Here is a 56,908-nt window from a genome sequence, read left to right on the forward strand (position 1 = left end):
GGGGCGGGGAGGGGGACGGCGGCGCGCAGCAGGAAGCCGTCGCGGCCGTGCCGCCCGGACGTGATCTCGCCGCCGAGCACGGCGACGCGCTCCCCCAGCCCGGTGAGGCCCGAGCCGCTCCCGCCGTCGTCGTCGTGGACGCCGTCGTTGCGCATCTCCAGCACCACGGACCCGTCGTAGGCGGTGAGGGCGACGGCGCAGCGCCGGGCCTCGCTGTGCTTGATCACGTTGGTGGCGCCCTCCCGGATGACCCAGGCCAGCACCGAGCGGACCTCGGGCGGCAGCGTATCCGGCGGGTCTCCGATGTCGCAGCGGATCCCGGCGGCCTCCAGCACGGCCCGCGCCCCGGCCAGCTCGGCGTCCAGTTCGACGGCGCGGTACCCGCTGACGGCGGACCGCACCTCGCGCAGCGCCTCCCGCGCGGTGCGCCGGACGTCGGCCATCTCGGCGCCCGCGCGGTCCGGGTCGGTGCGCGCCGTCCGCATGGCCAGCTCGCTCTTCACCGCGATGAGGGAGAGGCTGTGGCCGAGGAGGTCGTGCAGGTCGCGGGAGAAGCGGAGCCGCTCCTCGGTGACCGCGAGCCGGGCGAGGGCGTCGCGGGCGGCGTGGGCCTCCTGGTGCATGTCCCACATGCGGCGCTGGTAGCCGTTGACGAACACGACGATCCCGCAGCCCGCGGTGTAGAGCGCGAACATCGTCGGGAAGAGGACGTACCAGGGCAGGTCGCCGTCGGGGTGGAGGCGTTCCACGGAGACGGTGGTGACCGCCGAGCAGAACGCTCCGGTGGCGACGCACAGGGCGGCGATCCGCGTGCGGCTCATCGGCGACAGCCCCAGCGCCGACACCCAGAAGACCGGGACGATGGTGAACAGCGGGCTGGTCAGGATCATCAGGCTCAGCGCGGCCGTCACGGCTCCGCTGAGCGCGATGTCGCGGCGGGACGCGCCGCCCGCCAGGCCCGCCTTGACGAGCCGCGCGTAATACCAGGTGAGCAGGGCGAGGCCGGCGAGCGCCGCGACGACGACGGGCACGCTCGCGCGGCCGTCGGAGTAGGCCATCGCCAGGCCGGCGAGGCTCGGCCCGACGAACCCCACCGCGGCGCACAGGAACGAGCGGTAGGTGACCCGCTGGTAGCGCTCCAGCCTGCGGGTGTCACGTGCTTCGAGGTCCGCCGTCGTCGCGACCGTCATGTCCCGTCTCCTCCTCGTGTCGCACTGTAACCGGTCCGGCACCCCTGATCAGGCGTGCCGGGGCTCCCAGCGGAACAGGCGGGCCGCGAGCACGCGGCCGAGCACGGCCCAGGCGGCGAGGACGGCGAACGACGGCAGGACGGCGCGCCAGCCGTCCAGGATCCCGACGGACGGGTGCGCGGAGTGGTCGTGGAAGTCCTGCCCGAAGTACCCGGTCCTGGTGATCTCCACGACGGGGCTGAGCGGGGTGAACCGGCAGATCTGCGCGAGCCAGCCGGGCAGGTCGTCCAGCGGGAACATGACCCCGCCGCCGAGCATGCAGCCGAACATGATCGGCAGGACGGTGACCTGCGCCAGCTCGGCGGTCGGGCTGACCCCGGAGAGCGCGAACGCCAGGGCCGCGAAGACGGTGACGCCGCCCGCGAGGCCCGCCAGGACGAGCACCGGGTCGGCGGGGAACCGGCCGCCGAGGGCGGCGCCGAGCACCACGAGCAGCGCCAGCGCCTGGACGGCGTACATCGCGGTCGCGGTGAGGACGCTCCCGCCGGTGATCTCCGTGTCCGACAGGGCGGTGCCGCGGAGCCGTTTGAGGGTCAGGTCCTCGCGGCGGGCGGTGAACACGGTGACGAGGTTCATCAGGACGGCGAAGACGAGGAAGAAGCCGAGGTGGCCGGTGCCCTGCAGCAGCGCGGCGTCGACGCCGCCCATGTCGATGCCCTTCATCGGGACGAGCATCCCCGCGAACACCAGCGGCAGGCCGACGACCGTGACCAGGGACGACCTGTTGCGCCACAGGAGGGTGAGGTCGAGCCGGGACACGCGGAGCATGGCGGAGAGGGAGACGGCGGGACCGGAGGTCGCGGCGAGGTTCATCGGGTGACTCCTTCGGCGGCGGTGCGGAGGAAGACGTCTTCGAGGGAGGCGCTGCGGGCCTCCAGGCCGTCCAGCCGGACCCGTTCCTCGTCGGCCCAGCGCAGCAGGTCGTACAGGCCCGCCTGGAGGCCGGGTCCGGTGACGGTGTAGGACGCGACGGTGCGGCCGCCGTCGACGGTGATGTCGGCGCGGGCGCCGCGCAGGGCTGGGAGTTCGGCGACCCGGACGCGTTCGGGCATCTGGAAGCTGATGCGGTCGCCGTGCCCGGCGACGACGTCGCCGACTGTCCCGGACGTCTCGATCCGGCCGCGGTGCAGGATGGCGAGCCGGTCGGCGAGCTGCTCGGCCTCCTCCAGGTAGTGGGTGGTCAGCAGGACGGTGGCGCCGGACGCGACGACGTCCCGGACGATCTTCCAGGTGGTGTGCCGGGCCTCGGGGTCCATGCCGGTGGTGGGCTCGTCCAGGAACAGCACGGCGGGACGGCCGAGCAGCGCGAGCGCGAGGTCGAGGCGGCGTTTCTGGCCGCCGGACAGCTGCCGGACCCGCACGTCCGCCTTCTCGGTGAGCCCGGCCAGGGCGACGGCCTCGTCGCGGTCGCGGGGCGCGGGGGTGAAGCCGCGCCAGTGGTCGACGGTCTCGGCGACGGTGAGGTCGGCGAAGAAGCCGCCCTCCTGAAGCATGATGCCGATCCGGGGACGGACGGTGCGGCGCTCGCGGTGCGGGTCGCGGCCGAGGACCCGGACCGTCCCCTCGTGGACGGCCCGGTGCCCCTCCAAGGCTTCGAGGGTCGTCGTCTTCCCGGCGCCGTTGGTGCCGAGGAGCGCGAACAGCTCACCGGTCCTGACCTCGAAGGAGATCCCGGCGACGGCCTCGAAGTCGCCGTACCGCTGGCGGAGTCCGTCGACGCGGATGGGTGTGGTCGTATCCATGCCCATAGCGTCGCGATCGGGGCCCGGCCGCCGGTAGAAGCGGGTATCACCGGTTCCGGCGGCGGCTGTCAGCCGATCGGCATGACAGGTGTCATCCGCCGTTCCCCGCGGCGCCGTGCCGGGCGCGGGCCCCGGTGCGGGGGCGGGCGAAGTCGACGGTCTCCGGGCGCCGTCCGGGCCAGGTCAGGCGGGTCGCGGCGGCCGGGGTCTCGGCGACGAGGCGGCCGTGCGCGACGACGTGGCTCGGCCGGGTCTGCCGCCGGACGGCGTCGTGCGGCGACGCGGCGGGCAGCACGACGAGGCTCGCCGGGCGGCCGGTCTCGACGCCGTACCGGTCGCCGAGCCCGAGGACGCGCGCGGCCCGCCCGGTGACCATCGCGAACGCCTCGTCGATCTCGGCGGGCGCGGTGAGCTGCGCGGCGGCGACGCCGACGAGCGCGACCTGCAGCGGGAACGCGGTGCCGAGCGGGAAGAACGGGTCCATGACGTCGTCGTGCCCGAACGCGACGTTCACCCCGGCGGCGAGCATCTCCTTGACCTGGGTGAGGCCGCGCCGCTTCGGGTAGCCGTCGTGCCGGCCTTGCAGGGACAGGTTGGCGAGGGGGTTGCAGACGAGGTTGGTTCCGGAGCTGGCGACGATGCGCTGGAGCTTGCCGGAGTAGGCACCGGAGTAGGAGCCCATCGCCGTGGTGTGGGACGCGGTCGCGCGTTCGCGGAGCCCGCCGCGCCGGGCGAGCGCCGCCAGGACCTCCACGAACCGGGACTGGTCGTCGTCGATCTCGTCGCAGTGCGCGTCGAGCGCCAGCCCGTGGCGCTGCGCGATGTCGAACGCGATCTCCAGGGAGCGGACGCCGTCCTCGCGGGTGTCCTCGTAGTGCGGGATGGCGCCGATCGCGTCCACGCCGCGGCGGGCGGCCTCCTCCAGCAGCTCGGCGCCGTGGTCGAACGAGCAGATTCCCTCCTGCGGGAACGCGACGAGCTGCAGGCCGATGACGTCGGCGACCTGGTCGCGGACGGCGAGCATCGCGTCCAGCGCGACGAGACCGGGGTCGGTGACGTCCACATGGCTGCGGACGTGCAGGACGCCGTTCGCCGCGTACCAGCGCAGCACCTCCGACGCGCGGGACACGACGTCGTCGCGGGTGAGGGCCGCCTTGCGCTCGCTCCACACCGCGATGCCCTCCCACAGCGACCCGGACGCGTTCCAGCGCGGCTCCCCGGCGGTCAGCGCCGTGTCGAGGTGGACGTGCGGCTCGACGAACGGCGGGCTCACGAAGCAGCCGGTCGCGTCGATCCACTCCTCGCCCGCGAGCCGCCCGGCGGGCGCGATGCGGCCGACGCGGCCGCCGTCGATCTCGATGTCGTGCGGGCCGTCGCGGCCGGTGAGGCGGGCGTTGGTCACGAGGCGCATGGGGGAATGCCTCCTACGGCGTGATGTCGTCCAGGCGGGTCTTGACGACCTTGCCCATGGCGTTGCGCGGCAGCGACTCGACCAGGTGCACCACGCGGGGTCGTTTGTGGGCCGACAGCCGCTCCGCCACGAAGTCGATCAGCTGCCGTGCGGCGACGCCGTCGGCGACGACGTACGCGGTGACCTGCTCGCCGAGGTCGTCGTGCGGGGTGCCGACGACGGCGGCCTCCCGGACGCCGGGATGGGCGAGCAGCGCGTTCTCGATCTCGCCCGCGCCGATCCGGTAGCCGCCGCTCTTGATCAGGTCGGTGGACGCGCGGCCGACGATGCGGTGCCAGCCGTCCGGTCCGATGGTCGCGATGTCGCCGGTGCGGAACCAGCCGTCCCCGGCGAACGACTCCGCGGTGGCGCCGGGGCGGTTGAGGTACCCCTTGAACAGCAGCGGAGCGCGGACGTGCAGCTCGCCGGGCGTCTCGCCGTCCGCCGGGACGCGGCCGCCGTCCTCGGCGGCGAGGCGGGTCTCGACGCCGGCCAGCGGCGTGCCGACGTATCCGGGACGCCGGTCGCCGTCGGCGCGGGCGCTGATCGTGATGAGCGTCTCGGTCATGCCGTACCGCTCGACCGGCCGGTGCCCGGTGAGATGCGCGAGCCGCTCGAAGACGGGCACCGGCAGGGGCGCGCTGCCTGAGACGAGCAGCCGCGCACTGCTGAGGGCCTGCGCGGCGGACGGGTCGGCGGCCGTCCTCGACCAGACGGTGGGGACGCCGAAGAACAGGCTCCCGCCGTCGTCCCGGGCCGCGGCGGCGTAGGCGCCGGGTTTGGGACGTCCCGTGTGCACCAGCGGCGAGCCGACCCGCAGCGCCCCGAGGACGCCGAGGACGAGCCCGTGCACGTGGAACAGGGGCAGGCCGTGGACGAGGACGTCGTCCGGCGTCCACGCCCAGGCGTCGGCGAGCGCGTCCAGCCCGGCGGCGATCGCGCCGCGCGAGATCAGCACGCCCTTCGGCGCGCCCGTCGTCCCGCTGGTGTAGAGGATCAGCGCGGTCGCGTCGGCGTCGGGTTCGGTCTTCGTGTTCCCGTCGTGCGGGAGCGCGTCGACGGGGATGAGCGGCGGTTCGCCTTCCGCCGGAGGTCCCGCGTCGCGGGCGGCGAGGAGGAGGCTCGCGCCGGAGTCGCCGAGGATGTGCGCGCGTTCGGCGGGGCCGGAGTCGGGCGGCACCGGCACGACCGGGACGCCCGCGAGGAGGCCGCCGACGACCGCCGCGACCGTCTCCAGCGACGCCGTCGCGTTGACGGCGACGGCGTCCGCGCCCCGGATCTCCGCGGCCACGGCCGACGCCCAGCCGAACAGCTCGTCGCGCGGCAGGCCGCGTCCCGCGATCCGCACCGGGCCGCCCGTCGCGCCGAGCAGGTCCATCGTCGCCCCTCTCCGTCTCGTCCTGGAAGTATGCCTTCCGTGTCGTTCCCGCAGGGTGCAGCCCTGACCTACCCCGCGCTCGCCGCCCGGCTGCTGGCGCTGCCGCCGTCGTGCGGCCCGGCGCGCGTCGTCGCGATCGACGGGCCGAGCGGCGCGGGGAAGTCGACGTTCGCCGATCACCTGGCGGAGGTCCTGGTCGGCGCGCCGGTGGTGCGGTCGGACGACTTCCGCGTGCCGTGGGACGCCGACCCGCTCACCTGGTGGGGACCGCTCCGCGCGGCCGTCCTCGACCCGATCCGCGACGGGCGGCCCGCTCACCTGCGCCGCTACGACTGGCACCGCGACCTGTACGGGCCGGACGAGGAGATCCCGGCCGGGCCCGTCCTGATCGTCGAGGGCGTCGGGGCCGCGTGGGCGGGGTCGCCCGCCGCGTTCCGCATCTGGATCGACGCGCCGCACGACCTGCGCCGCGCCCGCGCCGTCGACCGCGACGGCCCCGAGTACGCCGACGCCTGGGACGCGTGGAGCACCCGCGAGACGGCGTTCTTCGCCGCCGACGGCACCCGCGCCCGCTGCGGCCTCCTCGTGGACGGCACCGCGTTCACGTCCCATCGCTTCCGGACCTACTCGACGGCGTCGACGTCGGCGGACGGCGACCCGCCCGACAGTTCGGCATAGCCGGGGCCCCTGTCGAAGAACGGCGCGGGGCCGCGTTCGGCGCGCAGCCGCTCCCGCAGGGCGGCGGTCGCTTCCTCGTCGACGACGCCGCCGGTCAGGACGACTCCGTAGTCGTCGCGGGCGCCGTCCACCGACACCTTGCCGTCGCGGACGTCGGCGGCCACGCGGGACGGGTCGCGCTTCAGGGGGTCGCCCCAGCCGCCTCCACCGGTCGTGCGGATACGGATGACCTGCCCGGCCTTGACGGGGTGGTCGTCCACGAGGCCGTCCATCTCCTCGCCGTCGATGTCGACGCGGAAGGGACGTCCCGCGCGGCCGCCGTCGACGCCCCAGCACGACAGGATCGACCGGTCCGCGATCGACATGTAGTGGGCGTCGCGGAGCATCCGGATGTGCTTGTCGTAGCCGAGCCCGCCCCGGTGCTCCCCCGGCCCGCCGGAGTCGGTCGCGAGGCCGAGGCGCTCGACGATGAACGGCCAGCGGGCCTCGGCGAACTCGGCGGGGATGTTGCGGGAGTCGGGCACGACGTGGATGGTGTCCTCGCCGTCCGCGTAGTAGCGGCCCCCGGAGCCGCCGCCGAGCACCTCCCGCATCAGGTACGGGCCGCGGTCGTCCTCGCCGTAGACGCCGGTGTAGCGGATCGTCTCCTGGTCGGCGGGCATCCGCCCGCCCGTGGCCTTCGCCAGGACGCCCGCGAGGACGCCCAGCAGCCGCAGGATCACGAACGTGCGGGCGTTCGTCGGGGCCGGGAAGACGGGCGTGAGCAGCGTGCCCTTCTCCGGGAACCGCATCTCGACGAGCGGCACGACGCCCTCGTTGACGTCGAGCTCGGCGGCCCGCTCCGGCGTGTCGGCCAGGTTCCGCAGGACGGGCGCAAGCCACTTCTTCAGGAACACGCCGTCCGAGTAGTCGCCCGCGTGGTTGATCGGGCCCTTGGCCTGCGGGGACGTCCCGGCGAAGTCGATGACCAGCGGGACGTCCGCGGCCTTGTCGACCGTCAGCGTGATCCGCTGGGCGTGCAGGCGGGGCGGGTCGACGCCGTCGTGCTCGGCGTAGTCCTCCCAGACGAACACGCCGTCCGGGATCTTGGCGAGCAGCTCGCGGCGGAACGTCTCCGTCGTCCGGTCGATGATCGCGTCGAAGCACGCCTCGACGGCGGCGCGGCCGTAGCGGGCGAACAGGTCGCCGAGGCGGCGGGTGCCCATCAGGCAGGCGGAGCACTCGGCGTCCAGGTCGCCGGCGAGCGAGTCGGGCATCCGTGAGTTGCGGGTCATGATCGTCAGGGCCGCCCGGTTCGGGACGCCCTCGTCCCACAGCTTGATCGGCGGGACCATCAGGCCCTCCTCGAACGCGCTGCGGGCATGGCTCGGCATCGATCCGGGGACGGCGCCGCCGATGTCGTCGTGGTGCCCGAACGCCTGGACGAACGCGACCACCACGCCATCGTGGAACACCGGGACGGTGACGCACAGGTCGGGCAGATGCCCGATGCCTCCCTCCGACAGGTACACGTCGTTGTGGAAGAACACGTCGCCCGGACGCATCTCCCCGGGCGGGAAGTCGCGGGCGATCGGCTGGACGAGCGCGGAGTACGAGCGTCCGGTCAGCTTGCGGAGCCGCCGGTCGTGGATGCCCGCGCGGAAGTCGTGCGCGTCCCGGATCATCGGGGAGCGGGCCGTCCGCGCGATGGCCGTCTCGACCTCCCGTTCGACCGACGCGAGCGTCCCCTCGACGATCTCCAGCAGGATCGGGTCGATGGTCATCGCGTCACCACCAGGTTGCCGTAGCCGTCGAGTTCCGCGGTGAAGCCGGGGTGCAGCGGCAGCGTCGACCCGAACTCCTCGATGACGGCCGGGCCCGCGACGGCGTCGCCCGGGGCGAGTTTCTCGCGGCGGTAGACGGCCGCCTCCTCCCACGCGTCGAAGTAGACCGTCCGCGTGCCGGTCAGGGCGCGCGACGGGTCGCCGTCTCCCGGCGGACGCTCGCTGAGGCGCGGGCGGGCGATCGGGCCGATGCCGGAGACGCGCAGGTTGACCCACTCGACGGGATGCCGCGCGTCGTCGCGGTAGCAGTACCCGTAGAGGGCCTCGTGGGCGTCGTGGAACCGGCGGACGACCTCGGCGCGGAACGCCTCGTCCGGGTGCCCGGCGGGGGCGGGGACGCGCACCTCGAACGCCTGCCCGTAATAGCGGAGGTCGGCGGAGCGGGCGAAGCGGCGGCGATCGTCAGGGAACCCTTCGCGGGCGAGCGCCCGCGCGGCGTCCGATTCCAGGTCGGCGTAGATCCCGTCCAGGACGGCGGGGTCGAGTTCGGCGTCGCGGACGACGCGCGTCCGGACGTAGTCGTTCTTCACGTCCACCGTGAGCAGCCCGAACGCCGACAGGTTGCCGGGGTTCTCCGGGATCACGGCGGCGGGAAGGCCGAGCACGTCCAGCAGGCGGCAGGCCAGCAGCGGGCCCGACCCGCCGAACGCGACCAGCGGGTAGTCGCGGACGTCCAGGCCCCGCTTGACGGTGATCTGCCGGATCGCGTTGGCCTGGTTCCACGCCGAGATCTCCAGGATGCCCGCGGCGGCCCGCTCGACCGGCAGGCCGAGAGCGCCCGCGAGCGCGTCGAGGCCCGCGCGGGCGGCGGCCACGTCCAGGGGCACCTCGCCGCCGAGCAGGTGCGGCGGGATGCGGCCGAGGACGGCGTGCGCGTCCGTCACCGTCGCCTCCGTGCCGCCGCGCCCGTAGCAGAGCGGGCCGGGGTCGGCGCCCGCGCTGCGCGGCCCGACCTTCAGCGCGCCCTCCGGCGACCGCCACGCCACCGACCCGCCGCCCGCACCCACCGTCACGATGTCGATCATCGGGATCTTGACGGGATGGCGGCCGATCGAGCCCTCGGTGGTGAGGGTCGGCTCGCCGTCCAGGACGACCGCGACGTCCGTGGACGTCCCGCCCCCGTCCAAGGTCACGACCGAGCCGTGCCCACTATGGGACACGACGAACGCCGCGCCGAGCGCACCGGCGGCCGGGCCCGACAGGACGGTCGTGATCGGCTGCCGGGCGACCTCGTCCGCCGACAGCACGCCGCCGTTGCTCTTCATCACCAGCAGCCGGGACTCGACCCGCTCGCCGATCCGGGCGAGGTAGCCGTTCATCGCGGGCTTGACGGCGGCGTCCACCAGCGTCGTCACCGACCGCTCGTACTCGCGGTACTCGCGCAGCACCTCGCACGACAGCGACACGACCGCGTCCGGGTGCTCGCGGGCCAGCACGTCCCGCATCGCGAGTTCGTGCGACGGGTCGGCGTAGGAGTGCAGGAAGCACACCCCGATCGCGAGGATCCCCTCGTCGCGGAACCAGCGGGCCGCCGCGACCGCCGACGCCTCGTCGAACGGGCGCAGCTCGGCGCCGGTGTGGTCGAGCCGCCCGCCGACCGTCCGGACCCGGTGCGCCGCGACGATCCGCGGCGGCTTCACCCAGAAGTAGCTGTTGCCGTAGCCGTCCGGGACGCTCTGCCGCGCGATCTCCAGGATCGACTCGAAGCCCTCGGTGGTGACGAAGCCGAGGTCGTCGATCCGGTCCTCCAGGAGGCGGTTCGTCGCGACCGTCGTGCCGTGCGACAGCGCGGCCACCTCCGACGGTTCCGCGCCGAGGAGGGCGAGGACCTTCGCGACGCCGTCCGCGAACCCCTCCGCCGGGTCGGCGGGCGTGGAGGGCGTCTTCGTGGTGACGAGCCCGCCGCCGTCCTCGTCCAGCGCGACGACGTCGGTGAACGTCCCGCCCGTGTCGATCCCGATCCGCAGCCGCCTCGCCGTGCCCCTCGTCATGAACACGGGTCTACCGGACGCCGCCCACCTGGGAAACCGTCGCAATCTGCCAACGGACGGGATCGTCTTTCGTGAGGGCGCGTTAGGGCTAGGCTGAGCAGTTCCGATTTCCGACGAGACGCTGGAGCCCGTTCATGGCCCTGGAACGCCCCGAGATCGACTTCCCCGAGGGACAGCCGCCCACGTACCTCGACATCACCGACATCACCGAGGGCGACGGTCCGGAGGCCGTGAAGGGCTCGAACGTCTCGATGCACTACGTCGGCGTGTCGTGGTCGACCGGCGAGGAGTTCGACGCGTCCTGGAACCGGGGCGGCACGTTCGACTTCCCGCTCGGCGCCGGACGCGTCATCAAGGGCTGGGACATGGGCGTCGCCGGGATGAAGGTCGGCGGGCGCCGCAAGCTCGTCATCCCGCCGCACCTCGCCTACGGCGACCGCAGCCCGAGCCCGGCCATCAAGCCGGGCGAGACGCTCATCTTCGTCGTCGACCTCCTCGCGGTGAACTGACGCCCCCGAGGGTCGGCGGCGGGCCGTTCAGCGGCGGGAGCGGCGGCCGAGCAGGTAGCCGAGCAGCACGCCGATGAGGGCGACGAGGCCGCCGGAGCCGAACGCGACGACCATCGGCCAGCCGGTGGCCGCGCGCTCCGGCCCGGCCGCCGCCGCGCGTCCCGCGTAGACCGCGCCCGCCTCCGCCTGCGCGCCCGTCGCCACGGCCTCGTGCGCGGCGGGCGGTGGGGGCGGGGGCGCGACGAGGTCGCGTTCGACCGCGGCGAAGAACTCGCCCGCGGTGCGCTTGGCGACGCTGCCCAGCATCCGCTGCCCGACGCCGCCGACCATCCCGCCGACGACCGCGTCCGCGTCGTAGTCGATCCGGGTCGAGCCGTCGCCGTCGGTGAGCCGGACGCGGACGGTCGCGTCCACCGTGCCGGGCGCGCCTTGGCCCCGCGCCCGCAGCACGAACGAGCGCGGCGGGTCGGGATCGGCGAGCTCGACCCGCCCCACGTACGTCCCCTGGATCGAGGCGACGCCCGCGGTGACGGTCATGCGGTACGTGTCCGGGCCCGTCTCCTCCAGGGAGCGGCATCCGGGGATCGTCCTCGCCAGGACCGCCGGATCCTGGAGCGCGTCCCACACCCTGGCGAGCGGCGCGGCGACGGTGGCACTGCCGGTGAGCTGCATGGACCCGACTTTAGGGAATGGCGCCGCCGCGCCGAACGGCAACATCTGCCGAGTACACGCCGAGGATTGGGCAGATGCGCCCGCGCGCTCGTGGGAAATGGTCAGATATGTCCGGCAGGTTCCGCCGGGTGCGAACTCCCCTCGCCACCCGCGCGTCAACCGATGCGAGATCCCCAGCCGAACCGAACGGAGTACGCGGCCGATGCGAGGTACGACCCCCGTGATCAGCATGGTTGCCGCCGGCGTGGTCGGCGTGGCCGCGGGCGGCTGGCCCGTCCTGACCGCGCGGGCCGGCGACTCGGGGCCGTCGATGCGGACGCAGCTCGCCGCCGTCCTCGGCGACCAGAAGTGGGCGACGCCGAAGCCCGGCTCCTGGACGCCGCCGCCCCCGTCCCAGGACGGGCTGCCCCCGGTCGTCAGCCGCATCGAGACGCAGGAGCGCGTCGTCTTCCTCACCATCGACGACGGCTACGAGTACGACTCGGAGTTCGTGAACCTCGTCCGCACGCGGAAGGTTCCCATCATGACGTTCCTGACCTCCACCTACATCAAAGGCCAGGGACAGTACTTCTGGGCCATGCGCAACGCGGGCTCGCGCATGGAGAACCACACGGTCAGCCACCCCAACATGGGGACGCTCCCCGCCGACAGGCAGAAGAAGCAGATCTGCGACGCGTCCGACGACATCCAGAAGCAGTACGGGCGCCGTCCCGAGATCTTCCGGCCGCCGTTCGGCAGCTTCAACCAGACGACCCGGCAGGTCGCCAAGCAGTGCGGCATCAAGTCGGTGCTGCTGTGGTCGGCGGAGTTCTACAACGGCACCACCGGGCCCGGGGTCGGGTTCAACGGCTTCGCGCGCGGCGACGGCGGCAAGGGGTTCAGGCCGGGCGATGTCATCCTGATGCACTACCGCAAGGGGCTCGCCAAGGACCTCGTGACGATCCTCGGCTGGATCCAGCAGGCCGGGTTCCGGCCCGCCGCCGTCCAGAACTACCTGCCGAAGTCGCTCGGCGGCAACGCCCCCGACAAGCCCGCGCCCGCGGGCGGCTGAAAGCCGACCTTCCCGGAGGAATCCCGGTTACGCCGAGCGCCCGCACCCCCGTTCACTAGGGTCAACACGCTGGCGGGGTTGAGGTCCCCCGCACCCGAGCCGACCCCGCCAGCACCCAACCCAGGTTGAGGTCCCCCGCCTGCTGATCACCGGCGAGCCGACCCCGCCAGCACTACAACGTTCGCGCGCTTTCCCGGACGACCAACGACGGGTCGTTCGCCGCCTTTTGGCGCAGCTCGTAGAGGGCGTCCGGGGAGAGCGGCATCGCGTCCACGCGGACGCCCTCCGCGTCCTCCACCGCCGACGCGATCACCGCCGACACCGGGATGACGCCCGCCTCCCCCGCGCCCTTGATGCCCAGCGGGTTCAGCGGCGACGGCGTCTCCAGGTGGTCGGTCTCGATGCGCGGGATCTCCGTCGCGTACGGCATCAGGAAGTCCATGAACGACGCGTTCAGCAGCTGGCCCGACTCGTCGTACACCATCCGCTCGTACAGCGCGCCGGCGATGCCCTGCGCGACTCCGCCGTGGATCTGCCCCTCCACCACCATCGGGTTGATGAGCCGCCCGCAGTCGTGGACGACCGCGTACCGCAGGATCGCGATCTCCGCCGTGTCCGGGTCGACCTCCACGATCGCGGCGTGCGCCCCGGCGGCGAACGTGGACCGGACGGGCGAGTAGTAGTCCCGCCCCTCCAGGCCGGGCTCGTCCCCGGCCGCGACGGGTGGTTCGGTGACGGGACGGCCGACCGCGAACTGCGTCGCCGCCGCGGCCTCCTGGTCGAACGCGTACCGCAGCGGGTTCGACAGGACCGCGACCGTCCGCAGCGGCACGGACGCCGACGGGTCGCCCTTGACGTGCACGACCCCGTCCGTGATCTCCAGGTCGCGCGGGTCGGCCTCCAGCGCCTCGCCCGCGATCCGCAGCGCCTTGCCGCGGACCTTCCGGCACGCCAGCGCGATCGCGTTGCCGCTCATCACGGCGGCGCGGGACGCGAACGTCCCGACCGCGTACCCGAACCGGCGGGTGTCGCCCGTCGTGACGTGCACGTCCCCGATCGGGACGCCCAACTCCGCGGCCGCGATCTGCGCGAACACGGTCTCGTGGCCCTGGCCCTGCGACGTCAGCCCGGTCGAGACGTGCACCCGCCCGGACGTGTCGATCTCGACGTGCCCGCCCTCGTACGGGCCGACGCCCGTCCCCTCCACGTAGACGCCGAGGCCGATGCCGAGGCGGCGGCCCCGGGACGCGGCGGCGGCGCGCTCGGCGTCGAAGCCGTCCCAGCCGATCAGCTCCCGCGCCTTGCGGAGCAGCTCCGGGTAGTCGCCCGAGTCGTAGATCAGCGGGCGGCCGTCCTGGAAGGTGAGGCCCTGGTCGTAGGGGAACTCGTCGGGCTGGATGAAGTTCGCGGCGCGGACGTCGGCGCGGTCGAGGCCGAGGTGGCGGGCGACGCGGTCCATGGTCCGCTCCATGCAGAACACGCCCTGCGGGCGTCCCGCGCCCCGGTACGGGGTGACGATCAGCGTGTTGGTGTAGAGGCTCGTCACCTCCGCCCGGTAGGCGCCGATCTTGTACGGGCCGAGGAGCTGCGTGGACGTGACGATCGGGATGATGATCCCGTACGGGGTGTAGGCGCCGTGGTCGTGCCGGATCTTCACGTCGAGGCCGAGGATGCGGCCCGCGTCGTCGAACCCGACCCGGACGTCCTGGAGCTGGCCGCGCTCGTGCGCGGAGGACACGAAGTGCTCGCGGCGGTCCTCGGTCCATTTGAGCTCGCGGTCGAGCAGCCGCGCCGCCCACGGGACGAGCACCTCCTCCGGCCACGGGTGGACGATCTTCACGCCGAACCCGCCGCCGACGTCCGGCGCGACGACCTCGACCTTGCCGTTCGGCAGCCCGAGCCGCGCGGCGATCGCGGCGCGCACGCTGGTGGACGCCTGCGTGGACGAGTACACGCGCAGCGACCCGTCGTCGGCGTCCCACCGCGCGTAGACGCCACGCCCTTCCAGCGGCATGGACGCGCTGCGCTCGATCGCGAGGCTGAACTCCAGCACGTGCGGGGCGGCGTCGATCGCGGCGGCGGCGTCCCCGGTCTCCTGGACGAGCACCGCCCCGACATTGCCGGGCACGTCGTCGTGGACGAGGCGCTCCGCCCGCGTCGCGGCCTCGATGCCGACGACGGGCGGGAGCGGCTCGTACTCCACGCGGATGCGTTCGGCGGCGTCCTCGGCCAGGTACCGGTCGCGGGCGACGACCATCACGACGGGCTCCCCGACGTGCCGGACGACGTCGCGCGCCAGCGGATATCCGGTGCGGCCGTGCGTCAGCGCGGGGTGCGGGATGAGCAGCGGAAGCGGCTCGCCGACCCGTCCGGGCAGGTCCTCCCAGGTGTAGACGGCGACGAGGCCGTCGACGTCCAGGGCGCCGGACACGTCGATGTCGGTGATCCGGGCGTGCGCGTGCGGCGACCGGACGAACGCCGCCGCGAGCGCGTCCCGTCCCAGGTCGTCGAGGTAGCGGCCGCGGCCGGTGAGGAGGCGCGCGTCCTCGCGGCGCTTGACCGGCTCGCCGAACACCCGCGTCCCCATCTACGACTCCTCAGCCAGAATGTCGGCGGCTCGGTGCACCGATTTGACGATGTTCTGGTACCCGGTGCAGCGGCACAGGTTCCCGGAGATGCCCTCAAGGACCTGGTCCTCGGTGGGGCGGGGCGTCTCGCGCAGCAGCGCCGTCACCGTGCAGAGGAACCCGGGCGTGCAGAAGCCGCATTGCAGGCCGTGGCATTCGCGGAACGCGCGCTGCACGGGCGACGGCGTCCCGTCCTCGTCGGCGAGGCCCTCCACGGTGGTGATCTCGTGGCCGGAGGCGGTGACGGCGAGCATCAGGCACGACCGCACCGGCTCCCCGTCCAGCAGGACGGTGCAGCAGCCGCAGACGCCGTGCTCGCAGCCGACGTGCGTGCCGGTGAGCCCGAGGTCGTGCCGGAGCAGGTCCGACAGCAGCCGGCGCGCCGGGACGCGGGCGGCGCGGTGCGTCCCGTTGACGGTCAGCGCGACCTCGAAGCTCTCCTCCACGTCACTCCCCCGCCTTCCGCAATGCCTCGGCCGCCGCGGCCTTGAACGCGCGCTCGGTGAGGACGCCGGTCAGGTGCCGCCGGTAGGCCGCGCCCGCGTGGATGTCGGTCTCCGGGTCGATCCGCTCGCGGACGTGCGCGGCCGCGGCCGTCCAGTCGCCGTGCGGCCCGGCGGGGCCGGTCAGGTCGAGGACGAGCGGCGTCGCGGAGATCCCGAGGTACCCGGCGCGGGCCGCGGAGACGCGCAGGTCCTCGTCCAGGGTGACGACGGCGGCGACGCCCGCGAGCGCGTAGTCGCCGTGCCGCCGCGCCGTCTCCGTGAACGCGGTGCCGGTGCGGGGCGGCGCGGCCGGGAAGAACGCGGAGACGGCCAGCTCGCCCGGTTTCAGCGCCGACTCCATCGGCCCGAGGAAGAACTCGGCGGCCGGGATGGTGCGACGCCCGCGCGCCGACGCCGCCTCGACCGTCCCGCCGAGGAGGGCCAGCACGGCGGGCAGCTCGGCGGCCGGGTCGGCGTGCACGAGGCTCCCGACGACCGTGCCGCGGTTGCGGATGACGGGATGCGCGACGTGCCGGAGCGCCTGCCCGAGCAGCGGCTGGACGGCCGCGGCCTCCGGCGAGCGCTCCACCCGCGCGTGCCGGGCCAGCGCGCCGGCCCGGACGCCGTCGTCCCCCACGTGCAGGGTGTCGAGTTCGGCGACGCGGTTGATGTCGACCAGCTCAGGCGGCGCGGCCAGCCGCATGTTCAGCAGCGGGATGAGGCTCTGCCCGCCCGCCAGGACCTTCCCGGACGGCTCCGCGTCCAGCGCGTCCAGCGCCTCGGCGACGGTGGCCGGGGCGTGGTAGCCGAACGGCGGCGGCTTCATCCGGCCGCCCGGTCGGTGGGCGCGATGACGCCGCCGCCCTGGCCGCTCGGTCCGCGGACCGCGTTCAGGACGTGGTAGCCGACGAGGACGGCGATCGTCCCGAGCGCGATGCCCTGCAGCGGGAAGTCGTCGGTGATGTCCAGTGTCACGTTCCCGATCGCGAGGATGACGCCCGCCGCGACCGGGACGAGGTTGACCGGGTCGGCGAAGTCCACCCGGCTCTCGATCCAGATCTTCGCGCCGAGCAGCCCGATCATCCCGTACAGCACGACGGTGATGCCGCCGAGGACGCCGCCGGGCGTCGCGGCGACCAGCGCGCCGAACTTGGGGCACAGCCCGAACAGGATCGCGACGGCCGCGGCGACGTAGTACGCGGCGGTCGAGTAGATCCGCGTGGCGGCCATGACGCCGATGTTCTCGGCGTAGGTGGTGGTCGGGGAGCCGCCGACCGCGGAGGCGAGCGCGGTGCCGACGCCGTCGGCGGTGATGGCCCGGCCGAGGACGGGGTCGAGGTCGTCGCCGGTCATCGCCGCGACGGCCTTGACGTGCCCGGTGTTCTCCGCGATCAGCGCGATCACCGCGGGCAGCGCCAGCAGGATCGCCGAGGTCTTGAAATCGGGGCCGTGCAGGCTGGGAAACCCGAACCAGTCGGCCGCGTCAACGCTGGAGAAGTTGACCCGGTCGTGCGGGAACGCGGTCGCGACGCAGTACGTGCCCTCGGCCGTGCAGGGCTTGCCGGACGCGTCCAGCAGGTTCTGGCCAGGGAGAACTGACGTGACCGTCCCGACCGTGTTGTCGAGAAGCCATGACAGGAGGAACCCGAACACCAGCGCCAGCAGCACCGCGATCCGCGCCCAGAACCCGCGCAGCAGCACCGCGCAGAACACCGCGAAGCCCAGCGTCGCCAGCGCGACCCACTGGTCCTGCGGCCAGTAGACGGTCGCGACCACCGGCGCCAGGTTGAACCCGATCAGCATCACGACGGCGCCGGTCACCACCGGCGGGAACACCCGGTGGATGACGTCGCCGCCGACGAAGTGGATCAGGAGGCCGACCGCCGCCAGCACGGCGCCCGCGACGAGGATCGCGCCGGTCACCGTCGCGCTGTCGCCGCCCGCCGCGCGGATCGCCGCGACCGCGCCGACGAACGACGCGCTCGTGCCGAGGTAGCTCGGCACCCGGCCGCCCACGATCAGCAGGAACAGGACCGTCGCGACCCCGGACATCATGATCGCCAGGTTCGGGTCCAGGCCCATCACGACGGGGAACACGAACGTCGCGCCGAACATCGCCACCACGTGCTGCGCGCCGATCCCCGCCGTGCGCGGCCACGACAGCCGCTCGTCCGGTCGGACGACCTCGCCGGGCGGCGGAGTGCGCCCGTCCCCGTGCAGCTTCCAGCCGAACACCATCAGGGGCCCCTCCCGCTCAACCGTCCCCGCCGCCGCGGCACGCTCGACCGTCCGCGTTCATGCGGGCACGGTAGATCTACCCCGGTCGGCGGGCATCGGCGACATCTGCCAAAGCCCGTCCGCCGGTTCGGCAGGAACGGCGCGTCACCGGAAGATCACCGAGAAGGGAGCACTACCCTCGGTTACCCTCAGATACCGCGCATGCGCAGTACGTGAAGGGCGAGGGTGAGGTTGAGACGCAGATGGGCGTCCTCCGTGAACGCTCCGAGCATCCGCTCCAGTTTCCCGATGCGGTACCGCAGCGTGTTGTAGTGGAAGTGGAGGCGGCGGGCGGTCTCCGCGACGTTGAGGTTGGTCTCCAGCAGCACCTGCAGGGTGCGGCGCAGGTCGACCAGCTCCGGCTCGTCGTCGGACGCCAGGTCGCCGAGCGTCTCCCGGACGAAGGCGTGCAGTTCCTCCGGGTCGGACACGAGGCTCAGCAGCCGGTACACCCCGAGCTGGTCGAAGTGCGCCCGCGCGCCCGCGCCGTTGAGCTGCCGTCCGACCCGCACGGCCTTGACGGCCTGCTCGTACGCCTCGGGCAGCGCTGCCGGGGACGTCACCGTCCGGCTGATGCCGGTGGAGAACGTCCGGCGCACCGGCAGATGCTCGGCGAAGATCGACGACGCCTCCTTGAGCATCGCCTGGACGGGCCCGGCCGTCAGCTCGGCGGGGTCGCCGCCGTCCGCGCCGATGACCGCGACGACCTCGTGCGCGAAGCTCGCGACGGCGGCGCCGCGGTCGTGCCGCCGGACCGCCGTCGTCCACGCCGCGGCGAGCCGCTCCTGCGCGGACCGCTCTTCCACGCCGCGGCCGCCGCTGCGCGTGGCGCTCTCCGGCTCGGCGCCCTTGCCGCGTGCCTTCCCGTCCGTCTCGGGGGCGGACGGGTTGCCGCGCGGGCGGCCGTCGAGCTCGGCGACGACGACCATCACGGGACGGTCGAGGTCCCAGCCGAAGCCGGCGCAGTGCGCGATGACCCTGTCGTCGTCGCCCGCGCGCCCGGCGAGGATGTCGCGGAGGAAGTCGGCGCGGTACTTGCTCTCGACGGCGGCGACGGCCTGCTGCTTCGTCACCACGAGCGCGGCGACGGTCGCGGCGCGTTCGAGGATGCCGAGGTCGGTGCCGCGCAGCGTGCCGCCCGGGCTGAAGGCGATGATGCGGCCGTGGTCGAAGCCGCCCGCCATCACCGGCACGACCAGGTGGTCGCCGGTGCCGTGCGCGCCGATGATGCCGCAGCCGCCGCGCCCGCAGGCCGCGTGCCGGCCCGCGTCGAACGCCCGCATGGCCTGGACGTGCTCGTCCGGACCGGCGCCGGCGAGGACGCGCTGCTCGCCGTCCACGACGACGACGGCGACGTCCAGGAGCGTCGCGACCTCGTCGACGACCTCCTGGAGGCCGCCGCCGCACAGCACGATCTGCACGAGCGCGCGGTGCACCTCCTCGGTGCGGGCGAGGACGGACGCCTGCCGGTTCAGGATGTCGGTCAGGACCTGGTTCAGGATGTCGTCGAAGCCGACGTCGTTGGGGAGCAGGATCAGGGGGAAGCCGCGGCGGTCGGCCTGCGCGATCATTTCGGCGGGGAGCGAGTCCAGGTAGCGGCCGAGTTTGATGGCGAGGGCCGCGAGTCCGCGCTCGTCCAGGTCGGAGACCAGGTTGTCGAGCGACTGGGGAGTGTTGCGCAGGGGGTAGCCGGTGGTGAGGAGGAGCTCGTTCGGCTTCACCCACGACAGGATGTCGGGGACCTCCATCACGTTGAGCCGCTGGACGATCCTTTCGAGACCGGCCCGGCCGGCGATGAGGCGGGCGCCGTTCAGGGTGCTGACGCCGAGGACCTCCCCGACCGACAGGCCGTAGGTCAGTGTTCCGGTGCTCGCGAGCCGCAGGGCCGGTGGGCCCGGGTCCGCTGTGCTGGTGTAGCTCATGCCAGGGGTCACCTCGCTATTTGGTGCGTACATCGCCCGTTACGGCGTGATCGCTACCGCTTCCTGATCAACACTGACAACTAAGACGAACGATGACAAGCATCCTTGGCAGCTTTCTCCATACGTCCGGTGCGGGGGCCGTTCTACCGTCTCGGCAGAGGCCGGGCCGTCCGCAGGCCGGACGGCGACCGACGCCGGCCTCGGGAGGTTCCGTGACCGCACTCGTCCGCGACCCGATCCCGCTTCCGGCCCGGCCCGGACGGCGGCCGCCCGCCGCCGGCGCCGCGAGCCTGGCGCTGCGGCCGCTGCTCGACCCGCCGCGCCGCGCGGCGCGGGTCATCGCCGTGTTCCCGGCGGCGCTGTACCTGGAGCTGCGGGGCGGCCCCGAACCGCGGGTGCTCGCGGTCGTCACGTCCGACGCGCACCGGCTGCCGAACGCGGTGGTCGTCGTCGCGACGCGCAAGGAGCAGCCGTTCCGGTCGATCCGGGAGGGCAGCGATGCGTGGGTCGGCGACGGGCGGGTGGAGGCCGGTCCGCTGCACGTGCGCGTCCGCCGCTGGTGGGACCCGTCGCCGGTGCTCGGGCCGGTGCAGGCGTCCGCGCTCGCCTACGGCGTCCGGTGCCTGGAGGCGGAGCTGGCCGACGCCGGGATGCTGACCGGCGCGGGGACGGCGGGCGGCGGCCTCGGCGACCATCCCGACCCGGCCGCGCTCGCCGACTGCTGCGCCGCGGGCGACCTCGCGGGCGCGGTGGAGGCGGCGGAGCGGATCGTGGGGCTCGGCCCCGGCCTGACGCCGAGCGGCGACGACATCCTGTGCGGCCTGCTGGTGTCGCTGCGGAGCGTCGGCGACGCGCTCCGGCACGGCCGCACGGCGGTGTGGCTTGCGGACTGGCTCGGCGCGGCGGTCACCGCCGACGCCGGCACCCGGACGACCGCGCTGGCCGCGACGCTGCTGCACTGCGCGGCGGCGGGCGGCGCGGGCGCGGAGGTCGCGGCGGTGCTGCGCTGCGTCGCGGGCCACGAGCCGCAGGACGCGCTGGTCACCGGCCAGGCCGTCCGGCGCCTCTTGGCGGTGGGCCACACGTCCGGCGCCGACCTCGCGCAGGGCATCCTCGCGGGCTGCCGCGCCGCCCTCGCCCTGACGGCGGTGCGCCACGCTTCGCGGGTGACCGCATGAGCGAAGCGAACCGGGGGGTGTGGGGGGCCGCCTCCCACCGGAGGCCCGCATGAGCGATTGGGTCGAGGTGCGCCCTGGGAGCTACCACGATTCGGTCACGCTGATGCGGGTCAGCCGTTCGCTGTCGGAGCGGCCGGACGTGGCCGCGGCGATGGTCGCGATGGGGACCGAGCTGAACCGCGAGATGCTGGAGCGGATGGGCTTCGCGGTGCCCTCTGACACGGGGCCGGACGACCTGGTAGTGGCGGTAAGGGCGGACGGCGAGGCGCTCGACCAGGCGCGGGACGCGCTGGACGGGCTGCTCAGCGAGGCGTCCCGCCCCACAAGCGCGGGAGTGCCTGGCGAGATGGCGCCGCCCCGGACGACCGCGTCCGCCGCCGCCCGCGCGGACGCGACCGTGGCGCTGCTGTCGGTGCCGGGCCCGCACGTGTTCCCCGAGGCGATGGACGCGCTGGACGCCGGCCTGAACGTCATGATCTTCAGCGACAATGTGCCGCTCGCCCAGGAGATCCTCCTGAAGGAGGCCGCCGCCCGCCGCGGGCTGATCGTGATGGGGCCCGACTGCGGGACGGCGGTGATCGGCGGCGCGGGGCTCGGGTTCGCGAACGCCGTCCGGCCGGGCCCGGTCGGCATGGTCGCGGCGTCCGGGACGGGCGCGCAGCAGCTGATGTGCCTGCTGGACGAGGCGGACGTCGGCGTCAGCCACGTCCTCGGCGTCGGCGGACGGGACCTGTCGCCCGAGGTCAGCGGCAGGTCCGCGCTGTCCGCGCTGGCGGCGCTCGACGCCGACCCGGCCACCGAGCTGATCGTGCTGGTGTCCAAGCCGCCCGCGCCGCAGGTCGCGGACCTGATCCGGGAGGCGGCCCGCCGCCTCGACACCCCGGTCGTGTTCGCGCTGCCCGCCGCGGGCGAGGACGACCTGACGGCGGCGGCCGAGAAGGCGCTGAAGGCGCTCCGCCGGACGGTCCCCGACTGGCCCCGCTGGAAGGCGGCACGGCGTCCGGCGCCGGTGGCGGGGCGGGCGCTGCGCGGGCTGTTCGCCGGCGGGACGCTCCGCGACGAGGCCGAGTCGATCGCGCGCGACGCGCTCGGCTGGGACCTGGCGGCGCGCGGCGCGGACGCGGGCGGCGGCCACCGCTTCACCGACTTCGGCGACGACGCCTACACGCGGGGCCGCGCCCACCCGATGATCGACCCGGCGCTGCGGCTGGAGGCCGTCCGGGCGGAGGCGGACGACGCCGGGTGCGGCGTCCTGCTGCTGGACGTGGTGCTCGGCCACGGCGCGGAGCCCGACCCGGCCGCGTCCCTCGCCCCGGCGCTCGCGGACGCGGTGCGGGACCGTCCCGACCTGGGCGTCGTCGTGTCGCTGTGCGGGACGCCCGCGGACCCGCAGGACCGCGACCGGCAGGCGGCGGCGCTGTGCGAGGCGGGCGCGGACGTGTTCGCGTCCAACGCGCAGGCAGCCCGGCACGCCCTGTCGATGGTGGAAGGGATGACCGGATGACCGAGCGGCGGCACCGGCTCGGCGGGCTCCTCTCCCGCGACCCGCGAGTGGTCGCGACGGGGGTGGAGGTCCTCGCGGACGCGCTGGCGGAGCAGGCCGTCCCGGTGGAGAGGGTCGACTGGCGCCCGCCGCCCGCCGGGACGGAGGCGGCACTCGCGGCGGTGCTCGGCGACCCAGGCCACGCGGACGCCAACGCCCGCGCCGTCCAGCGGATGGTCTCGTCCCGCCCGCACCTGGTGGACGTGCGCCCGGCCCGCGAGGTCCTCGGCCTGGACGAGGCGACGTTCCTGCACGCGGGCCCGCCGCTGGAGTGGGAGCGCGCGTCCGGCCCGATGCGCGGCGCGCTCATCGGCGCGATGCTCCTCGAAGGGCTCGCGGAGACGCCGCTCGGCGCCGAGCACGCGCTGGAGCGCGGCGCGGCGACGCTCGAGCCGTGCCACCACTACGCCGCGGTCGGGCCGATGGCGGGCGTCGTCAGCCGGTCCATGTGGATGCTGGTCGTGGAGGACGCCGAGCACGGCGGCACCGCGTACTGCTCGCTCAACGAGGGCCTCGGGAAGGTCCTGCGGTACGGGGCGTACGGGCCGGAGGTGATCGACCGGCTGACGTGGATGGGCGAGGTCCTCGGGCCCGCGCTGCAGGCGGCGGTCCGCCGCCACGGGCCGCTCGACCTGATGTCGGTCATGGCGCAGGCGCTGCAGATGGGCGACGAGCTGCACAACCGGAACCGGGCGGCGACGTCGCTGCTGCTGCGCGAGCTGGCGCCCGGCCTGCTCGCCGCCGAGGACGTGCCGCGCGGCCGGGCCGCCGAGGCGCTGCGGTTCGCGGCGGGCAACGACCATTTCTTCCTGAACGCGGGGATGGCCGCGGCGAAGGTGTGCGCGGACGCGGCGCGGAACGTCCCCGGGTCCAGCCTGGTCGTGGCGATGGCCCGCAACGGCACCGACTTCGGCGTCCAGGTGTCGGGCACGGGCGACCGCTGGTTCACCGGCCCCGCGGGCGTCCCCGACGGCCTCTACCTGGGCGACTACGGCCCCGCCGACGCCAACCCCGACATCGGCGACTCGGCGATCACCGAGACGGCCGGGATGGGCGGGTTCGCGCTCGCCGCCGCGCCCGCGATCGTCCGGTTCGTCGGCGGCGAGGTCCCGGACGCGATCGCCGCGACCCAGCGGATGTACGAGATCACCCTCGCCGAGCATCCGGCGCTGCAGATCCCGCTGCTGTCGTTCCGCGGCACCCCCGTCGGCGTGGACGTCACCCGCGTCGTCCGCACCGGGATCCTGCCGGTCATCGACACCGGCATCGCCGGACGCGAGGCCGGGACGGGCCAGGTCGGCGCCGGGCTCGTCGAGCCGCCGCCGAACGTGTTCGCCGACGCCCTGCACGCCCTCGCGGAGACCGCGTAACCCCTGCTCACAGGGGTACCGACTCAAAATGAGCGCAGCGAACCGGGGGGTGTGGGGGGTCGTCCCCCCACAGAGGGCAGGCATGAGCGAGCTGATCACCGGGGAGCAGTACGCGCTGAGCGCGGGCCCGTACCAGGCGGTCGTCACCGAGGCGGGCGCGGGCCTGCGCGAGCTGACGCACGAGGGACGGCCGCTGATCCTGACGTACGGGGCCGACGAGACGGCGCCGGCCGCGTTCGGGCAGCTGCTGATCCCGTGGCCGAACCGCGTCGACCGGGGCCGCTACGCCTACGGCGGCGCGACGCATCAGCTCGACCTGTCCGAGCCGGAGCGGGACTGCGCGATCCACGGGCTCGTCCGGTGGTCACCGTGGCGGGCGGCGGACCAGCGGCCCGACCGGGTGCGGCTGGCGCACCGGCTCCTCGGGACGGCCGGGTACCCGTTCCGCCTCGACCTGGAGGCCGAGTACACCCTGGACGCGGCGGACGGCCTGCACGTCCGGATCACGGCGCGGAACGCGGGCACGGCGACGGCCCCGTACGGCCACGGCGCGCACCCGTACCTCACGGCCGGGGAGCCGATCGACTCCTGCGCTGTCACGCTCGGCGCCGACCGCTACCTCCCGGTGGACGACCGGATGATCCCATCCGGGCCGTCCCTCGACGTCACCGGCACGAGGTACGACCTGCGCACGGGCACACTGCTCAGCGACAGGCTGATCGACAACGCGTTCACCGACCTGAACCGCGACGGCGACGGACGCGTCTGGGTGATCCTCGCCGGCGCAGCCCACACCGTGAGGCTCTGGGCGGACGAGGCGCACCCCTGGATGGAGATCTACACCGCCGACAACGCCCCGAACCCCCGCGAAGGGCTGGGCATCGAGCCGATGACGTGCCCGCCCAACGCGTTCGCGTCCGGCGAGGGACTGCGGCACCTCGAACCGGGCGCCGAGTTCACCGGCACCTGGGGAATCCAGGCTGCGACCTAGGCGGCCCCGGTTCCCTAGCGGGCGCGGGGTGAGGGATCATATCGGAGTGAATCTCAGCGTCTCCTCGTACGACGACCTGTCCGATCGCATCGCCGCCGTCCGCGACGAGCACGGCGAGCGCCGGCCCGGCGGCGCCGACGGCCGCCAGCCGGTGCACACGGTGTACGTGCCGGCCGACCGGTTCTCCCGCTCGACCCCCGCCGAATTCGGCGCGGAGGCGCTGCGGCTGCTGAACACGCACACGCCGGGCGCCGGGTCGTTCGGCGCGGCGTTCGGGCTCGATCCGGAGATCGCCGGGCTGGTCCGCGAGCGCGTCGCGGCGAAGCTGGCCGCCGAGCCGGTCGAGGACGTGCGGATCGACTTCGAGGACGGCTACGGCGTCCGCCCCGACGCCGAGGAGGACGGCCACATCGAGCAGGTGGTCGAGGCCGTCGCCGCCGCGTACCAGGTCAAGGGGCTCCCCCACTACTGGGGCGTGCGGGTGAAGTCGTTCGCCGACGGCGGGCACGAGCGCTCGATGCGGACGCTCGACGGGTTCCTCACCGCGCTGCGCGACCGGCTCGGCCGGCTGCCCGGCGGGTTCACGATCACGTTCCCGAAGGTCGTCGCGGCCGAGCACGTCGCCCTGTTCACCGAGTGGCTGGACCGGCTGGAGACCGCGCTCGGGCTGCCGTCCGGCATCCTGCGGTTCGAGGTGCAGGTCGAGACGCCCGACGCGATCCTGGACGGCGAAGGCCGCACCGGCCTGCGCGCCATCGCCGACGCCGCCGCGGGCCGCCTCACCGCCGCGCACTTCGGCGTCTACGACTACACGGCCGCGCTGGGGCTGCCGCCGCACGAGCAGCGCCTCGACCATCCCGCCTGCGACTTCGCCCGGCACGTCATGCAGGTGTCGTTCGCGGGCACCGGCGTGCGGCTGTCGGACGGCTCCACCAACGTCATCCCGCGCAACGACGGCCCCGACGAGGTCAACGCGGCCTGGGCGACGCACGCGGCGCACGTCAGGCACTCGCTCTCGCACGGCTTCTACCAGGGCTGGGACCTGCACCCCGCGCACCTGCCGAGCCGGTACGCGGCCGTGTACGCGTTCCACCTGAGCGGCGTCGACGACGTCATCGGACGGGTCCGCGCGTGGCACGAGCAGGCGTCGAGCGAGGCAACCGGCGTCCTGGACGAGCCCGCCACCATCAAGGCGCTCACGTCCCGGCTCCGCCGCGCCGTCGACTGCGGCGCCCTGGACGAGAGCGTCCTCCCCGCGTCCTGACCCTTTTCGCCCTGAGGGCGCGCCGTCACCCGGGCTCGTGCCCGCGGCGCCTGAGCGCGGTCAGGTCGTCGGGCGTGTCGATGTCGTCGGGCGCGGCGACGTCGTCGCACGGGACGGGCGTGACCAGGTCGGGATGGGCGCGCAGGAAGCCGCGCGCGCCCGTGTCGCCGACCGCCGCCTCGGCCGCGGCGCCGAAATGCGCCGCCCGCAGCAGGACGGGGTTGCGCCGCTCTCCCCCGTACGTCGCGATGGCGATCTCGGCGCCCGCCTCGTACGCGGCGATCAGGCGCCCGACCGCGGCGGCGGTGATCAGCGGCTGGTCGACGAGCGCGACGACGGCCGCGGGGCAGGCGGGCGGCAGCGCGGCGAGCCCGGCGCGCAGCGAGGAGCCCATGCCGTCCCGCCAGTCCGGGTTCGGGACGACGACCGCGCCGATCACCTCGACCGGTTCGGCCCCCACCACGACGATGGCCGGTGAGCAGCCCGCGTCCCGCAGCATCCGGACGCCGCGGTCGACGAGGCGCTCGCCGTCCAGTTCGAGCGTCGCCTTGGGCCGTCCGAGCCGGCTTCCCTCACCCGCCGCGAGCAGCAGGCCCGCGGGCGGTTCCGCACCGTGCAGAGTCATCCCGCGAGGGTAGTGCGGTCAGGGCGCGTCGGCGTGGATCCTGCCGGTGGTGTCGGTGAGCGGGCACCCAGACCCGCCCCATCGGAGCTGGACGAGCTCCGCCGCGATCGACACCGCGGTCTCCTCCGGCGTCCGGGCGCCGAGGTCCAGCCCGATCGGCGAGCGCAGCCGCTCCAGCTCGGTCTCGGACAGGCCCGCCTCCCTCAGCCGGGCGAGGCGGTCGTCGTGGGTGCGGCGCGAACCCATCGCGCCGACGTACCCGGCGTCCGTGCGCAGCGCCACCTCCAGCAGCGGCACGTCGAACTTGGGGTCGTGGGTCAGGACGCAGATCGCCGTCCGCGCGTCGACGTCGGCGCCCGTCTCCTGCAAGTACTTGTGCGGCCACTTCACCACGACCTCGTCCGCCTCCGGGAACCGCTTGGGCGTCGCGAACACGGGACGCGCGTCGCACACGGTCACGTGGTAGCCGAGGAACTTGCCGATCCGGGCCACGGCGGCGGCGAAGTCGATCGCGCCGAACACGAGCAGGCGCGGCGGCGGCGCGAACGAGTGGACGAAGACGGTCAGCTCGTCGAGCCGCCGCTCCCCCTCGCGGCCGTAGTGGCGCTGCCCGGTGAGGCCCTGCGCGAGCATGCCGCGCGCGTCGTCGTCGACGGCGGCGTCGAGGCGGGCGGCGTGCGGGGCGTCCGGCGCGAGCGACCCGGACGCGCGGTCGGCCCAGATCACGCGGCGCGCGCCGATCCGCCCCGGCCCGGCGACGACGGTCGCGACCGCGACCGGCTCACGCGCCCCGATGGACGCGGCCACGCCCGCGAACTCCGGGAAGGTCGCCGGGCCGACCGGCTCCACCAGCACGTCGAGGATCCCGCCGCAGGTCAGGCCGACGGCGAACGCGTCGTCGTCGCTCACCCCGTACCGCTGGACGACGGGCTCGCCGCTCTCCATCACCGACTGCGCCAGGTCGTAGACGGCGCCCTCGACGCAGCCGCCGGACACGCTGCCCGCCACCTCGCCGGAGGCCGACACCGCCATCGCCGCGCCCGGCGGACGCGGCGCGCTGCGGAAGGTGTTCACGACGGTCGCGAGGCCGAACGTCTCCCCGGACGCGTACCAGCGGGCGATGTCGTCCAGCACGTCACGCATGTGCGCTCCCCTTCCCTGAGCCCCCGCCGACGAGGCGGGCCAGCTCCTCCAGCGCCGCGAGGCTGTGCCCGGACGTGAAGTCGTCGACGTGCGGCAGCGCCGCCGCCATCCCCGCCGTCAGCGGCTCGTACCCGGGACGCGCCTTGTGCGGGTTCGCCCACACCACCCGGTGCGCCAGCCGGCGCAGCCGGGCCATCTGCTCGCCGAGCAGGGCGGCGTCGCCGCGCTCCCAGCCGTCCGACGCGATCACCACGACCGCGCCGCGGGCCAGGCCGCGCTGCCCGAACCGGTCCAGGAACTCCTTGAGCTCCTCGCCGAGCCGGGTGCCGCCGCTCCAGTCCGGGATCGCCGCGGACGCCGCCGCCATCGCCGCGTCCGCGTCGCGGTGCCGCAGCTCGCGGGTGAGGCGGGTCAGGCGCGTCCCGGCGCTGAATACCTCCACGCCGCGCCCTCCGGAACGCGCGGCGGCGTGCGCGAAGCGGAGCAGGGCGTCGGCGTACGGGCTCATCGATCCGCTGACGTCCACGATCAGCACGACGCGGCGGGGGCGGGTGCGGTGCGTCCGGCGTTTCAGCAGGGACGTCTCGCCGCCGCGCCGCAGCGTCTCCCGGATGGTCCGCGCGGGGTCGAGCCGTCCGGTGGGCGCGGGCGCGAACCTGCGCGACCTGCGCCGCTCCGCGCCCGCATCCAGCACCGCGATGAGGCGGGCGACCTCGGCGCGCTCGGCGGCGGTCAGCCGCGCCATGTCCCGGTCGCGCAGCACCTCGACGGCGCTGGCGGTGGCGGCCTGCGTCCCTTCGCTCCGCTCGCCGCCGTCGGCCGCGCCCGGGTCGGGCGTCGTCGCCCGGCGGACGACCACGGGCGGCGGCGGCCTGCGCCCCGGACGGGCGGTCGCGCCGGAGAAGTACGCGGCGAAGCACCGGTCGTAGCGGGCGAGGTCGTCGGGGTCAGCGCACATCGTCAGGCGTCCCGCCCAGTACACGTCGGACGGGTCGAGGACGTCGAGATGGTCGAGCGCCGCCAGCATCGCCTGCACCCGCTCGGGATCGGCGGCGCCGCCCGCCGCGCGCAGCGTCCTGGCGAACCCGACCATCGTCTCGGTGACATCGCGTTCCACGTCCGGCTCACCCCTTGCGGCCGCCGTTGAGCAGGGCCTCCAGGCCGCCGCCGAGCACGCGCTGCTGGTCCTCGCGGTACTTCAGGACGGCGCCGAGCGTCACCGCCGCGGCCGCCGGGTCCAGGTCGCGGACGCCGAGCGCGACGAGCGCCTCGGTCCAGTCGAGGGTCTCCGCCACCCCGGGCGGTTTCAGCAGGCCCGTCTCGCGCATCCGCTGCGCGGCCCCGGCGACCTGCCCGGCGAGCCGCTCCGCCGCTCCCGGCAGCCGCCGCCTGATGATCGCGACCTCGCGGTCGAACGACGGGTGCTCCAGCCAGTGGTACAGGCAGCGCCGCTTCAGCGCGTCGTGGACCTCGCGCGTCCGGTTGGACGTGACCACGACGACCGGCGGGCGCTCCGCGCTGATCGTGCCCAGCTCCGGGACCGTGATCGTGAAGTCGCTGAGGACCTCCAGGAGGAACGCCTCGAACTCGTCGTCGGCACGGTCCAACTCGTCCACGAGCAAGACGCAGGGGGACGTCTCCAGCGCCTGGAGCAGCGGCCTGGCCAGCAGGAACCGCCGGTCGTACAGCTCGCCCTCCAGCCGCGCCACGTCGCCGACCCCGGCGGCCTCGGCGGCGCGCAGGTGCAGGAGCTGGCGCGGGAAGTCCCAGTCGTACAGGGCCTGGGACGCGTCCAGCCCCTCGTAGCACTGCAGCCGGATCAGCGGCGCGCCGAGCGCCCGCGCGAGCGTCTTGGCCAGTTCGGTCTTGCCGACGCCGGCCTCGCCCTCCAGGAACAGCGGCCGCCCCATGCGCAGCGCGAGGAAGCACGCCGTCGCGAGCCCGTCGTCGCACAGGTAGGCGTGCCTGTCGAGCAGGCCCGCGAGCTCCGCGGGCGATCCGACCAGGTCCAGGGTCATCGCCGCCGTCTCCCCACGGGTCTCAGGCTACTCAGCCGGACGGACGACGCACATGCCCGGACATCCCCGTATTAATCCAAGTAAATCAGTATGGAAAGTTGACTTTCCCGTGGCCGCTGAGCAGCATCGGAGCCATGCGAACCGGTGACCGGGACGACCCCGACCTGACCGACGAAGCGACCTACGAACGCCTCCGCTCCCCCTCCCGGCGCGCGCTGCTGCGCCTCTCGGCCGGCGCGGGACTGAGCGCCGGGCTCGGCGGCGGCCTGCTGACCGCGTTCGGCCCGACCGCGTCCGCCGCGCGGGCGGCCGCCGCTTCGGGCGGGATCGTCAAGCCGCTGCCGCCGGAGCTGTTCATCCAGCACGGGACCAACGCCGAGATGCGCTGGGAGGCCATGCGACGGCAGGGCTACCTGACGCCCGCAGACCGGTTCTTCGTCCGCAACCACACCGCCACGCCGCTCATCGACCCGCGCACCTGGCGCCTCAAACTGTGGGGCACCGGCCTGGCCGGCCGCCCGACCGAAAACCGTCCCATCGAGCTCACCTACGAGGACCTGCTCGGGCTCCCCGCCGAGACCCTCACGGCGTCGATCGAGTGCACGGGCAACGGGCGCGGCTTCTTCGCGTCCCAGCAGGGGCAGGGGGCCTCGGGCACCCCGTGGAGGCTGGGCGCGGTGGGCGTGGCGCGGTGGCGCGGCGTCCGGCTGTCGACGGTGCTGCGGCGCGCAGGTATAACCCGCGAGGCCGTGGACATCATGCCGCGCGGGCTGGACGCTGACTACGTGGACAAGGGCGAGAACCTCGGCCGCGTGCGGCGTCCCCTCCCCGTCGCGAAGGCGATGAAGGACGTCCTGCTCGCCTACCGCATGAACGGCGCGCCCCTGCCGCCCGACCACGGCCATCCGGTGCGCCTGGTCGTGCCGTCGTGGGTCGGCATCGCGTCCGTGAAATGGCTCGGCGACATCCAGGTGGCGGACGAGCCGCTGCTCTCGCCCTGGAACACCCGCTACTACCGGCTCTTCGGCGCCGAGTACCCGCCGGCCGGGTCCGCGCCGCTGACCACGATGAACGTCAAGTCCGCGTTCGAGCTGCCCTGGGACGCGGCGCTGCCCGCGGCGCGGGAGCTCGCCCTGCGCGGCCGGTCCTGGTCGGGCGGCGGCCGGATCCGGCGGGTCGAGGTCAGCGCGGACGGCGGCGCGACCTGGCGCCCCGCCCGCCTCCGCGACCGCCGCCCGGACCCGCGCGGATGGGCGCGCTGGGAGTTCCCCTGGCGCCCCGGCCGCCCGGGACCGTACGAGCTGCTGGCCCGCGCCACCGACGAGACCGGCGCGACCCAGCCCGCCACCGTCCCCCACAACACGCTCGGCTACCTCTTCGGCGCCGTGGTACGGCACCCGGTCACCGTCAGCTGAAAGGACGACCATGGCTTTGTGGACGCCAGACCCGACCTTCTACGCCTCCCCGCGCGACGCCGCGTCCGCGCCGGCCGAGAAGCTCGCCTACGTGGCGGCGTTCGACCGGGCCGCCGCGAAACCGGACGCGATCGCCGTGCTGGACGTCGACCCGGCCTCCGCCTCCTACGGCTCCGTCGTCGGCTGGACGGACCTGCCGTTCCTCGGCGACGAGCTGCACCATTTCGGGTGGAACGCGTGCAGCAGCGCCCTGTGCCCCGGGTCGCCGCACCCGCACGTCGAGCGCCGCTACCTGATCGTCCCTGGGCTGCGGTCGTCACGGGTGTACGTCATCGACACCAAGGACGACCCCGTCGCACCGAAGATCGTCAAGGTCCTTGAGCCGGACGAGCTGGCCAAACGGGCCGGATACTCGCGTCCGCACACCGTCCACTGCGGGCCCGAGGGCCTGTACCTGACGGCGCTCGGCGGCGCGAACGGCGAGGACGGCCCCGGCGGCATCGCCCTCCTCGACCACACCTCCTTCGACGTGCTCGGACGCTGGGAGGTCGACCGCGGCCCGCAGTACTTCGCCTACGACGCCTGGTGGCACATCGCGCACGACGTGCTCGTCACGTCCGAGTGGGGCACGCCGTCCATGATCGAGGACGGCGTCGTCGCCGAACTGCTCCTGGGACGCAAGTACGGGCATTCGCTGAACTTCTTCGACCTGCGCAAGCGCAAGCACGTCCAGACCGTGGACCTGGGCGACGAGCACCAGATGGTGCTGGAACTGCGTCCCGCGCACGACCCGACCAAGCTGTACGGGTTCGCGGGAGTGGTCGTCAGCGTCGAGGACCTGTCGGCGTCCGTCTGGCTCTGGCACCGCGAAGGCGACGGCGACGGCAACGCCTGGACGGCCAAGAAAGTAATCACCATTCCCGCAGAGCCCGCAGACGCGTCGTCCCTCCCCCCAGTCATCCAGCCCTTCGGCGCGGTCCCACCGCTCATCACCGACATCGACCTCTCCGTCGACGACCAGTGGCTGTACGTGTCGTGCTGGGGCACCGGCGAGCTGAAGCGCTACAACGTCAGCGACCCGTTCAACCCGGTCGAGGCGGGCTCGGTCCGCATCGGCGGCATAGTCAACCGGACACCCCACCCCGCCGCCCCCGACCAGCCCCTAGCGGGTGGCCCGCAAATGGTGGAGGTAAGCCGCGACGGTAAGCGCGTCTACATCACCAATTCCCTCTACGGCTCCTGGGACGACCAGTTCTTCCCGGACGGCGTCGGCGCGTGGATGGCAAAACTCGACTCCACACCCGACTCCTTCGCCTTCGACCAGCGCTTCTTCCCGAACGGCGACGCGTTCCGCGGGCGCCGCCCGCACCAGACACGCCTCCAGGGCGGCGACGCGTCCTCCGATTCCTACTGCTACCCGTGAAGCCCGTGACCCCGTGACCGACGGATCCCTCGCCGCCCTCGTGGCGCTCGGCGCGTTCCACGGCGTCAACCCCGCCATGGGCTGGCTGTTCGCCGTGGCCCGCGGCTTCCAGGAGCGCAGCCGGACCCTCGTGCTGCAGTCGCTCCCGGCCATCGCCGCGGGCCACGCCGCGTCCGTCGGGGCGGTCGCGATCCTCGTCGCCCTCACCCGCTCCGTCGTCGCGACGCAGGCGCTCGCGATCGGCGGCGGCGCCGTCCTGGTCGGGTTCGGTCTGTGGCGGCTGCTGTCGCGGCGCCATTTCCGCTGGGTCGGCATGCGGATCTCGCTGTGGCAGCTCGCCGGCTGGTCGTTCCTGATGTCGTCGGCGCACGGCGCGGGGCTGATGCTGCTGCCGGTGCTGACCTCGTCCGGGACGGCCCCGGCGGGCCACGACCACGGGCTGGCGTCGGCGTCCGGCAGCGCGATATCGACGGGCGTGTTCGTCACCGCCGTCCACACCCTGTCGATGTTCGCCGTCGCGGGCGCGATCGCCGTCGTCGTCTACGAGATCGTCGGCCTGACCGTCCTGCGCCGCGCCTGGTTCAACCTCGACCGCCTCTGGGCCGCCGCCCTCATCACCGCCGGCACCCTCACCCTCGTCCTCGCACTCTGAGTGTCAGCGGGGCTCCGCGGCCTCGCCCCGGGTGTGGAGGAGGGCCTCCAGTTCGGCGAGCTGGCGGGCGGCGAGGGCCTTCTCGGCGCCGTTGATGCCCATCGCGCCGATGGACGTGCCGTCCGCCAGGTCGAGGGTGGGCCACGGCTCGCCGGCCGACATGGAGACGTCCACGACCTCGGGCCATTCGAGGCGGCGGGTGCGGAACGCGTTCACGACCGTGAGGCCCGACTCGTCGGCCGCGACCCGGCAGCGGGCCAGCATGTGCAGGATCCAGGCCATGAAGGCGCCGAACCCGACGATCAGGACGCGGTCGAACATCCTGAACTGGGGCGCCACCACCACGGCGAGCGCGATCAGGCCGAGCATGATCACGCCCGCCGTGAGGTAGGCGACGATCCGGGTGGTGCGGGGACGCCACACGGTCGGGAGCGCCGGAGGCTCAGTCAACGATCTTCGAGATGGGGATTTCGAGGATGTCGTGGGCGCCGGCGGCCTTCAGCGCCGGGATCAGCGTGTTCACGCCGCGCTTGGCGACCACCGACTCCACCGCGTTCGACTCGCCGCCCGCGAGGGACGTGACGGTCGGCGACGACATCGACGGCATGATGTCCAGGACGTTCCGCAGGTCGGCCTGCGCGACGTTCAGCTTCAGCAGGACGTTGCCGCGGGCGCGGATCGCGCCCTGCAGAAGCAGCGAGATGTCCTCCATCGCGGCGCGCTTCTCCGCGTCCTCGTAGGCGTCGCGGTTGGCGACCAGCTCGGTGTAGCTGGTCAGGAGCGTGTCGAGGATGCGCAGGCCGTTCTTGCGCAGGGACGAGCCGGTCTCGGTGAGGTCGACGATCGCGTCCACGATGTCGGGAACCTTCGCCTCCGTCGCGCCGTAGGACGGGACGACCTTCGCCTTGACGCCGTGCTTCTCCAGGAACCGCCGCGTCATCGCGGGGAACTCGGTGGAGATCCGGACGCCCTCCGGCAGGTCGGACACCTTCTGCCAGGGCGCCCCGTCCGGCACCGCCATGATCACGCGGACCGGGTTGGACGTCGCCTTGGAGTACTTCAGCTCGCCGAGGCCGACCACGTCCGAGTCGGTCTCGGTGATCCAGTCGCGGCCGGTGATGCCCAGGTCGAACAGGCCCTGTTCGAGATAGGTCGGGATCTCCTGCGGCCGCAGCACCCGGACGCGCTCGATCCGCGGGTCGTCGATGGACGCGCGGTAGTCGCGGTCCGACGACCGCTGGACGGTGAGGTCGGCGGCGTCGAACAGCTGCATGGTCGCCTTCTCCAGCGACCCCTTGGGCAGGACGAGTGACAGCACGGAATATGCCTTTCGATGGGACGAGAGTGAGAAACCCGGGACGTTCAAGAGCCGAGTGCGAGCCGTTCAGGGGCGGAGCCCCTGACACCAGACCCCTACATATGCGCGAGTCATTCAGGGGCGGAGCCCCTGGGACCCCCCTACATATGCTCCAGGCCGTGCCCGGCGTGACCGTGATGCCGCAGACCTCGCAGGGTCAGTGCCGTGTCGAGTGCGGCCACAGTCGCCTCCCATCCCTTGTCCTCGGGGCTGCCGGGCAGCCCGCTGCGTTCCATCGCCTGCTCAATGGTGTCACATGTGAGGACCCCGTTGCCCACCGGAGTCGACTCGTCCAGCGCGACGCGGGTCACACCGGCGGTCACGGAGTCGCACACGTAGTCGAAATGGGCGGTCGCGCCCCGGACGACCGCGCCGAGGCAGACGACGGCGTCGAGGTCGCGGGCGAGCTGCTGCGCGATCACGGGCAGCTCCAGGGCCCCGGCGACGCGGGCGACGACGGGCTGGTCGACGCCGCACGCCTTCGCCGCCGCGAGCGCCCGCTCCAGGAGCCGGTCGGTGATCGGCTCGTGCCAGCGGGTGCAGACGATGCCGAGCGTGACGCCGGCCGCGTCGACGGTGATGTCCTCGGGGCGTCCCGCGCCGCTCATCAGAGTCCCTCGATCTGGTGTCCGAGACGGTCCCGCTTGACCGTCAGGTAGCGCCGGTTGTGCTCGGTGACGACGACGGGCATGGACGCGCGTCCCCGCACGTCCACGCCGAACCCGTCCAGGCCCTTGAGCTTGTCCGGGTTGTTGGTGAGCACCCGGACCGAGCGTACGCCGAGGTCGCGCAGCATGTGCGCGGCGTTGGAGTACTCGCGCGCGTCGGCGGGAAGGCCCAGCTCCAGGTTGGCGTCGACGGTGTCGGACCCGTTGTCCTGCAGCGCGTACGCCTGCAGCTTGGCGAGCAGGCCGATGCCGCGTCCCTCGTGCCCGCGCAGGTAGAGGACGACGCCGCGTCCCTCCTCCGCGATGCGTTCCATGGCGGCGTCGAGCTGGGTGCCGCAGTCGCAGCGGTCGGAGTGCAGGACGTCGCCGGTGAGGCATTCCGAATGAGCCCTGATCAGGACGTCCTCGCCGTCACCGATCTCGCCGAGCACCAGCGCGACGTGCTCGCCGCCGTCGATGGCGCTGGAGAACCCGATCGCGCGCCACGTCCCGTACCGGTTGGGCAGGCGCGTCTCGACGACGCGGGTGACCATCGCCTCGTGCCGCCTGCGGTGCTCGGCGAGCTGTTCGATGGAGATCAGCTTGAGCCCGTGCTCCTTGGCGAAGACCTGGAGTTCCGGCAGGCGCGCCATGGTGCCGTCCTCGTTCACCACCTCGGCGAGGACGCCGGCCGGGGTGAGCCCGGCCAGCCTGGCGAGGTCGACGGCGGCCTCGGTGTGCCCGCGCCTGCGCAGCACCCCGCCCTCGTGGTAGCGCAGCGGGAAGATGTGCCCCGGGCGGACGAGGTCGCGCGGCTCCGACGCCGAGTCGCACAGCGTCTTGATCGTCCGGGCCCGGTCGGCGGCGGAGATGCCGGTGGTGACGCCGAGCCGCGCGTCCACGCTGATCGTGTACGCGGTGCGCATCCGCTCGGTGTTCTGCGCCGTCATCAGCGGGATCTGCAGCCGGTCGAGCTCGGCCCCCTCCATCGGGACGCAGATGACGCCGCTGGTGTAGCGGATCGTGAACGTCAGCAGCTCGGGCGTGGCCTTGGCCGCCGCGAAGATGATGTCGCCCTCGTTCTCGCGGTCCTCGTCGTCGACGACCACGACGGGAAGCCCCGCCGCGATGTCGGCCACGGCCGATTCGATGGAGTCGAAGATCCCCTCGCCGCCATTTCCGCTCATGATGCGGTCACCGCCTTCTCCCTGGGGCCCTGCGCCCCCTGCACGGCCCGGGACTCCCGGAGCCAGTTCCTGAACCCGACCATCACCGTCACGAAGAAGATCCCGTAGACCGCGCCGGAGACGTACAGCCCGGACTTGAGCGCCAGCGGCACCCCGACCAGGTCGACCAGCACCCAGACGACCCAGAAGTCGACGAGCGCGCGGCTCTGCGCAAAGGTCGCGACCGCGCTGCCGACGAAGATGTAGGCGTTCGCCCACGGCGACCACGCGATCTTCAGCCAGTCCATGTGCATGAACAGTTGCGCGACCACCGCCGTGCCGACCACGAGCGCACCGGCCAGAATTGCGCGTTCCTTGAGCGTCGCCTGCCGGACGATCAGCCCTTGGGCCTCTCGCCGTCCACGACTCCACATGGCCCACCCGTAGAGGGCGAGCCCGCAGAACAGCACTTGCTTCAGAGCGTTCCCTGGGACGTGCGCGTGCAGCGACGCGGCGAGCAGCAGTGAGGCACCGGCGAGCTGCACCGGCCACGTCCAGAGGGTCTTGCGCATGGCGAGCCACACCACGGCGAGCGAGAGGACGTTCCCGGTGAGGTCGGTCCAGAGGATGTGCTCGCCGAAAACCTCGAATCCGGCGCCGAGCCAGTTCATCGCCGGTCGCCCAGCATGCGTTCGACGTATTTGGCGACGACGTCCACTTCGAGGTTCACCGGGTCGCCGGGCTTCTTGTGGCCGAGCGTGGTGAGCGCGAGCGTCGTCGGGATGAGGGCCACGCTGAACCGGTCGGCTCCGGCCTCGACGACCGTGAGGCTGATGCCGTCGACGGTGATCGAGCCCTTGTCCACGACGTAGCGTCCCAGCGCGGGCGGCAGGGAGACGGTGACGACGTCCCACCGCTCCCCCGGCTCGCGGGAGATGATCTCGCCGACGCCGTCCACGTGGCCCTGGACGAGATGCCCGCCGAGCCGGTCGGAGAGCCGGACGGGCCGTTCCAGGTTGACCTTGGAGCCGGGCGTCAGCGCCCCCAGGCTGGACTTGTCGAGGGTCTCCTTGATGACGTCGGCGGTGAAGGCCTCGTCCTTGACGTCCACGACGGTGAGGCAGACGCCGTTGACGGCGATCGACGCGCCGTGCGCGGCGTCCTGCGTGACGAGCGGGCCGCGGACCGTGAGCGCGACCGAGCCGTCCGAGGGCTCGATCAGCACGATCTCGCCGAGTTCCTCGACGATGCCTGTGAACATCTCCCGGGCCTCCTAGTTCAGGCTCCGGGGGACGTCGATACGTCGGCGCACGCCCCTGGACGGGGACGTGCCGCGCGCTGCCTCCCATCCGGACTTTCACCGTCGGTCCCGGATTTCCACCGGGTCAACCGGCCGATGGCTTCGGCCGGGTCGCGGACTGTCACCGCCGGTTCGGAATTTCACCGACCCCGGAGCACGCGTTCATGCTTGGCAACCAGTGTGCCACGTCATACATTCCCGCCCGGTGTGAGCATCGCCACGGCCGCGCGCGACCGCCCGTTCGATTCCGCCCGTTTGATTCAACGTTCAACGATCTTGGACGTGGGGTAGATCACAGGGACATATGTGACGCCTGACGACATTCCCCCTGGAGGCAGTCATGGACGTCGTCGCCCTCATCGCCCGCATCGCCTTCGCGAGCATCTTCATCGGCGCCGGATTCGGCCATCTCACCGCCACCGCGGCGATGGCCGGTTACGCACAATCGAAGAAACTCCCCCAGCCGACGCTCGCCGTCCAGGTGTCCGGCGTGTACATCCTCGTGGCGTCGGCCCTCCTCGTCCTCGGCGTCTGGCCCGACCTCGCGGCCATCGCGCTCGTCCCGTTCCTCCTGATCACCGCCGTGGTCTTCCACGACTTCTGGCGGCTGGAGTCGCCGGAGGAGCGGCAGCTGGAGCAGATCCAGTTCAGCAAGGACCTCTCCCTCGCCGGCGGCGCCCTGGCCCTCTTCGCCCTCTACGCCTCGGACGGCCACCCCGGCCTCACCCTGGTAGACCCCCTCTTCGGCTGACCCGAGCCCCGTTCTCCGCCGGCCCGAGTCCCGGCGGCGGGGGTTGTCGGGAGCGGGCGGCGGGACGAAACTCGTTGGCGGAGACCTGCCGCGGATCCGGGGGGAAAGCCCATGGGCAAAGTGACCTTGTCGCCGAAAATTCTGGACGTCCTCGACTTCGGCACTCCGTCGGCCGAGCGTGACATTTCCCGGGGACTGGAGAAGTACTTCGTCGAGTCCGACGCCTACCAGCGGGTCCGGTCGGGGGCGAAGACGATCCTGATGGGGAACCGCGGGGCCGGGAAGAGCGCGATCTTCCAGGTGCTGGCGAAACGGGAGCGGGCGGCGGGCAGCCATGTCATCGAGCTGAGCCCGGAGGACTACTCCTACGAGCTGCTCAGCTCGACGATGGAGGCCGAGCACTCGGGGTCGTGGGCGAAGCAGGGCGCCTACGCCGCGGCCTGGAAGTACCTGATCTACGTGCTGGTGATGAAGGCGCTGGCGCGCAAGGGGATGCGGCTGACCAAGGGCGGCGGCCGGGAGATCTACAACTACATCCGCGACAATCACGGCGCCCATCAGCTCGGGCCGCTGTCGCTGCTGGTGTCGTATCTGAAGCGGCTCGAGGCCATCAAGCTCGGGCCGATCGAGGCGGGGCTGCGGACGCGCGAGCTGGACCGGCTCTACAAGCTCGAAGAGATCCACAATCTGCTGTCGGCGCTGAAGAAGGTGCTGGACGGCCAGCGGGTGATCGTGCTCGTCGACGAGCTCGACCGCGGATGGGACTCGTCCGAGGACGCCAAGGCGTTCGTCTCGGGCCTGTTCCAGGCGTGCGTGTCGATCAACGGGCTGCACAAGAACCTGCGGGTGTACGTGTCGCTGCGGCAGGAGCTGTACGACGACATCCCGGCCCTCTACGACGACGCGCAGAAGCACCGGGACCTCCTGGAGAAGATCTACTGGTCGGAGGAGTCGCTGCTGGAGCTCATCGCCAAGCGGATCCGGTACTCCGCGCACGAGAAGGGCTTCGACGTGGAGGCGCTGGAACGCGCCGGTGACCGGGCCTGCTGGTCGGCGGTGTTCGCCTCGCCGCCGGGCCAGGGGCGGGACGCGGCGTTCCGCTACATGGTCGACCGGACCCTGTACCGGCCGAGGGAGATCATCCAGTTCTGCTCGGAGGCCCTGGCGCAGGGCAGAAGGCGCGCCTCAAAGCTGCCGGTGCCGTATTCCGCGATCGAACGGTGCGAGTACGGCTATTCGGCGGAGCGGACCAGGGACATCGCCGCCGAATACCGCTCCCAGTACCCGGGGCTCCTGAGCGTTTTCGAGGTTTTCCGAAGCCGTCCGCACACGTTCGACCGCGAAGAGCTCGAACTGCTCTGCCTCGAACTGGCCGTCGGAGAGATCCCCACGCACGGGACGGAGTCGTGGCTGCCGCACTGCTACCCGAACGACCTCATCGAGGTCCTGTGGCGGGCGGGCCTGCTGACCGCCCAGGCCAACGGGGACGGCGCCTTCCTGGGGAGCCATCAGGTCCAGCACCTCAACGTCGCGGCGGTCAAACGCTTCCGGATCCACGAGATGTTCCGCTCGTCCCTGGGCATCGCCGCCCCGGAAGGATGAGCGCTCGCCGGGCGTCAGTCGTCCGCGAGGAGCAGGCCGGTCGGTGTCGACGTGACGTGCGTGAGGTAGTGGATGATTCGGTCCGCTCCGGTCAGCACTGCGGAGTCGTGGCTGGTGGTCACCGCCAGGACGGTCGCACCCGCCGCGCGGCCTGCGGCTATGCCGGCAGGGGCGTCCTCGATGACGATGCAGTCTGACGGGTCCACGCCCAGGCTCCGGGCAGCTTTGAGGTAGCCGGACGGGTCTGGTTTCCCGGTCGGGACGTCCTCGGCCGTCACCACCACCTGCGGGACGGGCACGCCGGCCACTTCCGTGCGGAGTTTCAGCTGAGCCCTGTCCATCGAGGTCACGAACGCGCAGGGCAGGCCGTTCATGTTCGCCAGGAGGTCGACGGCGCCCGGCAGGGCGGTGATGCCGTCGGTGCGGACGGCCTCCAGCGCGTCCAGGCGTGCCGTGGCGTCGTGGACCTCCTTGGGTGGGAGGAAGTCGGCGACGCGGTCGACGGTGCGGCGGCCGTGGGCGTCGGAGAGGAACTCGTCCGGGTCGATGCCGTACTCGGCGGCCCATTCGCGGGCGGCCCGCTCCACCAGGGGCGTGGAGTCGACGAGGGTCCCGTCCACGTCGAACAGGACGGCGGCGCAGGGCAGGATCACCAGTTCGCCTTCGCCGTCGCTTCTTCGGCCTGGCCGCGCAGCCTGCGGACGGCCTCGGCGGGGTCGTCCGCCCCGTAGACGGCGCTGCCCGCGACGAACACGTCCGCTCCGGCTTCTGCGCAGCGCTCGATGGTCTCCGCGCTGACGCCGCCGTCCACCTGGAGCCAGACGGGGAGGTCGCGACCCTTGATGAGCTCGCGGGCGCGGCGGACCTTCGGCAGGACGACGTCCAGGAACTTCTGGCCGCCGAACCCGGGCTCGACGGTCATCAAGAGGAGCATGTCGATTTCGCCCAGGAGGTCTTCGAAACCGTCCACGGGGGTGGCCGGGTTGACGCCGAGCCCCGCGCGCGCGCCCGCGGCGCGGATGGCGCGCAGGGTGCGGATCGGCGCCTTGGCGGCCTCGGCGTGGATGGTGACGCTCTTCGCGCCGGCCTCGGCGTACTCCGGGGCCCACCGGTCGGGGTCCTCGATCATCAGGTGGCAGTCGAGCGGCAGCGCGCTGTGCTGGAGCAGTGCCTGGACGACGGGCAGTCCCAGGGTGAGGTTCGGGACGAAGTGGTTGTCCATGACGTCGACGTGGACCCAGTCGGCGGCGTCGGCGATGCGCGCGACGTCCTCGGCCAGGTGGGCGAAGTCGGCGGACAGGATGCTGGGTGCGATCTGAGGAGCCATGATGCCGCGAGTCTATTGGCGCAGTTCCGACCGGTCGTCACCCGGCCGGGCGACTGCGTGCGCGGGGCGTCCGGCCAGGCGGAGGCGGACGAACGCCTCCGGCGCGCCCGCGGTGACCCAGAGGCCGAGCACCGTCTGGACGGCGAACGCCTGGACCAGGTTCGATCCATCCAGCAGGGCGATGGCGAAGCCACCGGCGATGCCCACGGGGAGGCGCGCCAGGCGCTGCCAGAGCTTTCCTCCCGCATCGAACCAGCCGCGTGCTGCGAGCAGGGAGAGCCCGGCCAGGACTCCGCAGAATCCGCCTGTGGCCCTGGCCGATTCGATGAGGGTGACGGGCTCGGTCTGTCCTCCTGCCTCTCGGACGGCACGTGCCCAGGCACCTGGCCACTGCCAGTTTTCGAGTGGCTGCACCGCGCCCCAGGCGGCCGCAAGCAGCAGCAGGGAGAGGACGAGGGCGAGGGTCAATTGCACGGCCAGATGGCGGCGAGTCCACCACGGGACGATGACGGGTTCCAGTCCTAGCGCGGCCACCAGGAGGGCCATGCCGATGGCCCAGCCGCCCAGCACCTGCCCGATCGAGTGGACGCCGAGATAGACGCGGGACACCCCGATCAAGGCGATGACGACGGCCGCGCCCACCCACAGCGGCCACCGCCTGGTCTGAGCGGCGAAAAACCCCCAGGCGACGGGGGCGTTCTGCGCGTGGCCCGACGGCATTCCGAACGACGTGTGGGACGCCTTGCCCTCGACGGCGGGATCCGTCCAGTAGGGGCGGGGGTCGTGGAAGACCAGCTTGAGGAGCGTGTTGAGGAACGCGCTGAACAGCAGGATGACCGTGGCCCGCGCCACCAGACGCGGAGCGACGCACCAGAACAGGACGGCGAGCAGAGGGACGTAGAACGCCGCGCTCCCCAGGAACGACACGACATGCATGAAGCCGGTCAGCACGGGTCCCCCAGGTCAGGTGCGACGCAGCAGGGCCAGGAACATCGCGTCCGTGCCGTGGCGGTGCGGCCAGAACTGTGCGTAAGGGCCGTCACCGACGTTGGTGAGATCGGGGGCGACAGACGCTAGGGCGGCGGGGGCGTCGACGCGTTCGACGTCGTCGCGGCCGCGCAGGACGTCGTCCACGACGACCCGCGTCTCGGCGAGGTGCGGGGAACAGGTGACGTAGGCGACCACACCGCCGGGCCGGACGGACTCCAGTGCCGCGGTGAGCAGTTTCCGCTGCAGGGTGCCCAGCTCCGCGACCGATTCGGGGCCGCGTCGCCAGCGTGCCTCTGGGCGGCGGCGGAGCGCGCCCAGGCCGGTGCACGGGGCGTCCACCATGACCCGGTCGAAGGACGCGGGCCGCCATGCGGGTGCGGTGCCGTCGGCGGCGACCACACCGGCACGGTCGTCGACCGCGTCCCGGACGAGGGCGGCGCGGTGGGGCTGGACGTCGGCGGCCAGGAGCCGCGCATCTCGCTGGGCGGCAAGGGCGGAGAGAAGACCCGCCTTGCCTCCAGGACCTGCGCAGAGATCCGCCCAGCGTGAGTCACGGCCGTCCAAGGGCGCCTCGATCAAAGCCAAGGCGACCATCTGGCTCGCCTCGTCCTGGACGGCGGCGCGCCCATCGCGGACAGCCGCGATACCCGCCGGGTCACCCTCCTGCAGAAGGGCCCCATAGGGCGAATACGGAGTAGGTTCCGCGCCCGCGTCGTACAGCTCTTGCACGGTGGCTCGGCCAGGACGAGCGACCAGGGCGACGCGTGGACGGGCGTTGTCCGCGGCGAGCAGGTCTTCTATCTCGCCGTTGCCGACGGCGTCCCGCAGCGCGGACACGATCCACTTGGGATGGCTGTGCCGGATGGAGAGACGCGTGGTGGTGTCGGCGTCGGCGGGCGCAACGATTTCCAGCCAGGCGTCCATGTCGCGGGTGGCGACCTTGCGGAGCACCGCGTTGGCGAACTTGGCCTGTCCAGGGCCGGAGACAGAGCGCGCCAGCTCGACCGTGGTCCCCACAGCGGCGTGCGGCGGGATCCGCGTGGCGAGGATCTGGTGGGCGCCGAGGCGCAGGACGTCCAGGAGCGGCGCGTCGATGCGCCGCAGTTCGCGGTCGCTGCACAGCGCGAGCACCGCGTCGTAGGTGCCGCGGCCGCGGAGCGTGCCGTAAGTGAGTTCGGTGGCGAGCGCGGCGTCGCGGCCGGTGAGGCCCCGGTCGCGCAAGCGGGAAGGCAGCAGGAGGTTGGCGTAGGCGTCGCGCGTCTCGACGGCGCGGATCACGTCGAACGCGGTGCGCCGGACGAGGTCCTGGGGGCGGCCCGTCTTGCGCGGCCCGCCCGGCCTGCGGTTCTCGGTGCGTCGTCGGTTGCGGGCGGGAGGCATCAGTGCAGCGCGTCCTTGCCGATGAGGTTGATGCCGCGGGCCCAGTCGGCCGCGGCCATGGCGCGCTTGCCCTGCGGTTGGACTTCGCTTAGGGCGACCGGGTGCGTGGCCGTCCCCACCAGCACTTCGTTCTTCCCGGCATGCAGCGCGCCAGGCGACAGCTTGTCGGCTTCAGGGGCCGGACGGACCGGCCCCAGCTTGACGCGCGTATCGCGGAAGTTCGTCCACGCGCCGGGGGCGGGCGTACAGGCGCGCACGAGGCGGTCGATGTGCTGGGCCGGGGACTTCCAGTCGACGCGACCGTCCTCTGGTGTGAGCTTGGCCGCGTGGGACACGCCCTCCGTCGGCTGCGGACGCGGCTCCAGGACGCCCGCCTCGATGCCGTTCATCGTGTCCAGCAGCAGGCTCGCACCGGCGACGGCGAGGCGGCCCAGCAGGTCACCGGTGGTGTCGGTCGGCAGGATCGGCTCGGTGAGGACGCCGTAGACCGGCCCCGTGTCCAGCCCCTCCTCGATCTCGAACGTGGCCGCGCCGGTCACGTCGTCGCCGTGCAGGATCGCGCGCTGGACGGGCGCGGCGCCGCGCCAGGCGGGCAGCAGCGAGAAGTGCAGGTTCACCCAGCCGTGCCTGGGGATGTCGAGGGCCTCCCGTGGAAGCAGCGCTCCGTAGGCGACGACGGGGCAGCAGTCGGGCGCGATCTCCCGGAGCCGGTCGAGGAACTCGGGGTCGCGGGCCTTGGCGGGCTTGAGCACCTCGACGCCCGCCTCCGCGGCGAGGGACGCCACCGGGGCGGCGCTGAGACGCCGCCCACGACCCGAACGCCCGTCCGGGCGGGTCACGACCGCGGCCACCTCGTGCGAGGACCCCAGCAGCGCCGTGAGGGCCGGGAGCGCGGTCTCGGGCGTCCCGGCGAAGACGAGCCGCATCTAGATCGCCTTCCCGAGGGTGCGGTGCGGCGACTCCTTGACGACCGGGGCCGGGTCGCCGAACCACTCGGCCTCCCTGATCGCCTTCATCGCGGCCTTGCGCTGCTCGGGGTCCATCCGGTCGATGAAGATCACGCCGTCGAGGTGGTCGGTCTCGTGCTGGACGCACCGGGCCAGCAGATGCGTGCCCTCCAGCGTGATCGGCTCGCCGTGCATGTTGAAGCCCTTCGCCACGGCCCGGACGGCGCGCGCCGTGGGGAACGCCAGGCCGGGCAGGGACAGGCAGCCCTCGTCGTCGGTCTCCTGCTCCTCCGACAGGTCCAGGGTCGGGTTGACCACGTGCCCCAGCCGGTCGTCGACGTAGTAGGTGAACACCCGCAGGCCCACGCCGAGCTGCGGCGCGGCCAGGCCGGCCCCGGGAGCGTCGATCATCGTGTCGGTGAGGTCCTTGACGAGCTGGCGCAGCTCCTTGTCGAAGTCCTTCACCGGCTCCGCCGGGGTGCGCAGCACGGGGTCACCGAAGAGGCGGATGGGCTTGACGGCCAACGAGGACTCCGTTTCGTGCGGGGCGGGGTTGCTCCGTCCAGTCTACGGAGCAACGTACGGACGTTTCACACGCTGCGGTGCGCGCCCCGGTGCGCGGAACGCGCCTTGTAGGCGGCGGTCCGGGCGGCCTTGGCGGTGCCCTTGTCGGGGTGGTGCGCGCCCAGGGCCTCCAGGACGTCGGCCACAGCGGGATGGTCGGTGCGCCACAGGTCGTCGACCATCTCCGTCATCTCCGCTCCAGGCGGCGCGTCGATGAGGGCCGCCTCGACCGCCTCGTCGGGTTCGGCGGTCTCCAGCATCCCGGCGACGGTGTCGACGAACACCCAGAGGTACTCCTCGCGCGCCAGTTCCCGTCCGGACGGGTCTCCCGCGGCGTTCAGCCAGAGCGCGGCGTAGGGCGAGACCAGCGGATGCTCCTGCGCGGCGCGGACGACGGCCGCCGCCTCGGGGCCGATGCGGTGCAGGACGGCGGCGGCGAGGTTGCGCGCGCCGGGACCGCCCGTCCGCATGACGTCCAGCAGGTCGGCTGCGGCGTCCTTGGGGTCGTGGCGGGCCAGCCAGCCGTCGATCTCCTCGTCGGCGGCGTCGGGCCGGTACCAGGTCAGCCCGTCGATGAGCTCGGACGCGCGGGCCCCGGCCAAGTCACCGACGACGGGCGCGCTGAACCCGTCCGCCAGCAGCAGCTCCCGGACGGCCCACACGCCCAGCGGCGTCAGCTCGCGTCCCTTGCCCGACTCCTCGACGACGCCCCACTCGGCGAACATGGCCAGTTCGAGGAAGAACGCGTCCGACACGAGCGTGGACATGGTCTCGGCGTCGGTGAGGTCGTAGGACTCTTCCACGTGGTCGAGCAGTGCGCCGAGGAGCGTTTCGGGCTCGGTGGGCGCCTCCTGCTCGTACAGGTGGATGAGGACGCCCGTCATCTCGTTCTGGACGAGTTCCACCGCGTCCAGGCCGTCCGCGTAGTCGTGCCCTGGGACGACCATCGCCTCGAACAACGGGAGCCAGGAGGCGAGCAGTGTCGAGTCATCGCTGGACTGGAGACCGTCCAGGGAAGGTCCTGGCTTGGCCGTGCCGTCCTCGGCGGTGATGACCTTCGCCTCTACGGCGGCCCACCAGAGGCGTTCCAGTTCGCCCGCGTCCTCCATCTGCCCGTGGCTGCGCGAGTCCTCCAGACCCAGCGCGAGCGCCGCGGCCTCCGCGTCGGACTCGGTGAGGGTGTCGTGCTCGGTGAGGGCGCGTTCGCCCGTCCAGCGCGCCAGGGCGAGAACGTTCTCGGTCAGGCGGGAGCGGCGCGCGGCGTCCGCCACGTCCGCCACGGGAGCGAGCCGCACAGGCGGGACGACCAGGTCCTCGGCCTGCTGCAGATAGCCCTCGGTGCGCGCGTAGCGCTCCTCCTCCGGGAGCGCCTCGAAGTCGCGGATCCACGCCTCGACGGCCTCCTGGTCGTCCAGGGAGACCCCGTCGGCCTGCATCAGGCCGCCGATGACCTCCGCGGCGGCCTGCCGCTCATCGGTGTCCAACTCGGCGACGAGGTCGGCGAACGCGGGGCCGGTCCGGTCGATCTCGGCGTCCAGGTCGGCGGCGGCGGGCGCGGGCACGGCGCCCGTGTCGCGCAGGTAGGCGACGATGCGGCGGAGCGCGTCCAGGACGGTGGGGACGTCGTCGCCGCCCGCGACCACGGACTCCGGGAACACGCTCAGGAGCAGCTCGCGGAGCGCCTCGGGCGTCAGCGCCGCCGGGCCCGCCAGGCCCATCTCCTCCCGCAGGAGTTCGAGGAGGATGCGCGCGCCCTGCTCGTCCAGCGCCTCGCCGCGCTCGTCCGCCCACCGCCGCAGGTCGCCGGCAGTGGTCTCCACCCAGTTCTCAGCCACCCGAGAACCCTATTGGTCAGATCAGCTCCAGCGGGTCGATCTGGACCCGTACCGTCTCCGCCGTCTTGCGCGCACTGCGCACGCCCTGAGCCTCCTTCAGCGCGCGCGCCAGGGCGTGCCCGGCGGCCCTGGGCACACGTATCAGCGCACGCTCTTTCTCCTGCACGTCGGCCCCCGGAACGGGCGTAGAAGGAACGGGCACAGGACCGAGCACCTCGGCCCCATCGGGCAGGCGGGCATCGGCCAAGAGTTCGCGTATCGCGGCGGGGGTCGCGGTCAGCGACGCCATCCGCGCGGCAGGCGGGAAACCCACCTCCTTGCGCTCCGCCAGTTCCCGCTCCGCATAGGTGACCGGGTCCCACCGGACGAGCGCCTGGACGGGCGGCAACGACCCCTCCGCGGCCACCACGACGGGACCCTGCGGCCGGACGAGCGACGCCGCGTTCATCCAGCGCCGCAGCGTCTCCTCTCCCGCACGCAGATCGGGCCGTCCGAGCAGCACCCAGCCGTCCAGCAGTAGCGCGGCGCTGTATCCGCCTTCCGCGGGCGGCTCCGCCCCCGGCGTGGACACGACGAGAGCGCGTTCCGGACCGAGCCGTTCAAGAATCGAGTCACGTCCAGAGGTGCGGACGGGCACGCCAGGGAACGCCCTGCCCAATTCCTCCGCCGTCCGCTTGGCACCGACCACCACGGCACGCACCTGGCCGAACCCGCATTCCGGGCACCGCCAGTCACCCGCGATACGCCCGCACCAGCGGCAGTAGGGCGCGGCATGGGACGACGACAGCGACAGAGGGCCCTGGCATGCCACGCACTGAGCAGGTGTACGGCACCGTCCGCACGCGATGGCCGGGACGTACCCGCGCCTGGGCACCTGCACCAGGACCGGCCCCTCCCCCAACGCCTGCCGGGCGGCCTCGAACGCGACGTTCGGCAGACGCGCGCTACGGGCGGCGGCGTCGCGGGCGAGCTGCGCATCCTCTCCCACATACCGGACGCGGGGCATCGCCGTCCGGACACGTTCCCGGTCGGCCGTGAGCGAGTGCGCCCAGCCGGACTCAACGAGCTGAGTCGCGTCGGTGGTCCTGGTGAACCCCCCTATGAGGGCCCCGGCTTTCGCCCTATGCGCGCGCAAAGCGAGGACGTCGCGCGCGTGCGGGTACGGGGCGTGCGGCTCGGCGTGGACGTCGTCGCCGTCGTCCCACAGCACGGCCAGGCCGAGATCGGCGACGGGAGCGAACATGGCGGCGCGCGTGCCGACGACTGCTCGCGCAGTGCCGCGCAAGACAGCCAGCCATCTCCGGTAGCGCTCCGCAGGTCCCAGTTCCGCCGTCAGCGCGACGTGGACGCCCTCCCCTAGCTCGGCCCTGAGCGCGGTGTTCATCCGGGCCACGTCGCGTCCGTCGGCCACGACCACCAATGCGCCGCGCCCACTGCGGAGGGTCACCGCGACGGCCTGCGCTATGGCCGCCGTCCAATCAAGGCCGGGCAGTGCCGTCCAGACAGCCCGCGGTGCCCTGCCATCGGCCAACGCACTGAGAAACGACGGCCCGGCCGGATAGTCGCTCCACGCACCGGAGCCCTCCGTACCGGACGGTTCGCCCTCAGCCTCGCTGGACGCCGCCACAGGTTCCGCTTCCACACGCGCATGCCGTGGAGGGACGGCCAGCCGCAGCACATCCGCGAAGGTACCGGCATAACGGTCAGCCACCTCCCGGACCAGCGCGGCGACCTCCGGCGTGAGGACCGGCTCGGACGACGTGACCCGCTCCAGAAAGAGCAGCTTCCCCTCGTGATCGCTCTCGGCGACCCGCTCCAGAACGAACCCGTCGACGAGCTGGCCCGCGAACCGCACCCGCACCCGGCACCCAGGCACCGTCTTGGCGTCCAGCTCGGTGGGCACCAGATAGTCGAACGGACGATCCAGATGCGGCAGAGACATGTCGACCGCGATCCGCGCGACGGGCAGCTCCTCGGCCGGACGGCGCACCCCCTTCTTCCGCGCCTTACCCCCCTTGCCCGCCTTACCCCCCTCGCCCGGCTTCTCCGCCTTCTCCGGGGACGTTCGCGGCAGCTCGCCCAGCCCCGGGATCAGGTCAGTTCCGCCGCCGTCCTTGGTCACGCCCCCGTCCTACCAGATCAACCCGACAGCCGACCGCGCACGCTAGGGTTGACCCATTCGTACGGGGCGCGCATCCGTTGGCCCATTGCCCGATCCCTTCTGCGCCCTCGCCGTCCGACGAGCCCGTGCAGGCGATGACCACAGCGCATACTCAAGAACGGGCGGACGCCCATGCCCGGCGTGGGCCGTCGCGCCGCTCCCCAGGCCCCGCGTCCCCCGCCTCCTGGAAGAACTGGAAGAAGTGGGCCCGCCATCCGGTGGTCGCCGCCACGGTCGCCGCGGCCGTCCTCCACCTGGTGTGGGCGCTTTTCCTGGCGACCGAGGGAGGCGACCTCGCAGCCCAGGCCGCCTGGACGGACTTCGCCTGGAAGCATCCCACCGCGGCCTACAGCTTCGCCTGGTACGGCGGAATGCACCCCGCCTCCTACAGCCTCATGTCGCCGTACCTGATGGCGCTGTTCGGCATACGCACGGTCGCCGTCGTGTCCGGCACGCTCTCCGCCGCCCTCACCGCGTACCTGCTGCGGCGCTTCAAGGCGCCCGTGGCGCTGCCCGCGTCCCTCTGGGCCGCGTTCGCCCTCTCGTGCAACGCGGCGTCCGGACGGGTCACGTTCGGCCTCGGACTCACGTTCGCGCTCATGGCGACGATCGTCGCGTTCACGCCGCGCGGCACTCCCGCCCTGCGCGCGGCGGGCATGGTGGGCCTCGGCCTGCTGTCCACGCTCGCGAGCCCCGTCGCGGGCCTGTTCCTCATGGTGCTGGCCGCCGCGATGTTCCTTACCGGACGCCGCCGCGCCGGGATCTGCCTCGCCGCCGGCCCTCCCGTCGTGGTCGGGACGACGAGCCTGCTGTTCCCGTTCAGCGGCGTCCAGCCGATCTCGCTCGGCGCCATCGTCCTGCCCGCCGTGGCCAGCGTCATCGCCATGCTGACCTGCGCGCCGCGCGGCTGGACGCTCGTCCGCGTCGCCGCCGGCGTGTACCTGGCCGGGATCCTGCTGACCTGGCTGATCCCGTCACCGGTCGGTAGCAACGTCGAACGTCTCTCGCTCCTGTTCGGCGGGATGTTCCTGCTGTCCGCCGTGGCGCGCGCGCACGGCCGCGTCCGCATCGCGGTACTGTCCGCCGCGTTCATCGTGACCGCGTCCTGGCAGGTCATCAAGCCCGTCGACGACCTGATCCACACCGAGCCCGCCGCGCGGGCCGCCGGGAACGCCAGCGGTCTCATCGCCGAGCTGAAGGCCGTCGGGGCGGACGACGCGCGCATCGAGGTCGTCCCGCTGCGGTCCCACTGGGAGTCGTCCGGGCTGAGCCGCCATTTCGTCCTCGCGCGGGGCTGGAACCGCCAGGTCGACGCGGAACGCCACGAGCTGTTCTACGAGGACGGCGCGCTGACGGCCGACTCCTACCGCGACTGGCTGCACGAGTGGGCGGTGCAGTACGTCGTCCTGCCCGAGCAGGAGACGGACTGGTCCGCCCGGGACGAGGCCGCCCTCGTCGAAGGCGGCCAGCCGTACCTGACGGAGATCTGGCGGGACGAGCACTGGCGCCTGTTCCGCGTACTCCGCTCGACGCCTCTGGTCGACCGGCCGGCGTCCGTGAACAAGCTGGACGCTGGTCAGCTCGTCATCGACATGCCGTCCAGCGGATCCGTCCTGGTGCGCATCTCCTGGTCGCCGTGGCTCAGGGTGTCGGGCGGGGACGCCTGCCTGGCGCGCGCGGGCGAATTCGTCCGGTTGACGGCCGACAAGCCCGGCCGCTTCACCATTGCCGCCCGCTACAACCTCAGCCGCGGCGAACCCTGCGAATCCTGACCGTCCGGCGGAACACGCACGAAAAGGCCCTGGGGACGCACAGTCCCCAGGGCCTTCGGTCGTTCCGGACGGTTACAGACCGGCGGCGGACGCGAGGTCCTTGGCGCGGTCGGTCGACTCCCAGGAGAAGTCGGGCAGCTCGCGGCCGAAGTGCCCGTAGGCGGCCGTCTGCTGGTAGATCGGGCGGAGCAGGTCCAGGTCGCGGACGATCGCGGCCGGACGCAGGTCGAACACGTCCGCGATCGCCTTCTCGATCGCCTCGGGGGCGACCTTCTCGGTGCCGAACGTCTCCACGAACACGCCGACCGGGTGCGCCTTGCCGATCGCGTAGGCGACCTGGACCTCGGCGCGGTCGGCGAGCTGCGCCGCGACGATGTTCTTGGCGACCCACCGCATCGCGTACGCGGCGGACCGGTCGACCTTGGACGGGTCCTTGCCGGAGAACGCGCCGCCGCCGTGCCGGGCCATGCCGCCGTAGGTGTCCACGATGATCTTGCGGCCGGTGAGGCCGGCGTCGCCCATCGGGCCGCCGATCTCGAAGCGGCCGGTGGGGTTGACCAGCAGCCGGTACCCGTCGGTGTCGAGGTCGAAGGAGGCCAGCACCGGGTCGACGACGTGCTCCTTGACGTCCGGGGTCAGCAGCTCCTTGAGGTCGATGTCCGGGGCGTGCTGGCTGGACACGACGACGGTGTCGAGGCGGACGCCGCGGTCGCCGTCGTACTCGATGGTGACCTGGGTCTTGCCGTCGGGCCGCAGGTAGGGGACGTCGCCGTTCTTGCGGACCGCCGACAGCCGCTGCGCGAGCCGGTGCGCCAGCGTGATCGGCAGCGGCATCAGCTCGGGCGTCTCGTTGGTGGCGTAGCCGAACATCAGGCCCTGGTCGCCGGCGCCCTGCCGGTCCAGGTCGTCGCCCTGCTTGTCGCGGTCCTCGCCCTCGCGGGTCTCGTAGGCGTCGTCGACGCCCTGCGCGATGTCGGGCGACTGCGCGCCGATGGACACCGACACGCCGCAGGAGTGGCCGTCGAAGCCCTTCTTGGACGAGTCGTAGCCGATCTCCAGGATCTTCTCCCGGATGACGCCCGGGATGTCCACATAGGTCTCGGTGGTGACCTCACCGGCCACATGCACCTGACCGGTCGTGATCATCGTCTCGACGGCGACCCGGCTCTTCGGGTCGTCCTTCAGCATCGAGTCGAGGATCGCGTCGCTGATCTGGTCCGCGATCTTGTCCGGATGTCCTTCGGTGACGGACTCGGAGGTGAACAGGCGGCGAGACACGTACGTGCACTCCTTGCAGCGGCTGCTGACTGTCGTCGCAGAATGGATATGTGTTCGGATTCGGCGGGGAAGGGCCCCCTGCCTCACAGGTACTAATGCCGAAGTCTAGCGGGATCGTCGCGGAGCGGATCTCGAAACGTGCTCGTTAACGGCTAGATGTCCTGGTAGGGCGGAGCCGGGACGCCCGGACGGACGGCGGGACGCCCGGACGGGCGGGCCGTGGGCGGGCGCCGTCAATCGGGCGACAGGGGTTCGAGGCGGGCCGCGACGAGATCCCAGACGATCTCGGCGAGCGCCTCCTTGGGGCCGCGGGGCACCTCGGTCGCGGTGCCGTCCGCGCCGAGGACGACGGCCGCGTTGTCGGGCCGTCCGAAGGTCATCTGCTCGCCGACCTGGTTGACGACGAGCAGATCGCTGCGCTTGCGGGCGAGCTTGGCGCGCCCGTTGGCGAGCACGTCGTCGGTCTCGGCGGCGAAACCGACGATCACCTGGCCGGGGCGGCGGGTCTCGCCGAGCTCGGCCAGGATGTCGGGGTTCTTGACGAGCCGGATCGGCTCGGGCTCGGTCCCCTCCGCCTTCTTGATCTTCGAGCCCTGGTAGCCGGCGGGGCGGAAGTCGGCGACGGCGGCGGCCATGACGACCGCGTCGGCGTCGCCGGCGGCGGACAGGACGGCCTTGCGCATCTCTTCGGTCGACCCGGCGGCGACGACGTCGGCGCCCGCCGGGTCTGGCAGGGCGACGTTGGCGGCCACGAGCGTCACCCGCGCGCCGCGGGCCACGGCCGTCCTGGCGAGCGCGTAGCCCTGCAGCCCGGACGAGCGGTTCCCGATGAAGCGGACAGGGTCGATCGCCTCCCGGGTGCCGCCGGCGGAGACAACGACGTGCCGTCCGGCCAGGTCTTGGCCGGCGGCGCCGCGGGCCAGGACGTGCCGGGCGACCTCGAACAGCTCGGCCGGGTCGGGCAGCCGGCCGGGGCCGGTGTCGGTGCCGGTGAGCCGCCCGGACGCGGGTTCGACCACGACGGCGCCGCGGGCCCGCAGCGTCGCGACGTTCGCGCGGGTCGCCGGGTGATCCCACATCTCGGTGTGCATGGCGGGCGCGAACACGACCGGGCACCGGGCGGTGAGCAGGGTGGTGGTGAGCAGGTCGTCCGCCAGCCCCTGCGCGGCCCTGGCGAGCAGGTCGGCGGTGGCGGGCGCGACGAGCACCAGGTCGGCGCCCTGGCCGAGCCGGACGTGCGGCACGCCGGCGACGTCGTCCCAGACGCTGGTGGAGACCGGGCGGCCGGACAGGGCGGCCCAGGTCGGCTCGCCGACGAAGCGGAGCGCGTCCTCGGTCGGGACGACGGTGACGTCGTGGCCCGACTCGGTGAGCCGCCGGAGCAGCTCGCACGCCTTGTAGGCGGCGATGCCGGCGCTCACGCCCAGGACGACGCGCGGCTTTGGGGAGGTCATGCGGTCACTGTCGCATCAGGCGCCGGACGGGGGCGCGCCGGGGGTCCGGGAACGCGACCCCGCAGCGGGGCGCTCAGCCCTCGATGGGCTCGGCGTTCAGGAGGCCTTCGCGCGTCTCCCGCAGGGCGATCGACAGCGGCTTCTCCTGGACCTGCGTCTCGACGAGCGGGCCGACGTACTCCAGCAGGCCCTCGCCCAGCTGGGCGTAGTAGGCGTTGATCTGCCGTGCGCGCTTGGCCGCGATGCTCACGAGGCCGTACTTGGTGTCGACGACTTCGAGGAGCTCGTCGATCGACGGGTTGGTGATGCCCTCACTGCTGACTGCCACTCGGTGGCCTTCCGATAGGTCGCGACTAGTGAACAACCATCAAGGCTAGCAGCTCCTCGCACACGTCCTGGACGGACGTGTTGACGAGTGTGACGTCGAACTCCTTCTCGGCGGCGAGTTCGACGCGGGCGGCGTCGAGCCGCCGCTGGATCACCTCGGGGGGCTCGGTGCCGCGCCCGGTGAGGCGGCGGACCAGCTCCTCCCAGCTGGGGGGCGCGAGGAACACCAGTCGGGCCTCGGGCATGGACCGGCGGACCTGGCGGGCGCCCTGGAGGTCGATCTCCAGGAGCACCGGCTCGCCGCGGGCGAGCCGCTCCTCGACGGGCCGGCGCGGGGTGCCATAGCGGTTCCCCGCGAACTCGGCCCATTCGAGGAGCTCCCCTTCGGCGACGAGCCGGTCGAAACCGGCGTCGTCGACGAAGAAGTACTGCACACCGTGGGTTTCACCCGGCCGGGGGGACCGGGTGGTCACCGAGACCGACAGCCACACCCGGGGGTGCGATCGCCGGATCTCGGCGACGACCGTGCTCTTGCCGACGCCCGACGGCCCGGAGAGGACCGTCAGCCGCCGCGCGAGCGGGTCATGCGATTCGGAGCCTTCCGGCGCTTGGTCGGCCATTCTCATCCGGCCTGTCCGCAGAGGCGTGGCCTGCGCGGGCCTGCCGGGGACGGGAAGCGGTCGACGGGGGCGCCGGGGTCGGACGGGATGGAGCCGGATCCGGGTCGCCCCGGCCCGGCCGCGGCGGTCTGGCCGCCGCGCCCGCCCGTGAGTCGTGCGTCAGCGGTTCGCACTTCCGCCGAACTCACGCTCCAGGGAGGCGCGCTGGTTCGCGCCGAGACCCCGCACACGGCGGGATTCGGCGATTCCCAGACGCTCCATGATCTGCTTCGCACGGACCTTGCCCACACCGGGCAGCGATTCCAAGAGGGCCGACACCTTCATCTTTCCGATGACGTCGTCGGACTGACCCTCTTTGAGAACCTCGGCGAGCGAGGTTCCCCCGTGCTTGAGCCGATTCTTAACCTCGGCCCGCTCTTTGCGCGCCTTGGCAGCCTTCTCCAAGGCTGCGGCGCGCTGTTCGGGGGTTAGGGGCGGAAGAGCCACGCCGGGTCACCTCAGGTTTCCACTCGACGGAGTCGGACGGGTTGGGAAACTAGCGAGTTCACCGCCCATTAGGCAACGTGAAGTGCCGTTTAGCCCGCCATAAATTCGCGAAAATCACTCATCGGAGTGTCCTGAATACAGAGTGTACACAACTCGGGCCGCTTGGCGGTGCATCCCCCCGCCTTGCTGGGACTTTCGCATGATCGTGAAAATCCCCCCTTTCTGACCCCATATGCGGCATTCGGTACCGGTTTTCCGGGGCCGTCCGGGGCCCGCCGGGGCGCCTTGGGCGGCGCGCCGCGGAGCGTCCGGCGGCCCCGCCGCGCCGGGCGCCGGCGGCTCCTGTGAGGTCCCCCACAAACCGTCCCGACCGAGTGACGCTCGTCACGCCGCGCCGTTCCGCACGTCGCGGCGGCCTCGCAACTGCCATCCTCGACAACGCGCCACCCGCCAAGATCGTCCTCTTCTCCCGGAGGCACACCCCCCGCAGCAGCTCCCCCGCCCACCGCCAGGGCACCCACACGGACGCGGAACCACCGCCGGTAGCGCCGGCGGCGTCCCCGGGCGTGAATCGTCGCTCCGCGTGAACGAGTTCGGTCGTTCAGCACGTTCAGCAATGCCGAATCGTCGGCCCCTCGGCATTGTTTATTGCAGTGCTCTCCTCCATCGGGCCATGCCGAGGACGCGATCGCGACGGTTTTGGTTGTTGCGGGTTGCGGCAGTGGCTGATGTTGTCGCGAACCGCGCTCACGCCATTTGTGGTCATTGTGGTCATACGCGCCTGGACGGCTTCCGGCTCATACGCGCCTTAGGGCGGCGGCTATGGCGGCGGCCGCGGCGCCGGGGTCGGGGGCGCCGGTGATGGGGCGGCCGATGACCAGGAGGTCGGCGCCGGCGGCCAGGGCGTCCTCGGGGGTGGCGACGCGGGCCTGGTCCTGGTTGGCGGCGCCCGCGGGGCGGACGCCGGGGGTGATGAGCGTGATGCCGGGGCCGACCTCCGCGCGGACGGCGGCGGCCTCCTGGGGCGAGCAGACCAGGGCCTGGGCGCCCGCCTCGACGGCCAGGACGGCCAGGCGGCGGACGGCGTCCGGGGCGGGTCCCGCGAGGCCGAGAGAGGTGAGATCGGCCTCTGAGAGCGACGTCAGCACCGTCACGGCGGCGATCTTGGTGGCGGGCACGGCCTCGACGGCGGCGCGGATCATGGCGGGGCCGCCGGCGGCGTGCACGGTCAGGTAGGACGGCTTGAGCCTGGCCACGGCGCGGGCGGCGCCGCGGACGGTGGCGGGGATGTCGTGCAGCTTGAGGTCCAGGAAGACCTGGACGCGGCTGGCGCCGCGGACGCTGGCGACGACGTCCGGCCCGTACCGCAGGTAGAGCTCCAGGCCCACCTTGACGGTCGAGACGTGCGGGGTGACCAGGGTGGCCCAGCGCGCGGCCGTCTCCAGGTCGGGCGCGTCCAGCGCGACG

General features: G+C 72.9%; 51 protein-coding genes and 1 riboswitch (1 of these 52 cut by a window edge). Of the genes, 14 read left to right on the forward strand and 37 right to left on the reverse strand.

The genetic code is table 11. The annotated features are described in order from the left end of the window. The 5 genes from ACH35V_RS08780 to ACH35V_RS08800 form a co-directional block, all read right to left on the reverse strand. On the reverse strand, positions 1-1,190 hold a 1,190-nt coding region (locus ACH35V_RS08780; protein ID WP_395971154.1), incomplete at its 3' end, for a sensor histidine kinase. 48 nt (positions 1,191-1,238) lie between these two features. Beyond that, positions 1,239-2,063 (reverse strand): ABC transporter permease, encoded by an 825-nt coding sequence (locus tag ACH35V_RS08785; RefSeq protein ID WP_395971155.1) that lies wholly within the window; start codon positions 2,061-2,063, stop codon positions 1,239-1,241. Further along, positions 2,060-2,992, reverse strand: coding sequence for an ABC transporter ATP-binding protein (locus tag ACH35V_RS08790; RefSeq protein WP_395971156.1), 933 nt, complete (start codon positions 2,990-2,992; stop codon positions 2,060-2,062). Before ACH35V_RS08790 ends, ACH35V_RS08785 begins: the two co-directional genes overlap by 4 nt. Before the next feature lie 91 nt (positions 2,993-3,083). Next, positions 3,084-4,403, reverse strand: a complete 1,320-nt coding sequence (codA, locus tag ACH35V_RS08795) for a cytosine deaminase (protein WP_395971157.1) — start codon at positions 4,401-4,403, stop codon at positions 3,084-3,086. Positions 4,404-4,416: 13 nt separating this feature from the next. Beyond that, positions 4,417-5,820: an acyl-CoA synthetase gene (locus ACH35V_RS08800; protein WP_395971158.1), complete on the reverse strand. Its 1,404-nt coding sequence runs from the start codon at positions 5,818-5,820 to the stop codon at positions 4,417-4,419. 39 nt (positions 5,821-5,859) lie between these two features. Between ACH35V_RS08800 and ACH35V_RS08805 the strand changes: the two genes are divergently transcribed. Next, positions 5,860-6,498, forward strand: a complete 639-nt coding sequence (locus ACH35V_RS08805; RefSeq protein WP_395971159.1) for a uridine kinase — start codon at positions 5,860-5,862, stop codon at positions 6,496-6,498. On the opposite strand, the gene ACH35V_RS08810 is transcribed toward ACH35V_RS08805, so the two are convergent. Next, a complete protein-coding gene (locus ACH35V_RS08810) occupies positions 6,444-8,261 on the reverse strand; it encodes a hydantoinase B/oxoprolinase family protein (protein WP_395971160.1) in 1,818 nt (605 codons plus the stop codon). The two genes, ACH35V_RS08805 and ACH35V_RS08810, sit on opposite strands and share 55 nt — an antisense overlap. Next, positions 8,258-10,312 (reverse strand): hydantoinase/oxoprolinase family protein, encoded by a 2,055-nt coding sequence (locus ACH35V_RS08815; RefSeq protein ID WP_395971161.1) that lies wholly within the window; start codon positions 10,310-10,312, stop codon positions 8,258-8,260. The genes ACH35V_RS08810 and ACH35V_RS08815 overlap by 4 nt, the downstream gene beginning before the upstream one ends. 134 nt (positions 10,313-10,446) lie before the next feature. Here ACH35V_RS08815 and ACH35V_RS08820 point away from each other — a divergent pair, with 134 nt between their 5' ends. Further along, the gene (locus ACH35V_RS08820) at positions 10,447-10,821 is read left to right on the forward strand and encodes an FKBP-type peptidyl-prolyl cis-trans isomerase (RefSeq protein WP_395971162.1); all 375 of its coding nucleotides are present in this window, start codon (positions 10,447-10,449) and stop codon (positions 10,819-10,821) included. 27 nt (positions 10,822-10,848) lie between these two features. On the opposite strand, the gene ACH35V_RS08825 is transcribed toward ACH35V_RS08820, so the two are convergent. After that, the gene (locus tag ACH35V_RS08825) at positions 10,849-11,493 is read right to left on the reverse strand and encodes a carbon monoxide dehydrogenase subunit G (RefSeq protein WP_395971163.1); all 645 of its coding nucleotides are present in this window, start codon (positions 11,491-11,493) and stop codon (positions 10,849-10,851) included. A gap of 229 nt (positions 11,494-11,722) precedes the next feature. Between ACH35V_RS08825 and ACH35V_RS08830 the strand changes: the two genes are divergently transcribed. Beyond that, positions 11,723-12,544, forward strand: a complete 822-nt coding sequence (locus tag ACH35V_RS08830; protein WP_395972031.1) for a polysaccharide deacetylase family protein — start codon at positions 11,723-11,725, stop codon at positions 12,542-12,544. Between the two features lie 172 nt (positions 12,545-12,716). Here ACH35V_RS08830 and cutA read toward each other — a convergent pair whose 3' ends face one another. The 5 genes from cutA to ACH35V_RS08855 form a co-directional block, all read right to left on the reverse strand. Continuing rightward, a complete protein-coding gene (gene cutA, locus ACH35V_RS08835; protein ID WP_395971164.1) occupies positions 12,717-15,131 on the reverse strand; it encodes an aerobic carbon-monoxide dehydrogenase large subunit in 2,415 nt (804 codons plus the stop codon). Then, on the reverse strand, positions 15,132-15,617 hold the full coding sequence (locus ACH35V_RS08840) for a (2Fe-2S)-binding protein (protein WP_395971165.1): 486 nt from the start codon (positions 15,615-15,617) through the stop codon (positions 15,132-15,134). Position 15,618: 1 nt separating this feature from the next. Further along, positions 15,619-16,482 carry an FAD binding domain-containing protein gene (locus ACH35V_RS08845; RefSeq protein WP_395971166.1) on the reverse strand — a complete coding sequence of 288 codons (864 nt, stop codon included), beginning with the start codon at positions 16,480-16,482 and terminating at the stop codon, positions 15,619-15,621. Next, a complete protein-coding gene (locus ACH35V_RS08850; protein WP_395971167.1) occupies positions 16,479-17,894 on the reverse strand; it encodes a uracil-xanthine permease family protein in 1,416 nt (471 codons plus the stop codon). The genes ACH35V_RS08845 and ACH35V_RS08850 overlap by 4 nt, the downstream gene beginning before the upstream one ends. Before the next feature lie 188 nt (positions 17,895-18,082). After that, entirely contained in the window at positions 18,083-19,855 is a 1,773-nt protein-coding gene (locus ACH35V_RS08855) for a PucR family transcriptional regulator (RefSeq protein WP_395971168.1), read from the reverse strand. A 212-nt stretch (positions 19,856-20,067) separates the two neighbouring features. Here ACH35V_RS08855 and ACH35V_RS08860 point away from each other — a divergent pair, with 212 nt between their 5' ends. The 5 genes from ACH35V_RS08860 (at position 20,068) to ACH35V_RS08880 (ending at position 26,201) form a co-directional block, all read left to right on the forward strand. Then, entirely contained in the window at positions 20,068-21,033 is a 966-nt protein-coding gene (locus tag ACH35V_RS08860) for a DUF2877 domain-containing protein (RefSeq protein WP_395971169.1), read from the forward strand. 49 nt (positions 21,034-21,082) lie between these two features. Further along, positions 21,083-22,537: an FdrA family protein gene (locus ACH35V_RS08865; RefSeq protein WP_395971170.1), complete on the forward strand. Its 1,455-nt coding sequence runs from the start codon at positions 21,083-21,085 to the stop codon at positions 22,535-22,537. Beyond that, positions 22,534-23,946 (forward strand): DUF1116 domain-containing protein, encoded by a 1,413-nt coding sequence (locus tag ACH35V_RS08870; RefSeq protein WP_395971171.1) that lies wholly within the window; start codon positions 22,534-22,536, stop codon positions 23,944-23,946. The genes ACH35V_RS08865 and ACH35V_RS08870 overlap by 4 nt, the downstream gene beginning before the upstream one ends. 82 nt (positions 23,947-24,028) lie before the next feature. After that, the gene (locus ACH35V_RS08875) at positions 24,029-24,937 is read left to right on the forward strand and encodes an aldose 1-epimerase family protein (RefSeq protein ID WP_395971172.1); all 909 of its coding nucleotides are present in this window, start codon (positions 24,029-24,031) and stop codon (positions 24,935-24,937) included. Positions 24,938-24,983: 46 nt separating this feature from the next. Then, positions 24,984-26,201: a DUF6986 family protein gene (locus ACH35V_RS08880; RefSeq protein WP_395971173.1), complete on the forward strand. Its 1,218-nt coding sequence runs from the start codon at positions 24,984-24,986 to the stop codon at positions 26,199-26,201. A 25-nt stretch (positions 26,202-26,226) separates the two neighbouring features. On the opposite strand, the gene ACH35V_RS08885 is transcribed toward ACH35V_RS08880, so the two are convergent. The 4 genes from ACH35V_RS08885 to ACH35V_RS08900 are packed head-to-tail and all read right to left on the reverse strand — an operon-like array spanning position 26,227 to position 29,987. Beyond that, positions 26,227-26,826: an NTP transferase domain-containing protein gene (locus tag ACH35V_RS08885; RefSeq protein ID WP_395971174.1), complete on the reverse strand. Its 600-nt coding sequence runs from the start codon at positions 26,824-26,826 to the stop codon at positions 26,227-26,229. Between the two features lie 18 nt (positions 26,827-26,844). Then, entirely contained in the window at positions 26,845-27,969 is a 1,125-nt protein-coding gene (locus ACH35V_RS08890; protein ID WP_395971175.1) for an XdhC family protein, read from the reverse strand. Then, positions 27,962-29,086, reverse strand: a complete 1,125-nt coding sequence (locus ACH35V_RS08895) for a VWA domain-containing protein (protein ID WP_395971176.1) — start codon at positions 29,084-29,086, stop codon at positions 27,962-27,964. The genes ACH35V_RS08890 and ACH35V_RS08895 overlap by 8 nt, the downstream gene beginning before the upstream one ends. Positions 29,087-29,093: 7 nt before the next feature. Then, positions 29,094-29,987, reverse strand: coding sequence for an AAA family ATPase (locus tag ACH35V_RS08900; protein ID WP_395971177.1), 894 nt, complete (start codon positions 29,985-29,987; stop codon positions 29,094-29,096). A gap of 134 nt (positions 29,988-30,121) precedes the next feature. Here ACH35V_RS08900 and ACH35V_RS08905 point away from each other — a divergent pair, with 134 nt between their 5' ends. The 3 genes from ACH35V_RS08905 to ACH35V_RS08915 are packed head-to-tail and all read left to right on the forward strand — an operon-like array spanning position 30,122 to position 33,477. After that, positions 30,122-31,402 (forward strand): sulfite oxidase, encoded by a 1,281-nt coding sequence (locus tag ACH35V_RS08905; RefSeq protein WP_395971178.1) that lies wholly within the window; start codon positions 30,122-30,124, stop codon positions 31,400-31,402. A gap of 10 nt (positions 31,403-31,412) precedes the next feature. Continuing rightward, positions 31,413-32,825, forward strand: coding sequence for a selenium-binding protein SBP56-related protein (locus ACH35V_RS08910; RefSeq protein WP_395971179.1), 1,413 nt, complete (start codon positions 31,413-31,415; stop codon positions 32,823-32,825). A 13-nt stretch (positions 32,826-32,838) separates the two neighbouring features. After that, positions 32,839-33,477, forward strand: a complete 639-nt coding sequence (locus ACH35V_RS08915; RefSeq protein WP_395971180.1) for a hypothetical protein — start codon at positions 32,839-32,841, stop codon at positions 33,475-33,477. Between the two features lie 3 nt (positions 33,478-33,480). Here the strand turns inward: ACH35V_RS08915 and ACH35V_RS08920 are convergent, their stop codons facing one another. The 6 genes from ACH35V_RS08920 to ACH35V_RS08945 form a co-directional block, all read right to left on the reverse strand. Continuing rightward, positions 33,481-33,927, reverse strand: coding sequence for a PH domain-containing protein (locus ACH35V_RS08920; protein WP_395971181.1), 447 nt, complete (start codon positions 33,925-33,927; stop codon positions 33,481-33,483). Further along, positions 33,920-34,795: an ATP phosphoribosyltransferase gene (gene hisG, locus ACH35V_RS08925; RefSeq protein WP_395971182.1), complete on the reverse strand. Its 876-nt coding sequence runs from the start codon at positions 34,793-34,795 to the stop codon at positions 33,920-33,922. The genes ACH35V_RS08920 and hisG overlap by 8 nt, the downstream gene beginning before the upstream one ends. A gap of 140 nt (positions 34,796-34,935) precedes the next feature. After that, positions 34,936-35,442, reverse strand: a complete 507-nt coding sequence (ribH, locus tag ACH35V_RS08930; protein ID WP_395971183.1) for a 6,7-dimethyl-8-ribityllumazine synthase — start codon at positions 35,440-35,442, stop codon at positions 34,936-34,938. Further along, entirely contained in the window at positions 35,442-36,668 is a 1,227-nt protein-coding gene (locus ACH35V_RS08935; protein WP_395971184.1) for a bifunctional 3,4-dihydroxy-2-butanone-4-phosphate synthase/GTP cyclohydrolase II, read from the reverse strand. The genes ribH and ACH35V_RS08935 overlap by 1 nt, the downstream gene beginning before the upstream one ends. Then, positions 36,665-37,318: a nicotinamide riboside transporter PnuC gene (gene pnuC, locus ACH35V_RS08940; protein ID WP_395971185.1), complete on the reverse strand. Its 654-nt coding sequence runs from the start codon at positions 37,316-37,318 to the stop codon at positions 36,665-36,667. The genes ACH35V_RS08935 and pnuC overlap by 4 nt, the downstream gene beginning before the upstream one ends. Further along, positions 37,315-37,908 (reverse strand): riboflavin synthase, encoded by a 594-nt coding sequence (locus ACH35V_RS08945; RefSeq protein ID WP_395971186.1) that lies wholly within the window; start codon positions 37,906-37,908, stop codon positions 37,315-37,317. Before ACH35V_RS08945 ends, pnuC begins: the two co-directional genes overlap by 4 nt. A gap of 70 nt (positions 37,909-37,978) precedes the next feature. Continuing rightward, positions 37,979-38,109: riboswitch (FMN riboswitch) on the reverse strand. Positions 38,110-38,287: 178 nt separating this feature from the next. Between ACH35V_RS08945 and ACH35V_RS08950 the strand changes: the two genes are divergently transcribed. Together ACH35V_RS08950 and ACH35V_RS08955 are read left to right on the forward strand one after the other, a co-directional pair. Beyond that, entirely contained in the window at positions 38,288-38,698 is a 411-nt protein-coding gene (locus tag ACH35V_RS08950) for a DoxX family protein (protein ID WP_395971187.1), read from the forward strand. Between the two features lie 111 nt (positions 38,699-38,809). After that, positions 38,810-40,300, forward strand: coding sequence for a P-loop ATPase, Sll1717 family (locus tag ACH35V_RS08955; protein WP_395971188.1), 1,491 nt, complete (start codon positions 38,810-38,812; stop codon positions 40,298-40,300). A 14-nt stretch (positions 40,301-40,314) separates the two neighbouring features. Here the strand turns inward: ACH35V_RS08955 and ACH35V_RS08960 are convergent, their stop codons facing one another. The 8 genes from ACH35V_RS08960 to ACH35V_RS08995 all read right to left on the reverse strand — a co-directional run bounded on the left by ACH35V_RS08960 (position 40,315) and on the right by ACH35V_RS08995 (position 49,465). Then, entirely contained in the window at positions 40,315-40,953 is a 639-nt protein-coding gene (locus tag ACH35V_RS08960; RefSeq protein ID WP_395971189.1) for an HAD-IA family hydrolase, read from the reverse strand. Then, entirely contained in the window at positions 40,950-41,627 is a 678-nt protein-coding gene (gene rpe, locus ACH35V_RS08965; RefSeq protein ID WP_395971190.1) for a ribulose-phosphate 3-epimerase, read from the reverse strand. Before rpe ends, ACH35V_RS08960 begins: the two co-directional genes overlap by 4 nt. 12 nt (positions 41,628-41,639) lie before the next feature. Continuing rightward, a complete protein-coding gene (locus ACH35V_RS08970; protein WP_395971191.1) occupies positions 41,640-42,578 on the reverse strand; it encodes a phosphatase PAP2 family protein in 939 nt (312 codons plus the stop codon). Between the two features lie 12 nt (positions 42,579-42,590). Then, positions 42,591-43,997: an RsmB/NOP family class I SAM-dependent RNA methyltransferase gene (locus ACH35V_RS08975; protein WP_395971192.1), complete on the reverse strand. Its 1,407-nt coding sequence runs from the start codon at positions 43,995-43,997 to the stop codon at positions 42,591-42,593. Continuing rightward, entirely contained in the window at positions 43,997-44,923 is a 927-nt protein-coding gene (fmt, locus tag ACH35V_RS08980) for a methionyl-tRNA formyltransferase (RefSeq protein WP_395971193.1), read from the reverse strand. The genes ACH35V_RS08975 and fmt overlap by 1 nt, the downstream gene beginning before the upstream one ends. Next, the gene (gene def, locus ACH35V_RS08985; protein WP_395971194.1) at positions 44,924-45,469 is read right to left on the reverse strand and encodes a peptide deformylase; all 546 of its coding nucleotides are present in this window, start codon (positions 45,467-45,469) and stop codon (positions 44,924-44,926) included. A gap of 65 nt (positions 45,470-45,534) precedes the next feature. After that, positions 45,535-47,343 carry a hypothetical protein gene (locus tag ACH35V_RS08990; protein ID WP_395971195.1) on the reverse strand — a complete coding sequence of 603 codons (1,809 nt, stop codon included), beginning with the start codon at positions 47,341-47,343 and terminating at the stop codon, positions 45,535-45,537. Between the two features lie 16 nt (positions 47,344-47,359). Continuing rightward, positions 47,360-49,465 carry a primosomal protein N' gene (locus ACH35V_RS08995; RefSeq protein ID WP_395971196.1) on the reverse strand — a complete coding sequence of 702 codons (2,106 nt, stop codon included), beginning with the start codon at positions 49,463-49,465 and terminating at the stop codon, positions 47,360-47,362. A 134-nt stretch (positions 49,466-49,599) separates the two neighbouring features. On the opposite strand from ACH35V_RS08995, the gene ACH35V_RS09000 reads away from it, so the two are divergent. After that, a complete protein-coding gene (locus ACH35V_RS09000; RefSeq protein WP_395971197.1) occupies positions 49,600-51,276 on the forward strand; it encodes an MFS transporter in 1,677 nt (558 codons plus the stop codon). Between the two features lie 72 nt (positions 51,277-51,348). Here ACH35V_RS09000 and metK read toward each other — a convergent pair whose 3' ends face one another. The 6 genes from metK to pyrF all read right to left on the reverse strand — a co-directional run. Then, on the reverse strand, positions 51,349-52,554 hold the full coding sequence (metK, locus tag ACH35V_RS09005; RefSeq protein ID WP_395971198.1) for a methionine adenosyltransferase: 1,206 nt from the start codon (positions 52,552-52,554) through the stop codon (positions 51,349-51,351). A 233-nt stretch (positions 52,555-52,787) separates the two neighbouring features. After that, positions 52,788-54,008, reverse strand: a complete 1,221-nt coding sequence (gene coaBC / locus ACH35V_RS09010; RefSeq protein ID WP_395971199.1) for a bifunctional phosphopantothenoylcysteine decarboxylase/phosphopantothenate--cysteine ligase CoaBC — start codon at positions 54,006-54,008, stop codon at positions 52,788-52,790. A 73-nt stretch (positions 54,009-54,081) separates the two neighbouring features. Further along, the gene (gene rpoZ / locus ACH35V_RS09015) at positions 54,082-54,336 is read right to left on the reverse strand and encodes a DNA-directed RNA polymerase subunit omega (RefSeq protein WP_121435004.1); all 255 of its coding nucleotides are present in this window, start codon (positions 54,334-54,336) and stop codon (positions 54,082-54,084) included. Positions 54,337-54,361: 25 nt separating this feature from the next. Then, the gene (gene gmk, locus ACH35V_RS09020; protein WP_395971200.1) at positions 54,362-54,955 is read right to left on the reverse strand and encodes a guanylate kinase; all 594 of its coding nucleotides are present in this window, start codon (positions 54,953-54,955) and stop codon (positions 54,362-54,364) included. A 159-nt stretch (positions 54,956-55,114) separates the two neighbouring features. Next, complete coding sequence (gene mihF / locus ACH35V_RS09025) at positions 55,115-55,441, reverse strand: integration host factor, actinobacterial type (protein WP_026405770.1); 327 nt, start codon at positions 55,439-55,441, stop codon at positions 55,115-55,117. A 797-nt stretch (positions 55,442-56,238) separates the two neighbouring features. Next, a protein-coding gene (gene pyrF / locus ACH35V_RS09030) for an orotidine-5'-phosphate decarboxylase (RefSeq protein WP_395971201.1) crosses the window boundary here: on the reverse strand, positions 56,239-56,908 show its 3' portion. It continues 17 nt past the right edge of the window; only the last 670 of its 687 coding nucleotides appear in the window; its start codon lies beyond the right edge, outside the window — the gene reads right to left on this strand; it ends in the stop codon at positions 56,239-56,241.

The organism is Actinomadura sp. 1N219, assembly GCF_044326405.1.
Taxonomy (GTDB): Bacteria; Actinomycetota; Actinomycetes; order Streptosporangiales; family Streptosporangiaceae; genus Spirillospora.

Bases quoted from the DNA above. Each gene is read 5' to 3' on its own strand.
- ACH35V_RS08865 (WP_395971170.1), top strand. From the start codon at position 21,083: ATGAGCGATTGGGTCGAGGTGCGCCCTGGGAGCTACCACGATTCGGTC.
- ACH35V_RS08950 (WP_395971187.1), top strand. From the start codon at position 38,288: ATGGACGTCGTCGCCCTCATCGCCCGCATCGCCTTCGCGAGCATCTTC.
- ACH35V_RS08825 (WP_395971163.1), bottom strand. From the start codon at position 11,493: ATGCAGCTCACCGGCAGTGCCACCGTCGCCGCGCCGCTCGCCAGGGTG.
- ACH35V_RS08875 (WP_395971172.1), top strand. From the start codon at position 24,029: ATGAGCGAGCTGATCACCGGGGAGCAGTACGCGCTGAGCGCGGGCCCG.
- ACH35V_RS08855 (WP_395971168.1), bottom strand. From the start codon at position 19,855: ATGAGCTACACCAGCACAGCGGACCCGGGCCCACCGGCCCTGCGGCTC.
- fmt (WP_395971193.1), bottom strand. From the start codon at position 44,923: ATGCGGCTCGTCTTCGCCGGGACGCCCGAGACCGCGCTCCCGGCCCTC.
- ribH (WP_395971183.1), bottom strand. From the start codon at position 35,442: ATGAGCGGCGCGGGACGCCCCGAGGACATCACCGTCGACGCGGCCGGC.
- ACH35V_RS08820 (WP_395971162.1), top strand. From the start codon at position 10,447: ATGGCCCTGGAACGCCCCGAGATCGACTTCCCCGAGGGACAGCCGCCC.
- rpe (WP_395971190.1), bottom strand. From the start codon at position 41,627: ATGGCTCCTCAGATCGCACCCAGCATCCTGTCCGCCGACTTCGCCCAC.
- coaBC (WP_395971199.1), bottom strand. From the start codon at position 54,008: ATGACCTCCCCAAAGCCGCGCGTCGTCCTGGGCGTGAGCGCCGGCATC.
- ACH35V_RS09000 (WP_395971197.1), top strand. From the start codon at position 49,600: ATGACCACAGCGCATACTCAAGAACGGGCGGACGCCCATGCCCGGCGT.
- ACH35V_RS08955 (WP_395971188.1), top strand. From the start codon at position 38,810: ATGGGCAAAGTGACCTTGTCGCCGAAAATTCTGGACGTCCTCGACTTC.
- pnuC (WP_395971185.1), bottom strand. From the start codon at position 37,318: ATGAACTGGCTCGGCGCCGGATTCGAGGTTTTCGGCGAGCACATCCTC.
- ACH35V_RS08890 (WP_395971175.1), bottom strand. From the start codon at position 27,969: ATGCGTGACGTGCTGGACGACATCGCCCGCTGGTACGCGTCCGGGGAG.
- ACH35V_RS08785 (WP_395971155.1), bottom strand. From the start codon at position 2,063: ATGAACCTCGCCGCGACCTCCGGTCCCGCCGTCTCCCTCTCCGCCATG.
- ACH35V_RS08845 (WP_395971166.1), bottom strand. From the start codon at position 16,482: ATGAAGCCGCCGCCGTTCGGCTACCACGCCCCGGCCACCGTCGCCGAG.
- gmk (WP_395971200.1), bottom strand. From the start codon at position 54,955: ATGGCCGACCAAGCGCCGGAAGGCTCCGAATCGCATGACCCGCTCGCG.
- codA (WP_395971157.1), bottom strand. From the start codon at position 4,403: ATGCGCCTCGTGACCAACGCCCGCCTCACCGGCCGCGACGGCCCGCAC.
- ACH35V_RS08815 (WP_395971161.1), bottom strand. From the start codon at position 10,312: ATGACGAGGGGCACGGCGAGGCGGCTGCGGATCGGGATCGACACGGGC.
- ACH35V_RS08810 (WP_395971160.1), bottom strand. From the start codon at position 8,261: ATGACCATCGACCCGATCCTGCTGGAGATCGTCGAGGGGACGCTCGCG.
- ACH35V_RS08910 (WP_395971179.1), top strand. From the start codon at position 31,413: ATGGCTTTGTGGACGCCAGACCCGACCTTCTACGCCTCCCCGCGCGAC.
- ACH35V_RS08870 (WP_395971171.1), top strand. From the start codon at position 22,534: ATGACCGAGCGGCGGCACCGGCTCGGCGGGCTCCTCTCCCGCGACCCG.
- ACH35V_RS08800 (WP_395971158.1), bottom strand. From the start codon at position 5,820: ATGGACCTGCTCGGCGCGACGGGCGGCCCGGTGCGGATCGCGGGACGC.
- ACH35V_RS08850 (WP_395971167.1), bottom strand. From the start codon at position 17,894: ATGGTGTTCGGCTGGAAGCTGCACGGGGACGGGCGCACTCCGCCGCCC.
- ACH35V_RS08830 (WP_395972031.1), top strand. From the start codon at position 11,723: ATGGTTGCCGCCGGCGTGGTCGGCGTGGCCGCGGGCGGCTGGCCCGTC.
- ACH35V_RS08905 (WP_395971178.1), top strand. From the start codon at position 30,122: ATGCGAACCGGTGACCGGGACGACCCCGACCTGACCGACGAAGCGACC.
- ACH35V_RS08975 (WP_395971192.1), bottom strand. From the start codon at position 43,997: ATGCCTCCCGCCCGCAACCGACGACGCACCGAGAACCGCAGGCCGGGC.
- ACH35V_RS08885 (WP_395971174.1), bottom strand. From the start codon at position 26,826: ATGACTCTGCACGGTGCGGAACCGCCCGCGGGCCTGCTGCTCGCGGCG.
- ACH35V_RS08900 (WP_395971177.1), bottom strand. From the start codon at position 29,987: ATGACCCTGGACCTGGTCGGATCGCCCGCGGAGCTCGCGGGCCTGCTC.
- ACH35V_RS08945 (WP_395971186.1), bottom strand. From the start codon at position 37,908: ATGTTCACAGGCATCGTCGAGGAACTCGGCGAGATCGTGCTGATCGAG.
- ACH35V_RS08935 (WP_395971184.1), bottom strand. From the start codon at position 36,668: ATGAGCGGAAATGGCGGCGAGGGGATCTTCGACTCCATCGAATCGGCC.
- cutA (WP_395971164.1), bottom strand. From the start codon at position 15,131: ATGGGGACGCGGGTGTTCGGCGAGCCGGTCAAGCGCCGCGAGGACGCG.
- ACH35V_RS08790 (WP_395971156.1), bottom strand. From the start codon at position 2,992: ATGGATACGACCACACCCATCCGCGTCGACGGACTCCGCCAGCGGTAC.